This window comes from Listeria aquatica (assembly GCF_014223975.1).
In the GTDB taxonomy this organism is placed as follows: Bacteria; Bacillota; Bacilli; order Lactobacillales; family Listeriaceae; genus Listeria; species Listeria aquatica.
In genome coordinates this window covers 230,687-285,929 of record NZ_JAARRM010000002.1, presented here as the reverse complement: position 1 = coordinate 285,929, position 55,243 = coordinate 230,687, and the positions used below count along the sequence as shown (strand labels likewise).

Annotated in this window: 74 protein-coding genes, 1 pseudogene and 1 CRISPR repeat array (2 of these 76 cut by a window edge); of the genes and pseudogenes, 63 read left to right on the top strand and 12 right to left on the bottom strand. The window is 37.6% G+C overall.

What is annotated here, in order from left to right:
* The 3 genes in view from HB912_RS07290 to HB912_RS07280 are tightly spaced (at most 1 nt apart) and all read left to right on the top strand, a layout consistent with a single transcriptional unit that may run on beyond the window.
* A protein-coding gene (locus HB912_RS07290; protein WP_185373374.1) for an FAD-dependent oxidoreductase crosses the window boundary here: on the top strand, positions 1-96 show its 3' end. 1,551 nt of this gene lie to the left of the window's left edge; only the last 96 of its 1,647 coding nucleotides appear in the window; the start codon falls outside the window, past its left edge; it ends in the stop codon at positions 94-96.
* Position 97: 1 nt separating this feature from the next.
* Positions 98-391 carry a rhodanese-like domain-containing protein gene (locus tag HB912_RS07285; RefSeq protein ID WP_185373372.1) on the top strand — a complete coding sequence of 98 codons (294 nt, stop codon included), beginning with the start codon at positions 98-100 and terminating at the stop codon, positions 389-391.
* A complete protein-coding gene (locus tag HB912_RS07280; protein WP_185373370.1) occupies positions 367-651 on the top strand; it encodes a metal-sensitive transcriptional regulator in 285 nt (94 codons plus the stop codon). Before HB912_RS07285 ends, HB912_RS07280 begins: the two co-directional genes overlap by 25 nt.
* 36 nt (positions 652-687) lie before the next feature.
* Here HB912_RS07280 and HB912_RS07275 read toward each other — a convergent pair whose 3' ends face one another.
* Entirely contained in the window at positions 688-1,314 is a 627-nt protein-coding gene (locus HB912_RS07275; protein ID WP_185373368.1) for an FMN-dependent NADH-azoreductase, read from the bottom strand.
* A gap of 161 nt (positions 1,315-1,475) precedes the next feature.
* On the opposite strand from HB912_RS07275, the gene HB912_RS07270 reads away from it, so the two are divergent.
* Positions 1,476-2,642, top strand: a complete 1,167-nt coding sequence (locus tag HB912_RS07270) for a GNAT family N-acetyltransferase (RefSeq protein WP_185373366.1) — start codon at positions 1,476-1,478, stop codon at positions 2,640-2,642.
* A gap of 33 nt (positions 2,643-2,675) precedes the next feature.
* Here the strand turns inward: HB912_RS07270 and HB912_RS07265 are convergent, their stop codons facing one another.
* The 3 genes from HB912_RS07265 to HB912_RS07255 form a co-directional block, all read right to left on the bottom strand.
* On the bottom strand, positions 2,676-3,371 hold the full coding sequence (locus HB912_RS07265; RefSeq protein WP_185373364.1) for a Crp/Fnr family transcriptional regulator: 696 nt from the start codon (positions 3,369-3,371) through the stop codon (positions 2,676-2,678).
* A 248-nt stretch (positions 3,372-3,619) separates the two neighbouring features.
* On the bottom strand, positions 3,620-4,270 hold the full coding sequence (locus HB912_RS13360; RefSeq protein WP_185373362.1) for an FBP domain-containing protein: 651 nt from the start codon (positions 4,268-4,270) through the stop codon (positions 3,620-3,622).
* Between the two features lie 97 nt (positions 4,271-4,367).
* On the bottom strand, positions 4,368-4,631 hold the full coding sequence (locus HB912_RS07255; protein ID WP_185373360.1) for a CD3324 family protein: 264 nt from the start codon (positions 4,629-4,631) through the stop codon (positions 4,368-4,370).
* Between the two features lie 279 nt (positions 4,632-4,910).
* On the opposite strand from HB912_RS07255, the gene HB912_RS07250 reads away from it, so the two are divergent.
* On the top strand, positions 4,911-5,261 hold the full coding sequence (locus tag HB912_RS07250; protein WP_036071350.1) for a helix-turn-helix domain-containing protein: 351 nt from the start codon (positions 4,911-4,913) through the stop codon (positions 5,259-5,261).
* A gap of 32 nt (positions 5,262-5,293) precedes the next feature.
* Here the strand turns inward: HB912_RS07250 and HB912_RS07245 are convergent, their stop codons facing one another.
* The 5 genes from HB912_RS07245 to HB912_RS07225 form a co-directional block, all read right to left on the bottom strand.
* Positions 5,294-5,752 (bottom strand): competence protein ComK, encoded by a 459-nt coding sequence (locus tag HB912_RS07245; protein WP_185373804.1) that lies wholly within the window; start codon positions 5,750-5,752, stop codon positions 5,294-5,296.
* Positions 5,743-7,101, bottom strand: coding sequence for a recombinase family protein (locus HB912_RS07240; RefSeq protein ID WP_185373359.1), 1,359 nt, complete (start codon positions 7,099-7,101; stop codon positions 5,743-5,745). The genes HB912_RS07245 and HB912_RS07240 overlap by 10 nt, the downstream gene beginning before the upstream one ends.
* Positions 7,102-7,198: 97 nt before the next feature.
* The gene (locus HB912_RS07235; protein WP_185373357.1) at positions 7,199-7,804 is read right to left on the bottom strand and encodes a hypothetical protein; all 606 of its coding nucleotides are present in this window, start codon (positions 7,802-7,804) and stop codon (positions 7,199-7,201) included.
* Between the two features lie 75 nt (positions 7,805-7,879).
* A complete protein-coding gene (locus HB912_RS07230; protein ID WP_185373355.1) occupies positions 7,880-8,341 on the bottom strand; it encodes an ImmA/IrrE family metallo-endopeptidase in 462 nt (153 codons plus the stop codon).
* Positions 8,342-8,352: 11 nt separating this feature from the next.
* Positions 8,353-8,778, bottom strand: coding sequence for a helix-turn-helix domain-containing protein (locus tag HB912_RS07225; protein WP_185373353.1), 426 nt, complete (start codon positions 8,776-8,778; stop codon positions 8,353-8,355).
* Positions 8,779-8,936: 158 nt separating this feature from the next.
* On the opposite strand from HB912_RS07225, the gene HB912_RS07220 reads away from it, so the two are divergent.
* The 50 genes and pseudogenes from HB912_RS07220 to HB912_RS06980 all read left to right on the top strand — a co-directional run bounded on the left by HB912_RS07220 (position 8,937) and on the right by HB912_RS06980 (position 43,161).
* Entirely contained in the window at positions 8,937-9,173 is a 237-nt protein-coding gene (locus HB912_RS07220) for a helix-turn-helix transcriptional regulator (RefSeq protein ID WP_185373351.1), read from the top strand.
* Between the two features lie 10 nt (positions 9,174-9,183).
* Positions 9,184-9,801 carry a Rha family transcriptional regulator gene (locus tag HB912_RS07215; protein ID WP_185373349.1) on the top strand — a complete coding sequence of 206 codons (618 nt, stop codon included), beginning with the start codon at positions 9,184-9,186 and terminating at the stop codon, positions 9,799-9,801.
* A 123-nt stretch (positions 9,802-9,924) separates the two neighbouring features.
* Positions 9,925-10,461, top strand: a complete 537-nt coding sequence (locus HB912_RS07210; RefSeq protein ID WP_185373347.1) for a helix-turn-helix domain-containing protein — start codon at positions 9,925-9,927, stop codon at positions 10,459-10,461.
* A gap of 9 nt (positions 10,462-10,470) precedes the next feature.
* Positions 10,471-10,734, top strand: a complete 264-nt coding sequence (locus tag HB912_RS07205) for a hypothetical protein (protein ID WP_185373345.1) — start codon at positions 10,471-10,473, stop codon at positions 10,732-10,734.
* Between the two features lie 104 nt (positions 10,735-10,838).
* A complete protein-coding gene (locus HB912_RS07200) occupies positions 10,839-11,120 on the top strand; it encodes a hypothetical protein (RefSeq protein ID WP_185373343.1) in 282 nt (93 codons plus the stop codon).
* Between the two features lie 171 nt (positions 11,121-11,291).
* Entirely contained in the window at positions 11,292-11,567 is a 276-nt protein-coding gene (locus HB912_RS07195) for a hypothetical protein (protein ID WP_185373341.1), read from the top strand.
* Between the two features lie 104 nt (positions 11,568-11,671).
* Positions 11,672-11,932 carry a hypothetical protein gene (locus HB912_RS07190; protein WP_185373339.1) on the top strand — a complete coding sequence of 87 codons (261 nt, stop codon included), beginning with the start codon at positions 11,672-11,674 and terminating at the stop codon, positions 11,930-11,932.
* Positions 11,929-12,405 (top strand): siphovirus Gp157 family protein, encoded by a 477-nt coding sequence (locus HB912_RS07185; protein WP_185373337.1) that lies wholly within the window; start codon positions 11,929-11,931, stop codon positions 12,403-12,405. The genes HB912_RS07190 and HB912_RS07185 overlap by 4 nt, the downstream gene beginning before the upstream one ends.
* 10 nt (positions 12,406-12,415) lie before the next feature.
* Positions 12,416-13,093 (top strand): ERF family protein, encoded by a 678-nt coding sequence (locus HB912_RS07180; RefSeq protein ID WP_185373335.1) that lies wholly within the window; start codon positions 12,416-12,418, stop codon positions 13,091-13,093.
* A gap of 28 nt (positions 13,094-13,121) precedes the next feature.
* Positions 13,122-14,024, top strand: a complete 903-nt coding sequence (locus HB912_RS07175) for a DnaD domain protein (RefSeq protein ID WP_185373333.1) — start codon at positions 13,122-13,124, stop codon at positions 14,022-14,024.
* Positions 14,012-14,314, top strand: a complete 303-nt coding sequence (locus tag HB912_RS07170; RefSeq protein ID WP_185373331.1) for a MazG-like family protein — start codon at positions 14,012-14,014, stop codon at positions 14,312-14,314. The genes HB912_RS07175 and HB912_RS07170 overlap by 13 nt, the downstream gene beginning before the upstream one ends.
* The gene (gene ssb / locus HB912_RS07165; RefSeq protein ID WP_185373330.1) at positions 14,311-14,778 is read left to right on the top strand and encodes a single-stranded DNA-binding protein; all 468 of its coding nucleotides are present in this window, start codon (positions 14,311-14,313) and stop codon (positions 14,776-14,778) included. The genes HB912_RS07170 and ssb overlap by 4 nt, the downstream gene beginning before the upstream one ends.
* Positions 14,779-14,796: 18 nt before the next feature.
* Complete coding sequence (locus HB912_RS07160) at positions 14,797-14,970, top strand: hypothetical protein (protein ID WP_185373328.1); 174 nt, start codon at positions 14,797-14,799, stop codon at positions 14,968-14,970.
* On the top strand, positions 14,924-15,334 hold the full coding sequence (locus HB912_RS07155) for a RusA family crossover junction endodeoxyribonuclease (RefSeq protein ID WP_221635664.1): 411 nt from the start codon (positions 14,924-14,926) through the stop codon (positions 15,332-15,334). Before HB912_RS07160 ends, HB912_RS07155 begins: the two co-directional genes overlap by 47 nt.
* Positions 15,335-15,336: 2 nt before the next feature.
* Positions 15,337-15,660, top strand: coding sequence for a DUF2481 family protein (locus tag HB912_RS07150; RefSeq protein WP_185373326.1), 324 nt, complete (start codon positions 15,337-15,339; stop codon positions 15,658-15,660).
* Between the two features lie 57 nt (positions 15,661-15,717).
* Positions 15,718-16,164, top strand: coding sequence for an ArpU family phage packaging/lysis transcriptional regulator (locus HB912_RS07145; RefSeq protein WP_185373324.1), 447 nt, complete (start codon positions 15,718-15,720; stop codon positions 16,162-16,164).
* Positions 16,165-16,244: 80 nt separating this feature from the next.
* Positions 16,245-17,162, top strand: a complete 918-nt coding sequence (locus HB912_RS07140; protein ID WP_185373322.1) for a P63C domain-containing protein — start codon at positions 16,245-16,247, stop codon at positions 17,160-17,162.
* A 276-nt stretch (positions 17,163-17,438) separates the two neighbouring features.
* Positions 17,439-18,404 carry a hypothetical protein gene (locus HB912_RS07135; protein WP_185373320.1) on the top strand — a complete coding sequence of 322 codons (966 nt, stop codon included), beginning with the start codon at positions 17,439-17,441 and terminating at the stop codon, positions 18,402-18,404.
* A 5-nt stretch (positions 18,405-18,409) separates the two neighbouring features.
* Positions 18,410-19,009, top strand: a complete 600-nt coding sequence (locus HB912_RS07130; protein ID WP_185373318.1) for a hypothetical protein — start codon at positions 18,410-18,412, stop codon at positions 19,007-19,009.
* A 43-nt stretch (positions 19,010-19,052) separates the two neighbouring features.
* Positions 19,053-19,268: a hypothetical protein gene (locus HB912_RS07125; RefSeq protein WP_185373316.1), complete on the top strand. Its 216-nt coding sequence runs from the start codon at positions 19,053-19,055 to the stop codon at positions 19,266-19,268.
* Positions 19,269-19,285: 17 nt separating this feature from the next.
* A complete protein-coding gene (locus tag HB912_RS07120) occupies positions 19,286-19,522 on the top strand; it encodes a hypothetical protein (RefSeq protein WP_185373314.1) in 237 nt (78 codons plus the stop codon).
* 44 nt (positions 19,523-19,566) lie between these two features.
* Positions 19,567-20,340, top strand: coding sequence for a phage terminase small subunit (gene terS / locus HB912_RS07115; RefSeq protein ID WP_185373312.1), 774 nt, complete (start codon positions 19,567-19,569; stop codon positions 20,338-20,340).
* Positions 20,276-21,595, top strand: a complete 1,320-nt coding sequence (locus HB912_RS07110) for a PBSX family phage terminase large subunit (RefSeq protein ID WP_185373311.1) — start codon at positions 20,276-20,278, stop codon at positions 21,593-21,595. Before terS ends, HB912_RS07110 begins: the two co-directional genes overlap by 65 nt.
* A gap of 12 nt (positions 21,596-21,607) precedes the next feature.
* Positions 21,608-23,143: a hypothetical protein gene (locus tag HB912_RS07105; protein ID WP_185373309.1), complete on the top strand. Its 1,536-nt coding sequence runs from the start codon at positions 21,608-21,610 to the stop codon at positions 23,141-23,143.
* Between the two features lie 2 nt (positions 23,144-23,145).
* Positions 23,146-24,189 (top strand): phage minor capsid protein, encoded by a 1,044-nt coding sequence (locus HB912_RS07100; protein ID WP_185373307.1) that lies wholly within the window; start codon positions 23,146-23,148, stop codon positions 24,187-24,189.
* Between the two features lie 79 nt (positions 24,190-24,268).
* Positions 24,269-24,823, top strand: a complete 555-nt coding sequence (locus HB912_RS07095; RefSeq protein WP_185373306.1) for a hypothetical protein — start codon at positions 24,269-24,271, stop codon at positions 24,821-24,823.
* 14 nt (positions 24,824-24,837) lie between these two features.
* A complete protein-coding gene (locus HB912_RS07090; protein WP_185373304.1) occupies positions 24,838-25,728 on the top strand; it encodes a hypothetical protein in 891 nt (296 codons plus the stop codon).
* 12 nt (positions 25,729-25,740) lie between these two features.
* Complete coding sequence (locus HB912_RS07085; protein ID WP_185373822.1) at positions 25,741-25,959, top strand: hypothetical protein; 219 nt, start codon at positions 25,741-25,743, stop codon at positions 25,957-25,959.
* A gap of 9 nt (positions 25,960-25,968) precedes the next feature.
* Positions 25,969-26,334, top strand: coding sequence for a head-tail connector protein (locus HB912_RS07080; protein WP_185373302.1), 366 nt, complete (start codon positions 25,969-25,971; stop codon positions 26,332-26,334).
* Positions 26,324-26,686 carry a hypothetical protein gene (locus HB912_RS07075; protein ID WP_185373300.1) on the top strand — a complete coding sequence of 121 codons (363 nt, stop codon included), beginning with the start codon at positions 26,324-26,326 and terminating at the stop codon, positions 26,684-26,686. Before HB912_RS07080 ends, HB912_RS07075 begins: the two co-directional genes overlap by 11 nt.
* A complete protein-coding gene (locus HB912_RS07070; protein WP_185373298.1) occupies positions 26,676-26,993 on the top strand; it encodes an HK97 gp10 family phage protein in 318 nt (105 codons plus the stop codon). Before HB912_RS07075 ends, HB912_RS07070 begins: the two co-directional genes overlap by 11 nt.
* Positions 26,990-27,361: a hypothetical protein gene (locus HB912_RS07065; RefSeq protein ID WP_185373296.1), complete on the top strand. Its 372-nt coding sequence runs from the start codon at positions 26,990-26,992 to the stop codon at positions 27,359-27,361. Before HB912_RS07070 ends, HB912_RS07065 begins: the two co-directional genes overlap by 4 nt.
* A gap of 4 nt (positions 27,362-27,365) precedes the next feature.
* On the top strand, positions 27,366-27,797 hold the full coding sequence (locus HB912_RS13190; protein WP_244964452.1) for a phage tail tube protein: 432 nt from the start codon (positions 27,366-27,368) through the stop codon (positions 27,795-27,797).
* Positions 27,798-27,813: 16 nt separating this feature from the next.
* Positions 27,814-28,056 carry an Ig-like domain-containing protein gene (locus HB912_RS13185; protein WP_342354368.1) on the top strand — a complete coding sequence of 81 codons (243 nt, stop codon included), beginning with the start codon at positions 27,814-27,816 and terminating at the stop codon, positions 28,054-28,056.
* Between the two features lie 48 nt (positions 28,057-28,104).
* Positions 28,105-28,473 (top strand): hypothetical protein, encoded by a 369-nt coding sequence (locus tag HB912_RS07055; protein WP_185373294.1) that lies wholly within the window; start codon positions 28,105-28,107, stop codon positions 28,471-28,473.
* Between the two features lie 14 nt (positions 28,474-28,487).
* Positions 28,488-28,817 (top strand): annotated as a pseudogene (locus HB912_RS07050) (Gp15 family bacteriophage protein); the annotation flags it as partial.
* The gene (locus HB912_RS07045; protein WP_185373290.1) at positions 28,801-32,598 is read left to right on the top strand and encodes a phage tail tape measure protein; all 3,798 of its coding nucleotides are present in this window, start codon (positions 28,801-28,803) and stop codon (positions 32,596-32,598) included. The pseudogene HB912_RS07050 and the gene HB912_RS07045, both read left to right, overlap by 17 nt.
* Entirely contained in the window at positions 32,595-33,422 is an 828-nt protein-coding gene (locus HB912_RS07040) for a phage tail domain-containing protein (protein ID WP_185373288.1), read from the top strand. The genes HB912_RS07045 and HB912_RS07040 overlap by 4 nt, the downstream gene beginning before the upstream one ends.
* A gap of 8 nt (positions 33,423-33,430) precedes the next feature.
* Positions 33,431-34,468, top strand: coding sequence for a phage tail protein (locus HB912_RS07035; protein WP_185373286.1), 1,038 nt, complete (start codon positions 33,431-33,433; stop codon positions 34,466-34,468).
* Positions 34,469-35,506 (top strand): hypothetical protein, encoded by a 1,038-nt coding sequence (locus HB912_RS07030; protein WP_244964450.1) that lies wholly within the window; start codon positions 34,469-34,471, stop codon positions 35,504-35,506. It abuts the gene before it with no gap.
* On the top strand, positions 35,503-37,176 hold the full coding sequence (locus tag HB912_RS07025; protein ID WP_185373284.1) for a BppU family phage baseplate upper protein: 1,674 nt from the start codon (positions 35,503-35,505) through the stop codon (positions 37,174-37,176). Before HB912_RS07030 ends, HB912_RS07025 begins: the two co-directional genes overlap by 4 nt.
* Entirely contained in the window at positions 37,176-37,505 is a 330-nt protein-coding gene (locus tag HB912_RS07020; protein WP_185373282.1) for a hypothetical protein, read from the top strand. The genes HB912_RS07025 and HB912_RS07020 overlap by 1 nt, the downstream gene beginning before the upstream one ends.
* Positions 37,506-37,658 (top strand): XkdX family protein, encoded by a 153-nt coding sequence (locus HB912_RS07015; protein ID WP_185373280.1) that lies wholly within the window; start codon positions 37,506-37,508, stop codon positions 37,656-37,658.
* Positions 37,659-37,684: 26 nt separating this feature from the next.
* A complete protein-coding gene (locus HB912_RS07010) occupies positions 37,685-38,005 on the top strand; it encodes a hypothetical protein (protein WP_185373278.1) in 321 nt (106 codons plus the stop codon).
* Complete coding sequence (locus HB912_RS07005) at positions 38,005-38,286, top strand: phage holin (protein WP_185373276.1); 282 nt, start codon at positions 38,005-38,007, stop codon at positions 38,284-38,286. The genes HB912_RS07010 and HB912_RS07005 overlap by 1 nt, the downstream gene beginning before the upstream one ends.
* The gene (locus HB912_RS07000) at positions 38,286-39,233 is read left to right on the top strand and encodes an N-acetylmuramoyl-L-alanine amidase (RefSeq protein ID WP_185373274.1); all 948 of its coding nucleotides are present in this window, start codon (positions 38,286-38,288) and stop codon (positions 39,231-39,233) included. The genes HB912_RS07005 and HB912_RS07000 overlap by 1 nt, the downstream gene beginning before the upstream one ends.
* Positions 39,234-39,507: 274 nt before the next feature.
* Positions 39,508-39,939: a CRISPR direct-repeat array (repeat unit 36 nt; unit sequence GTTTTAGAGGTATGTTATTCTGACTGGTTCCAAAAC).
* A 331-nt stretch (positions 39,940-40,270) separates the two neighbouring features.
* Positions 40,271-42,175 carry a hypothetical protein gene (locus HB912_RS06995; protein WP_185373272.1) on the top strand — a complete coding sequence of 635 codons (1,905 nt, stop codon included), beginning with the start codon at positions 40,271-40,273 and terminating at the stop codon, positions 42,173-42,175.
* Positions 42,172-42,621 (top strand): hypothetical protein, encoded by a 450-nt coding sequence (locus HB912_RS06990; protein ID WP_185373270.1) that lies wholly within the window; start codon positions 42,172-42,174, stop codon positions 42,619-42,621. Before HB912_RS06995 ends, HB912_RS06990 begins: the two co-directional genes overlap by 4 nt.
* Positions 42,618-42,824: a hypothetical protein gene (locus tag HB912_RS06985; RefSeq protein ID WP_185373820.1), complete on the top strand. Its 207-nt coding sequence runs from the start codon at positions 42,618-42,620 to the stop codon at positions 42,822-42,824. Before HB912_RS06990 ends, HB912_RS06985 begins: the two co-directional genes overlap by 4 nt.
* 1 nt (position 42,825) lies before the next feature.
* Entirely contained in the window at positions 42,826-43,161 is a 336-nt protein-coding gene (locus HB912_RS06980; RefSeq protein WP_185373268.1) for an Imm59 family immunity protein, read from the top strand.
* On the opposite strand, the gene HB912_RS06975 is transcribed toward HB912_RS06980, so the two are convergent.
* A complete protein-coding gene (locus HB912_RS06975) occupies positions 43,135-43,410 on the bottom strand; it encodes a competence protein ComK (RefSeq protein ID WP_185373266.1) in 276 nt (91 codons plus the stop codon). The genes HB912_RS06980 and HB912_RS06975 overlap by 27 nt on opposite strands.
* Positions 43,411-43,650: 240 nt before the next feature.
* Here HB912_RS06975 and HB912_RS06970 point away from each other — a divergent pair, with 240 nt between their 5' ends.
* The 4 genes from HB912_RS06970 to HB912_RS06955 all read left to right on the top strand — a co-directional run bounded on the left by HB912_RS06970 (position 43,651) and on the right by HB912_RS06955 (position 51,608).
* On the top strand, positions 43,651-43,887 hold the full coding sequence (locus tag HB912_RS06970; RefSeq protein WP_036071259.1) for an IDEAL domain-containing protein: 237 nt from the start codon (positions 43,651-43,653) through the stop codon (positions 43,885-43,887).
* Positions 43,888-44,020: 133 nt separating this feature from the next.
* Complete coding sequence (addB, locus tag HB912_RS06965; protein WP_185373264.1) at positions 44,021-47,503, top strand: helicase-exonuclease AddAB subunit AddB; 3,483 nt, start codon at positions 44,021-44,023, stop codon at positions 47,501-47,503.
* Positions 47,487-51,182: a helicase-exonuclease AddAB subunit AddA gene (gene addA / locus HB912_RS06960; protein WP_185373262.1), complete on the top strand. Its 3,696-nt coding sequence runs from the start codon at positions 47,487-47,489 to the stop codon at positions 51,180-51,182. Before addB ends, addA begins: the two co-directional genes overlap by 17 nt.
* Before the next feature lie 66 nt (positions 51,183-51,248).
* Positions 51,249-51,608, top strand: a complete 360-nt coding sequence (locus tag HB912_RS06955) for a YisL family protein (RefSeq protein WP_036071256.1) — start codon at positions 51,249-51,251, stop codon at positions 51,606-51,608.
* Positions 51,609-51,644: 36 nt separating this feature from the next.
* Here HB912_RS06955 and HB912_RS06950 read toward each other — a convergent pair whose 3' ends face one another.
* Positions 51,645-52,451 (bottom strand): Cof-type HAD-IIB family hydrolase, encoded by an 807-nt coding sequence (locus HB912_RS06950; RefSeq protein WP_185373260.1) that lies wholly within the window; start codon positions 52,449-52,451, stop codon positions 51,645-51,647.
* Positions 52,452-52,607: 156 nt separating this feature from the next.
* Here HB912_RS06950 and yjfP point away from each other — a divergent pair, with 156 nt between their 5' ends.
* The 4 genes from yjfP (at position 52,608) to HB912_RS06930 (ending at position 55,076) form a co-directional block, all read left to right on the top strand.
* On the top strand, positions 52,608-53,360 hold the full coding sequence (gene yjfP, locus HB912_RS06945) for an esterase (protein ID WP_185373258.1): 753 nt from the start codon (positions 52,608-52,610) through the stop codon (positions 53,358-53,360).
* Between the two features lie 67 nt (positions 53,361-53,427).
* Positions 53,428-53,736, top strand: coding sequence for a metal-sulfur cluster assembly factor (locus HB912_RS06940; RefSeq protein ID WP_036071250.1), 309 nt, complete (start codon positions 53,428-53,430; stop codon positions 53,734-53,736).
* A 133-nt stretch (positions 53,737-53,869) separates the two neighbouring features.
* On the top strand, positions 53,870-54,061 hold the full coding sequence (locus HB912_RS06935; RefSeq protein WP_185373256.1) for a hypothetical protein: 192 nt from the start codon (positions 53,870-53,872) through the stop codon (positions 54,059-54,061).
* A gap of 496 nt (positions 54,062-54,557) precedes the next feature.
* The gene (locus tag HB912_RS06930; protein WP_185373254.1) at positions 54,558-55,076 is read left to right on the top strand and encodes a type 1 glutamine amidotransferase domain-containing protein; all 519 of its coding nucleotides are present in this window, start codon (positions 54,558-54,560) and stop codon (positions 55,074-55,076) included.
* 61 nt (positions 55,077-55,137) lie between these two features.
* Here HB912_RS06930 and HB912_RS06925 read toward each other — a convergent pair whose 3' ends face one another.
* Positions 55,138-55,243, bottom strand: partial view of a hypothetical protein gene (locus HB912_RS06925; protein ID WP_036071239.1) — the final stretch only. The gene runs 161 nt beyond the window's last position; the window shows 106 of its 267 coding nt (coding positions 162-267); its start codon lies off the right edge, out of view — the gene reads right to left on this strand; the stop codon is at positions 55,138-55,140.

The window sequence follows — 55,243 nt, the reverse complement described above, 5'->3', positions numbered from 1 at the left end:
GCTGAACGCATTTTGAAAAATGCTGGTTATCAAGTGAAAAATTTAGATGGTGGATTTAGTTTGTATCAAACTATTTTACCAGGAGAGGTGGAATAAAATGTATTTATCAACAAAAGCGACTGAACTCCGTCAAAATACGGCGAACTATCAAATTATTGATGTACGTGACGCAGAAGACTTCAAGAAAGGACACATTCCGGCAGCACGAAATATTCCAATTCACGAACTAGGAGAACGTTTTATAGAACTTGATCCAAAAATTGATTATGCGATTATTTGTTATGCTGGTGGACGATCAGAACAAGCTTCGATTTTTTTAAGTGGTAAAGGTTATCGGGTAACGAATGTGATGGGAGGGATGGGTGCATGGCAGGGCAATCTGGTGAATTAGTTTATGATGCCAAAATGAAAAATCGGTTAAAACGGTCAGAGGGGCAGATTCGTGGGATTCTAAAAATGATGGAAGAAAAAAAAGATTGTCGCGAAATTGTAACGCAACTCACAGCTGTTCGAACAAGCATAGATCGTGTAATCGGACTTGTTGTTGCACAAAACTTAGCAGCTTGCGTAGAAAAAGCCCAACAAGATAGGACAGAGGATACGGAGTCATACATTGAAGAAGCGATTCAGTTACTTATGAAAAGCAGATAGAAAAAAGGAACTAGCCAGAGAGGCTAGTTCCTTTTTTTAAAATCTTTCAGCAAGTAAAGAAGCTTCTTTACGACCTGATTCAATAATGGCTTCTGCCCGGTCAGGTGCAGCATTGTGTCCTTCAACAACCACCGTTTCGATATTGGTAACGCCAAAGTGATTTAAAACATTTTTGACATAGTTTAGGGACATTTCATAACTTTCCAAAGGACCATCAGAATAGATGCCACCGCGTGCGTTTAAAAGCGCAATTTTTTTATCACCAACAAGGCCAACAGGTCCTTCCGGCGTATATTTAAAAGTTTTGCCCGCTTGATTTAAGTAAAAGAGGTAAGTTAAGAACTGGGCAGGTATACTGAAGTTCCAAAGTGGAAAAGCCATAACCACCTTATCTGCTTGAAGAAACTGGTTTAAGTAGCCATTTGCGATATCAGCAAGTCGCTTTTCTTCTGATGAAAGAGGTTCACCAGCCACTTCTTTATGTAGTCCATTCATCATTACACCGTCATAATAAGGCAAATCAACTTCAAATAAATTCACTTCAGTTACTTGATCATTAGGGTGACTAGCTTTATAACTTTCCAAGAAATTTTCATATAATGTGACGCTGACAGAGCTTTCAGCCGGACGACCATTGGCCTTGATAAAAAGTACATTTGACATATTTGTTTTTCCTCCTAAAAATAAATTCCATTTACTAGTGTAGCTGAATGCGTTAACATTAGCAAGAAAAAAAGCTTACAAAAAGTTAGTAGGAAGAAGGTAAGAGAAGCGGCATTCCTCACTTAAAAATGCTAAAATAAAAAAGATAGGAGTTGATTGATTTGAAAATCAGAGAAATACAAAAGGAAGAAATTCATCAAATGAAGAAATTGCGGGATTATGCATTCAGAAACTCATCGGGAGGTGGAGAAGAAGATTTTTTCTACTGGATGGATCATGGTAATCGTTTAGGTGCATTTGAAAACGATGAATTAGCAGCCCAAGTTGTGACTTATCCACTTGCGGTCACTCTATTTGGTGAACGCTATAAAATGGGAGGCATTGCCTATGTCGCGACCTATCCGGAGCACCGTCGTGGGGGCCTAATTAGACAACTTATGACAAAATCTATCGAAATGATGAAGGAAAAAGGACAACTCATTTCTTATCTTCATCCATTTGATGTGAGATTCTATCGTAAATTCGGCTACGAACTTGGCTTTCATTCGACCCAACTTCATCTAGAACTGAATCAGTTTACTAGAAAATCAGCAGGAATTGGTCAAATTAAGCGCATCAATCACTCAAGCCCAGAGTTTGCCTTTATAAAAGAAATCTATCACGAATATACCCGAAACCACCAAGGCATGCTTGTTCGGGACGATGCCTGGTGGGATCGACTAGTTCGTCGTGAATTTACAAAAGAGATGGCCATCTATTTTGACGAAAATGGCGAAGCCAAAGGTTATCTATCGTTTGCATTTGAAGGAATGAAAATGACCATCCGAGAATTTATCGCATTAACCAGTGAAGCCGAAAACGAATTGTGGGCATTTATTTCAAGTCATGACTCCATGTTTGATGTAGTCGAACTAGAAAATGCAGGAGACATCCAAGAATTTGCGCTAGGCTTAACGAACCCTACCGCCCTTAAAATAGAAGAAGAGCTTTCTTTCATGGTACGGATTGTGGATGTAAAAGAATTTTTGGCACGTTACCCATTTAAAAAACATGAAGAAGTCCTATACATTCAAGTTCATGATGAAGTAGCTCCGTTTAATAACGGTGTCTATAAGATTGAAGCTGGAACCTTAAAAGAACTAGAAAATGGTGAGGCACAAGAGAACTTGCTTGAAATAGAGATTGGTACTTTGAGTCAAATGCTCTTAGGTGCTACACGACCTCAAATATTAAGTGCTTATCAAAAAATAACGGCAAGTGAGGCAATGATTGACTTATTAGAACAAATCATTCCGAAAAGTTCACCACGATTTTATGATCATTTTTAATAAAAAAGAGGAAGCCAAATAGGCGTCCTCTTTTTATGAATGAGCAAGAAAATTAGGCTCCAAAATACGTAAAGGCGTGTGCGTGGAAGCAAGTAATCCCTCTTTGACAAGCTTTTTCAAGTGTATCGAAATTGCGCTCTGTGATAATCCACACAAAGAAGCGAGCACGGATTGATTAATTGCAGAAGGTAGCAAGACACTCTCTCCTTCGTGTTCACCAGAAGCACTTGCAATAACTCGAAGCATGCAATCAATTCTTTCCTCTGTGGGAAATTTATGAATATGGAAAATAAGCTGAGCCGAGCTAAGTTCACGTAATACAGTCAAAAAAAGAAAATTTAAATGCTTAGGCTGTGCATAGAGATGGTCCATCATAAAGTCGCAATCAATTTTATAAGCGGATAAATTAGAACCTGCTCGAAGTTGGCGTGGAAATAAACTCAGAGATTCCTTGAAGTTATTATATAAGCTTTCAGGCGAATAAAGTTGATTTGAAGTTAAAAAGTAAAGAACTTCACGTTCGTTGTTTTCAGTAGGAGCCTCGACGAACGCGACTCCTGAACGAATTAAATAAAAACAATTAGGAGAATCATTAGGTTGAACAATGATGTCATTTTTTCTAAAGGAAACCTCTTGGATATAGCGAGTTGCAAGATCAGAAGAAGTGTAGAGATAGGTGAGTAATTCTTGCATTTTCACTACAGCGCTATGGTCATCAACAAAGTTCATATCATCCCTCTTTTTGTGAAATATAATACATTAAAATGATAATCTATAGCATTTTGAAAGTCAAACCACTTGTATGTATTTAAACATTTAAAATGATAATTATAAATGTGAGGGAAATGATAAAAAAAGTATAGCAATAACTTTAATAGCTATCTCATGAAAAGAATGTATTTTTATGCAGATAGCTTATCGAATTAAAAAAAGTCACCTCATCCATAGCGATGAGGTGATTTTTACAGTGCTCAATTTTATTTTTTAGCAGATTGACTATACGCTACAAAATAATCCAGTTTTTCAGTATTTGTCAGATGAGCATTGCAACTTTCTGCGTCTTGACAGATATAATTGCTGAGCGCTTTATAGGTATTTGCTTTTGAATTTATCGTTACATCAACTGTAAATAAACCAACGTCTGTCACTTGATTGCAAAAATGGCAAATATCTTTTTTTTGACTAGGCAAAAAATTCCCTTTTAAAGCAGTAAGTTTACCTTCATACTCATAAACCATGAATTTTTTCATAGAACCCGCATCAAGCCAGCTTAGATAAGTGAGTTGTTTACGTTTTTCGTCTGTAAGCTCTGGGGGATGCAGTTTTTTTGTTTTTTTAAACATCTTTTTGAGTTGCGCTTCACTGATTGAAGGAAATGGATAAATATAGGAAGTAAGCGATTCTTGAAATTTTTCGAGATCTTGTTCATTTTTAATTTCGGTAAGTGGTTTTAAAAGAGCCGCTTGTTCTTGATTTAATTGTTCGAAGAGGCTTTCTGCTTTACTTAGTGAATAAAAAGCAAATTCCTTTTTGATTTGTAAGTCATTTACACTTCGTTCTGCATCCCAGACTTGCTTGGCATGACGCATAATGGCATTAAAAAGATGATTGGGAATAAAAGCTTCCACAGTTCAACACCTCCATAACTTATTTTAAAGGAAGAAAAGTACAGTTGTACAGTACTGAAAACAATTCATAAGAGTTTTAAAGAAAGACCTGCTGGATTCAACAGGTCTTTTGATAGATAATATTTCTAATCGTATTTTCCGATAAAAAATAGTTTTCAGCTAGCTCTTTCATAGTAGTTCCTTCTTCGAAAGCTAGTTTAATGGCTTCATTTCGTTTTTTTAGTTTCGATCTGATTCCGGAATTTGCACCCCAAGCACGTTTTTTTCTAGCGGGGATGTAAAGAGTTGTCCCAGAAGCGTATTTTTGAATTTCCTCAATAAGAGACTCAGGAAGCACATCTTCAACAGATTGATATTTCATTTGGCTCGCTCCTTTATTATTTAATCAAATAATAAATCGGCAAAACCATTTTACTTGGCGATTTTAGACATTAACCATTCCAAACAAAGTATCGCCGCTAAAAAGGCTTTGCCTGGAACGTTTTAGTAAGAGCTGTCATAAAGCTCGTCACCTCCCGTTTGATAAAGTTAATATAAGCCTTTTTTTAAAATTTGTAAAGTAAATTTTAGCAAATTAGAAATGCGGAGTCGAAATCTATGCAAAGGATTGCTATAATAGAAAGGAGGAGAGGTGAGCGTTTTGAATTTCGGCGAAAAATTAATAAATTTGCGTAAGAAAAATCGGTTAACTCAAAAAGAATTAGCGAAAAAAATTGGCGTAACGCCGTCCACAATTAGCAAGTATGAAAATGGGACACATAAACCACCTATTTTTATGTTGGCTCTTTTAGCTGAAACGCTCGGCACGACAACAGATTTTTTACTTGATGACGTGGCTGCACTGCGGGAAAAAAACTCAGTTAATGCCTTTCCGCTTATCGGCAATCCAGAGCTTGAAAAGTGGTATCTCGAATTGCCATATTCCTTTTCAGAAAAAGATTTAAAATTAATAAAAGAAATTTCAGATGTGATTTTAAAACAAAGCAAATGAGTTTTCCTAAGATACTAGGAAAACTCATTTTTCTATTTTTCAGAGTGATCGGTTGGTTGGGTATTATTTGGTAGCGCAGACCTGTATCCAAAGAAACTTTCTGCTACATAGTTGGAAGGCGGAAAAAACATAGAGTTTTGAGGAATTTGATTTTCGATCTTTCGCATTTTTTGAGAAAATTTCATGTGTAACATAGAAGTACGAGCAATTTGGTTATTAAAGGAAGAAATCGAAATATCTAAAACGATCGTTTCTAAATTAGCAAAGCGAATGAAAGTTTGGTTATTATCGGCAGCGTGGTAATCTTTAATATGTTGTGGGAATATCCAGACACAGTGAGGATTTTGCGGTGAAGTAGTTGGAAAAGCATACGTAAACGAAATGGGGTCAATAATGATAGGTGGCTTGTGAGTAATTCCGATCAGGTGCTTTGTCCCTTCTTTACGTCCTGCAAGACTCCACGAGGCACAAAATGTGTAGACTATTTCCAGTTGATTTCTATGTTATCTTCGTTTATAACTATAGATTCTATCAACGCCCGCAACAGCTTTTGCTGGTTTTTAAAATCCATTTCATAAATATTTTTAAAGTCGTTCATTTCGAAAATACTTTTTAAGTCATTTTTTGAAAGACTATTTTCATGCTGTTCTTTTTTCTCTTCTAACTCAGATAGTTTTGTATCAATTTGTAACATCATTCTATCTAATTCTTTCTTGTCATAGTTTCCAGATAAATATAAATCAAATAGACGCTTTTTCTTATTTTGCTGTTCGATAATTTTATTTTTGATTTTGGATAAGTCGCGTTCTTGTTTTTTTAGTTGCGAAGGTTGCGAATAATTAGCAACGCGATCCAGCACAATTTTTTCAAGTTCATCAGCTCTTAACATTTTGTTGTCGCATGGCTCATATTGATACAATCTTTTTTTAGATTTACACATGTAATAGCGATATCTATATACATGTCCTCTAGAAGTCGTCGATTTTGAGGCGTGTAAATAAGGTAAACCGCATTTACCGCAAACGAGCAAACTAGCTAGAAGAGATTTAGATTCTTTGTTTATATTTGGGAACTTTTGCATACGCTTAAGTATTTCTTGAATTCTATAAAACTGATCTTCTTTTATAATTGGCTCATGGATTCCTTTTCTATGAACTTTATCAGCATAACCCACATAACCAATATAAACATCGTTGCTTAATAGATTCAAATAGCGTTTTCTGTTAAAGACTTTATAGCCTTTGTTGTGCATTTCTTTCTGTAGAAGGTTAATCGTTTGCACATCTTCGAAAGTGTCATAAATTACTTGTAACTGCTCCGCTTCTTCTTTATTCACATATAATTTAGTATCAACCACATCATAACCAAAGGTGCGCCCTTTCGCTGTGACCATTGGGAGACCTTCTTCAATACGCTTGATTTTACCCATAACTAAACGGTCACGAATTGTCTCACGTTCTAACTGTGCGAAAACGGATAATATCCCGATCATAGCCCGTCCAAAAGGTGAACTAGTGTCAAGTGTTTCTGAAAGGCTCACAAATTCCACATCATTCTTTAAAAAGTATTCTTCAATTAGAAGAAGTGTGTCGCGTTGTGAACGCGATAAGCGATCAAGACGATACACAACAACTGCATCTATTTTATCGAGCTTAGAAAGCATGCCTTGAAGCGCTGGACGGTTGATATTAGAGCCTGAATAACCGCCATCAATAAAAATGTCGTAAACGTCCCAGCCTTTTGACATGCACAAAGCTTGCAATTTTTCGGTTTGTGCAGGAATAGAATAGTTTTCTGTTTGTTCTTGAGTAGAAACACGTATATAAATAGCAGCTTTCATTTTACCCCTCCTTAACAGTACGTGTGTTCTGTTTTTGCTTCAAAAGAAAAGCCCGAAGGCTTTTCTTAATACTAAATATTTTTTATAGGTGTAATGATTAATTTTCACGGTAATAAGAAACTATTTTTTTAGCTTTATCGTTTAGAATAGCATTCTTTTTAAATTCGTAATTATTGAAGGATGTGCTTTGTACATGTTCTTCTTGCATAGCTTTATAAATATTATCAACTATTTTAGATTCTTCAGAAGATAAGTTTCTGTTATAGTCGTGCGCGTTATTATATATTTCTTTAATTTCGTTCTGTTGCGACTTAACATCTTGTCTCATTTTTACTATTTTCGTGTGATTATCTTTCAAAGTACTTTGAACAGCAGAAGAATATTTGTTGTAACTTTTAATATAGTCATCAGACTGTTGGGTAATTAAATCACCCATCTTTTTAAAAGGCTCAGTTATTGATTGCGGATCAGTATTTGCGTTAAGTTCAAATAATTCAATGCCATCCTTTGCTTCTTCTGCATATTTGTTAAATTGCATCATTGAAGTATTTGCTTCTTCTAATGCGTTTATATCTTCTTTTGATAAGCCTTTACCCCACGCTGAAGAATATACTTGGGTGTACCAAAAAGCGGACGGTATAACACAAGCTATTATAATTATAATAGACCAAAACCACCATTTTTTAAAAAAAGTTTTTTTCATTCAACTTCTCTCCCTCTTTTTTCTGTATATAATATTATTAGCTTTATTTAGTTTTTAGATTACTTTATAAAAATACTATAGAATATAAGTGTTTAAAATATCTTCATCTAAGAAACATGCTAGCTCATCAGGTAGACCCAAAATAGATAGTAATTGTTCCTTTGTATAATTTTTAAAGTCGCTTTTATCTAGATTATACGATAAAAGATAAAATGCTCCAAAATTCGCTTCTTTCTCTATTCTAGGAACAAATAGACCATTAAGATGCTTTCTTAAAAATGGCGTACTCTCATCTCTATGATGGCGGCAGTGTTGGAATTCGTGAGAACAGACGAAATTTCTGATGATTTCATCTTTGTTACCATTAATCAAAATTGTTTGGATTCGTTTAGTAGAAACTCTAATTCCATAATTATTTTCACCTAAATCAATTTCTCTTATCATATAACCGCAATTACTAGCCAACTGAAAAGGGTCGCTAGTCCCATGTCTTTGAATTAGATTTTCAGTATCTCGCGCGATTTTATCAAAATCCATATTTTCACCTACTACTTATCTCGATATTTTTTAGGTGTAAAGCGCTTTTTAGCTTCCTTTTTATTCATTTCAAGAGCTATTCTAATTGCAGTAGCAACTTTTTCTTTTTCTTCCTCGGTAAGCGGTTCACCATAATAGTTAACGTTACCCGCCCCATTGCCATCTAAAATTTTATCTAGGTCAATGTCAATCTCTTTATGATCTTTATCTGATAGTTCCCAGTACGGGACATTATCTATTTTATCTGTTTTCCCTAAAAGGAAATCTGTGGTTGTTTGTAAGGCATCAGCAAGAAGTGAAATCATTTCTCCGGAAGGCGAACTGTATTTATTTTCATAATTGCTTATTGTTGCTTTTGTTGTATTCACTTTTTTTGCAAGATCAGACTGTGTTAAATTACGCACCTTTCTTGCTAATCTAATTCTTTCAGATAACATAATATCCCTCCTTTTAAGTACAAATATATTGTACTACAAAAAGAATGTTTGTTCGATGGTTAAATAAAAAGTACAAAAAAATTGTATTTATATATTGACATACAAGATTCTTGTATTATAATAAAAGTACAAGTTATTCATATGGAGGTGATGATTAAATGAGTAGTAAAAATTTAAATCTTATAGCGGCAAGAAAAAATAGTAACTTAACGCAAAGTGAACTAGCAGAACAACTTGGAGTTAGAAAATCAACTATTTCTAACTGGGAAACTGGTTATAGTAATCCATCTATTAATCAAGCTGTTAAAATATCAGAGGTTCTAAATGAAAATTTGGATTTTTTATTTGCAAAAAAAGTACAAGAATTCCATACTAAAAAACTAACAAAAGTCTAGGAGGGATAAAATGAACGATTTGGTTTTTGTTGAAAATAACAGGGTTCTTACAGATAGCTTGACTATAGCAGAGAAATTTAATAAGGCGCATAAAGAAGTTCTTCGGGATATTGATGCTCAATTATTAAAAATCAATGAAGCTAATGAAGGTGTATGGGGGTTAAGCAACTTTGCGCAGACCCAGTATAAACACCCGCAAAACAAGCAATTTTATAGAAAATACTTACTGACAGAAGAAGCATTTGTGGTTGTTGCAATGAGCTATGTAACTAAAGAAGCAATGAAAATGAAAATACAATTTATTCAAGCGTTTAACGAATTGAAGCAAATAGTAAGCAAAAGCGCTTTACCTCAAAATCAATTAGAAAGTAGAATCGATTCACTTGAGAGCAAGCTCGAAAATCAGATGACTATTGATTACGGAAAACAGAGGAAGCTTCAAAGGGCAATCGGGGCACGTGTTTATAGGATAACAGAGGATAAAAAACAGCGGAGTAAATATTTTAGAGAGCTTTATAGAGAGATTCGCGATAGATTCGCTTGTACCTCCTATAAGGATGTGAGGCAATCCGATTTTCAAGATGCTTTAGTCTACGTGAAAGGTTGGACACCTAAAAGAGAATATTGAGCGCCGCCCACCACAACAGCGCTCGAACATTTCAGGGGAGCGAAATGCTTAATTGAATCATACAACGCAATAAAGTAGCGTGCTTAAAAAATATACTACAAAAAATGAAGGGATTAAGAAAAAATGTTAGATACACAAGTGATAGCTTCGTCGGCAAACGTAGCATCTGAAACAGAATTATTAAACAAGAAATATCAACAAAAGGAATTAGCAAGTATAGCAAACGTATCAAGATCGAGCATTGGACATTATAAGACAGGTGAAAGAAACATGCCTGCTGATGTCATGCAGAGCTTAACAAATTCACTAAATGAAAATATTGTAGCAAGAAAAATGCTTAGCAGTTTTTCGAGGTACGTTGTCCCATTTGCGGATCGAATCGAAGTTCACCCATTAATTTTTTCGGTGATTGCTGAAAAAGAGGAACGAGAAGAAGAGGCGCATGCAGAAAAAGTTGCGCCGCTTTTAGCAAAAATAAAAGAGGACATCAGACCTCAAGAAAAAACAGAGATTAAAAATTATATTTCCGAGTTACTAGATTCTGTATTTATTGATAACAGCTTATTAGCGACTATATGCGATTATTACGGGTTTAATCTAGCGAATTTGATAGAAGAAAGATCGAGTATATGGAGAGAAGCAGGTTATTTAATGAAATGAGGTGTAAAAATGCCAAATTTAGCTAAAAAAGTTGATCCTGAAAAGTTGGAAGTTATTGAGCTAGTTCATCCAGAAACTGGCTATAAGCCAAACGTCGATTTGAAAGAAATCAATGAAATCATGAAGCATGCTCCAATCACAAACAAACACTTTACACCGCAAGAATTTACAGAAGACGAATATGTGTTTGACGATGACGGCAGAATGACAACGATTGTTAGACTACCTACAAACAAAAAGAAAGCTATAGAAAAGAGGGATAAACATGTTTGATTTACCCAATTGGATTATATGGCTTCTATATTACTCTTCAATGTGGGCAATGGGTTGCAATTACGTTTTAGCGAAACTAGCAGAGGAAAAGGCGGCTTTAAAATATGGCAATTCGTGAAAAAGTGGCTGTAGCGAGGAAAGGAAAGAAGACACTCAAACTATTTAGACAACGATTTTATGAAAATGTTGAATACACCGCAGAACATAGCGACATAAAGAACGGTGAAATGGTTCTTAATGTTCGAGATGATCATGGTTTTTCGTGGTATTGTTTACGATTAGTCAAAAATGGCTGGACAGTGGACGCATTAAACAAACATATATCAAAAGAAATTGATTTATGTAAACGAATTGAAGCGCGGAGAGAGGTGAGGTGGAAACAATGAAAAAACTATTATCCAGTTTAAACAATTACTTTTTTGATGTAGATAAGAATGAAAAATGGGCTGTATCAGATATATGTACAGTCATCTCATTTGTTTGCATGGTAGCGTCTGTAGTTGTGTTGTGCGTGACGATTACAGTAATGAATTGGGGATTGTAAGGAGGTGTAGATGATGAAAATTGTAAAAGAAAAAAAGATAACAGTTGATGGAACAATTTATCAATTGTATGTATTTGTAAATGAAATTTATACACAAATAAGATATGTCCTTCTAGACGGACAAGGCAGAGAATTAGATCGCAGAACGATTTCAGCGGCAAAAGGGGAGTGCTTCAATATTGCAGAATGGGCTTCGCGTATTCATCATGCCAAACCAACAATAGAAAGGCATCTTAATAGAATTGATGCGTGGGATTGGGAAATTGACAGTTCTCATTATATGCAATAAAAAAACGACACTCAGCAAAGTGTCGCTAGGGATAAAGTGCTTAGTTAAATACACAAATTAATTATAGCACTTTTCCCATTACTAAACAATTGGAGGGTGAAAAAATGATTCATATGAAAGATTTAAACGATGGTACAGATGAGATATTCACTGTTCGGGAATACGTGAATAATTTAGACATCGCGAAGATAACTTATGTACGAGATCATACGAAAGAACTTAGAAGCTTCTACCTATTTTTAAAAAAGTATGCTGATGTACTAAGTGGCTCCGATTTTTATGATGATTTACAAGCTGTTTATGAAACGATTGGCGAAGAAATCGCGGAACTGAAACAAAGATTTCCGGAGGAGGTAAATAAATGAAGCTTTATGACCTGACAGAACAATACAATCAAGTGTTAGAGATTGCAGAACAGGTTGATGCTGAAACACTAAAAGACACACTTGATTCTATTAATGAAGCAATTGAGGACAAAGCAGAAAGCACAGCGAAAGTAGTGCGGACGATTGAAGCAGAGGCAAACGCTATTGATGAAGAAATAAAGCGGCTAAACGCACGGAAACAGACATTAACGAATAACGCAAAAGGGTTAAAAGAGTATTTGCAAACTGAATTAGAAAAAGTAAATGTTACTAAAGTAAGTGGAAAATTATTTACTATCCGCATTCAAAATAATCCGCAAAGCGTCAATGTAGAAGACGAAACAAAGTTACAAGCGTATTTAGTGGAACAACAACCGAAACTGGATAAAAAAGCCCTTCTAAATGATTTAAAAGCAGGTAAAGAAGTGGAAGGGGCACAAATTAAACAAACAAAATCATTACGGATTGTATGAGGTGGTTTAAATGAAAACGAGTGAAACAATCACAGAACTAGCTAAAGCATTATCCCAATTTCAAAAAGCAGTCGAACAGCCAACGAAATCAGCGAATAACCCTTTTTTCAAAAGTAAGTATGTGCCACTTGAAAACGTGATTACAACGATTAAAAAACATGCTTCTCCGCTTGGACTTGGATATGTGCAAGTTCCTGTTTCAGAAGAAAATAAGATTGGTGTTAAAACGATCCTGACGCATGACAGTGGCGAATTTATTGAATTTGATGCCTTTCTATTACCGCTTGATAAAAACACTGCACAAGGGGCGGGAAGCGCGTTAACTTATGCACGCCGCTATTCTCTTTCTGCCGCTTTTGGAATTGCAAGCGATGAAGATGATGACGGAAACGAAGCAAGCGGAAACGATGAAAAAAAGCAATCAACAAAATCAACTAAACCGACTACCTCGAAGCGTAAACAAGAAGACCCATTAGCAACGAGCGGAGATGTTGAAGTTTTGAAATCAAAATCACATGAGTTAGAACAAATTTTTGGAAAAACTCAAAAAGAAGTATGGGCTTCTTACGGGATTAATCAGAAAGAAGACCTTACTAAAAAGAAAGTGATGCGTGCCATCAATAGCATTCAAAACGAACTAAATAAAGTGAACCAAGAACAAGAAAAACAAGAAGAACTTCCATTTTAGTTAATTGAAAATGAAAGGTGCTGATTTTATGAACAGTTATTTCTCGCATGATAGCAATGCGAGAAACAGCGATAAGCTGTTACCCGTGCGCATGAAGTACGGCGCAGAAGGCTATGGGATTTATTTCATGCTTTTAGAACGTCTGAGAGAAGAAGCGGACTACATGAGTGTCAAAGATTACAATATGTTAGCCTTTGACCTTCGAGTAGACGCATCTAAATTAAAATCCATCATTGAAGACTTTGGGTTATTTGCCTTCACCGAAAATGGTGAGTGTTTCTACTCCGAAGGATTTAAAAAAAGAATGGAACTCAAAGATAAAAAAAGCAATAAGCTTTCAGAAGCTGGAAAACGTGGAGCGGAAAAACGCTGGGGGAGTAATGGTGAAGAAGCCAAGCAAAAGCCTAGCGATAGCCACCCTATAGCAAATGCCATGAAAAATGATAGCAAGAAAAGGAAAGTAAAGGAAAGTAAAGTAAATAAAAGTAAAGAAGACAACAATAAAAAAAGTGAATCGTCATCATTATCTATTCATGACTATTTCCAAAAAAATATCGGTCCAGAAAATCCTGCAATCATTGAAGGTCTCGAAATGTGGAAAGATGATTTAGGCGATGAGGTAGTTAAAAAAGCTATTGAAATTACTGCTTTAGGGGATACCCGTACATTCAATTATGTGCAAGGAATTTTGCGTAATTGGTTAAATCGAAATTTAACAACGATAGATTTAATAAATGCTGCTGAACAACAGCGTACAGCTAAGAAGAGAAGGCAAAATATTGGAAGGGAAGAAATTATCCCAGATTGGGTCGACAAAACGGATCAGGAACTAGAACAGGAGAAACCAAAAGAAAGTGATCCGGAACTAGCGAAGCAAGCGGACGCAATTAAAGAGCGGCTGAGAAGGAGGAAAAATAAATGGACGAACTAGTGAAATTAATTGAAGAGTGGTCAAAAAATAAAGGACTGGACAAAGCAGAATCAAGCAAGCAGATGCTGAAAACAGTTGAGGAAGTTGGAGAAGTAGCCGCAGCACTTGCTCGAAGTGATAAAGACGCTTTGCGTGATGGGATTGGTGACGTTGTAGTCACACTTATTATTTTGGCACAGCAACACGGCATGGATTTATACGAGTGTTTAAATTGTGCATACGACGAGATTAAAAACAGAGCAGGTAAAACTGTAAATGGCGTATTTGTGAAAGAGAGTGATTTAAAATGATGAATCGTGTTGTATTAGTAGGTCGTTTAACAAAAGACCCAGAACTTCGATATACTCCAGCAGGTGTTGCGGTTGCGACTTTTACACTTGCTATTAACAGAAACTTTAAAAATGGACAGGGAGAACAAGAAGCCGACTTTATTAATTGCGTAGTTTGGCGAAAACCAGCGGAAAACGTAGCGAATTTCCTTAAAAAAGGAAGCTTAGCGGGCGTTGATGGTCGAATTCAAACACGTAACTACGAAGGGCAAGATGGTAAGCGCGTTTATGTTACAGAAGTAGTTGCTGAAAGCGTTCAATTTTTAGAGCCAAAAGTAGCATCTACAAGCAATAGTAACCAACATGTAGGCAATCAGTCATATTCTCAAAGAAAAGCGCCACAAGCGACGCAGAACGCTTCTAGTAATCCGTTTGCAGGTAACGGGAAGCCGATTGATATTTCAGATGATGATCTTCCATTCTAAAATCAGGAGGGGCAAACAATGACAGTAACAGAGTTTACTAAACGATTCAATGAAAGAAAAAAGCATGTGCAATTGATGATTAACGCAATCGCAGAAGTATCTGAGTATAAAATATACGAGCTAGTAGAAATGAGTGATAAAGAAATTGAATCCATCTATCAAGTTAAAGTCATCGAAGAATGCCATAACTAACAAAATAGTGATCCCTTTACCGCTCACAGATTTAAACACCTATATAAACAAAGAACGGGGACATAGACAAGCAGGAGCGGCAGAGAAAAGAAAAATGACAAAAAAGTGTGCTTTATTCGTCACTCGAGCGATGCAATTAGGCGTTAAGTTTGAATTTCCTTGCAGAGTAAAACTCACTTGGATTATTCCAAATAAAAGAAAAGACGCGGATAATATCGCGTTTGCCAAGAAATTTATTTTTGATGGAATGGTGCAAGCGGGTTTTATTGAAAATGACAATTTGAATTATATAAAGGGATTTTCAGACCATTTTATGATAAATAAGGACGAAGAAAGCCGTGTTATTGTTGAAATGGAGGCATAAAAATGATTATGGAGGAGAACAAGAACGAGCAGTTGCGTATTATTGATAAATTGTTGGATCCTGAGTTGTCGCATGAAGAAGCTTCTAAATTAAGACATGAGTTAAAGAAAAAAGAAAGAGAACGAACCGAAGGAAGAGGTTTAGTTTATGCGCATGGAGAGACGAAAGGACGAAATGAAGTTATTGACTTGACAGAAGCAGAATATTTCTCGTTTAAAAAAGAAGGCAAGACAGATAGTCAAATTGCTGAATTGCTAGGATTTTCTAAATCTACAGTGTCCAAGTGGAAAATTAGAAATGGTTTAGCAAAGAGAAAAAAAGCATAAAAAAAGCAGGGTCGCCCCCGCTAGTCTGTAAAAATATTATAGCACAGGGGTGTCGAAATGTTGAGTTTACTACCACAAATTAATGTTCAACAGACAAAAAAAGCTGCTAGAGAAGTGTTATCCAGATATAGAAGTTTAGAGCGAATCGCGGGTCAAGAGTACTCTATTTCTCTAGTTCCCACGTTAAGTGACATGCCGCGAGCTGGGAAAAAGGCGATCTCTAAAATAGAGTCACTGGTTCAACGTAAAGTTGATGTGGAAAAAGAGGCACTTGAAATTTTAGATGCTTGCCAAAAACTACCTCAATTAAGTTACGAGATTTTGTATTTTAAATATCTTCAGAAAGAAAATTGGACCAATACGCAAATACAGTTACACATGCAAGACCAAATGAACGAGAGCTTTTCAGAACGGGATTTTGAGAGGAAATTAGCGAATGCATTATTGGAATTCGCAGAGGCTTATAAAGGCGGAAAATTGCTTGATTTTCGAATTGACACATAAGGCTCTTTTTGCTAATATAAAACAAAACAACAACTTGCGCATTTGTTTTATATTAGCATGTTGAACCGAGGAGCGAAATAATGGAAAGTTACACAGAAGAAATCACACACAGTGGATATATTGAAATTGGCGATGTGAAAATGTATGCATTGGTGACTAAATCCGGGAAACGACTTATTACTGCATCAGACGTGTTTTCGGCAATTGGAAAAAGCAGAAGAGGGGATATAAGAGTAGAGGGATTACCTGCTTTTATTGGAGCTAAAAATTTGCTTCCATTCATAGATGATGACTTGTACGATAGCATACAACCTATCAGATACAGAGCAAAGAACGGGAGAATATCAACTGCTTATGATGCAACGATTATTCCTAAAGTCGCAGACCTGTATGTTTCAGCTTATGAGGTAGGAAGTCTTACGAAATCACAAGAACCTGTTTATGAAAGAGCCTTGATGATGATTAGAGCCTTAGCTAAAGTAGGTATAGTTGCACTAATTGATGAAGCCACTGGTTTTCAATATGATAGAGATAGTAAAAATCTCCAAAAGCTTCTATCGGCTTATATCTCAAAAGATTTAATGAAGTGGCAGGCTCGCTTTCCGATTGAATTTTATGAGCAAATTTATCGACTGTATGGAATTTCTGCGTCTTTCGATCCTCGCAATCCTAAAAGACCACAATGGATTGGAAATTTTACAAATAAATATGTTTATGGCATCTTCCCAGATGATGTTATGAATGAAATTAAGAAAAGAAACCCTATTAAAGAGGGTGTTAGAGGAACTATTTTTAGAGGACATAAACATTTTCAGCATCTAACAGAAAATATCGGCATTCCTCAACTAGACAAGCACTTGGCTAAACTCATTGGAGTTATGGTCTTATCTGAAGATATACAAGATTTTGAGAAGAATTTTCAAAAAGCCTTCCATATTGAATTGGATAGAAAAAGATTACAAGATGATATAAAAAATGGAATTAATCCTCTGTTTTAATGAAATTGTAAATTTGGCGGACTTTTGGCGGAAAACTGGCGGTAATCTGCTTAAAAACCGTGTTAATATTGTAATATGAAGAACTCGGGAGCAGGCGACCAGTCAAAAAATATTTATTGTGGTATCTGTTTGCTCGGGTTCTCAACCTCTCCACGCTGGTTGTAAATACACGTGGAAACTACCTTTTTTTCCTTCTGTTTAATCTATTGACGATTGAACAGAAGGTTTTTGTGTTGTATACTAAAAACAAAAAACACAAAAAGGTAGGGACAGAAGATGGCTAAGAAAGTACACTATTTTAACATTTTTATAACGAAAGAAGGAAAACGAACATCTTATAAATTGAATCACATTTTTGATAAGTATATCAATCCTCTTCAAGATGACAAGAAGTTAAAAATTTGTAACGGAAAGCCGTTAGCATTAAATAATTATATACTTCCTAGTACTAACGAAGGTGGGAAGCAAGGGAATAGAAGAACTATAGCAATGGCAGATTACAGAAATAAAAAGCCTTTTCAAGGAAAGAAGGGGACTGCAGATAGAAAAAATATTGAAGGCGATGTTCTTGATGTTACTAGAGCAGTAATCTTTCCGGATGAATATTTGATGGTAGTGGAATACAATCACACAGGTTGTAGAGCCAAAGGGATATGTGAATATATAGAAAGATTTTTACCTGAAGAGCAGGATTTAAAATGTGAATTCAAGCAGATACAAAGAAACGATATTTTAGATAAAGTGCTGAATTCCACACATATAAAATCTATTAATGTTACTCTAGATACCACTGTAACGGGAGTTGTTGATAATTTTTTTGATTATGAAGCAGTTGAAGAAAGGGAAAAAACAAGTATGTTTGCACAGTTGATGAAACAAAGTATTGACACATCTAAGCAGATAGATTCTAGTATAGCCATGTTTGGGTTTAAAGAAGGCAGGAAACGTAATAAAATGGCTTATAAAGATATTGTTAAGTTTATTTCTTTAATTGACTTGGCAAGTGAGGCAGTACAAAGTGTTCAAGTTAAATATATTGATCCAGATACAAATAAGGAAATGACAAAAAATCTTAAAACAGAAGCATTTATTGAAGATGAAATCAATGAAATTGACGAGATAGGTGTGCTTGGAGATGAGTTTATTCGAGATGAGATATTAAACCTATATGAGAGCAAAGGAAAAGAAATAAAGAGCAAATATAAAGATTTTGGTTCTTTAGTAAATATAGATATAAGGTGATAAAAATGGATGATGAGAAAATCAATAAAATCTATAACTTTATAGAGAAGAAATTAATTTTTGCTTTCATTGGATTATATATCCTTGTGGTGATTGTATTTTGTTTATTTTTTGAACAAATAAAGCCAGCAAGTTACATATTTTATGCTATTATGAAATATTTCTACTTGCAAAAAGATAGTATAATTACAAGTGCAACGGTTCTGATAGGAATTTATTTTACAATGTACACGATATTTGCCGTTTATAATTCATCTTCGGTGATTGGTAAATTATATAGTACTGGATTTCAAGTCCTACTTAAATTGCTAAAGCACGCTATGGTGTCCGCCATGTTAGTTCTGATTTTTGGGTTCTTAAGTGATTGGCTTTTTAGTCTAAATGAACAAGTTACTTATATTGTGAATTTGTTTTTAAATCTATATTTTATTTTAACTTCAATAATTTGTGGATTTTATATTTATATAATCTTCAAACAAGACATAGCTGGGTTGGAGAAGCAAAAAGAAGCAAATGATAAGAAAGAATTTCTTTTACAGAATTTAGAAGTTTTTTTAGAAAGAGAGCAAAGAAAAGAAGATAAAAGATTAGACGATATAAATTAAAGTCCTCCCTCGAGGGCTTTTTATTATGCAAAGGAGTGGAACAATGAACTATTTAATTATGCTAGGAAATGAAGAATATTTAACGGGTTATAACATTAGCAAAAATATCGAAGAAGACACAGTGAGTTCAAGTACGCAAAGAGAAGATGTTCCAAAAGAATTTATTTTTACTAATCAATCTGACGCACTCGCAACGCTTGAAGAGGTACGTAGTCTTTTCAATGATGATGAAGGCATCAGAGTTGTTTTAGACGCTTAAGGATGGAGGGTGCTTAAATGCGTGATGTAATTCGATCAAGTATAACCGAATCAAAAGGGAAAGAGCCAGAATACAGGATTTCTGTAAATGGAAATATTTCAGAAGAAAGCTACTCTTTAGCTAGAATACATGAAATGCTTATTAAACGTACAACAGCAGTATCAGGAAAGTCATATGAGCAGACGAAGAAAGATTATTTAGAAGCACTAGATGTCATTATAGGAAATATTCATGATGCAGAGAACGAAGAATAGTTAACAAAACAAACACATGCGCTTGGGGGTGGAGTTGATGAGTCATGGAAAAGTATGAACTAGCTGAGAAAGATTATAACGATGGAATGAAATACAGGGAAATCGCTGAAAAGTACGAGGTTTCTCTCAATACTGTGAAGTCGTGGAAAAAAAGATATAACTGGTTTCGTGATAGTGGTGCACCCCATCTAAAAAGTGTGCACACAAAAGAACGAGGGGGCGCGTCTAACGGCAATAAAAACGCCAAAGGGAATAAAGGTGGAGCCGCTCCAAAAGGCAATCAGAACGCTAGAACACATGGTTTATTTGCAAAATATTTCAATGATGAAGCTAATGAGATTATAGGCGAGTTACAGGAACAAAAGCCAGAAGATCTACTTTGGCATCAAATAGAAATACAATATGCTGCGATTATCCGTGCTCAAAAAATTATGTGGGTTAAAAATGAAAATGATGAAACTAAGGCTCAGACACAATATGGGTTTGGGGAAAGTGGCTCAGATAAGTACGAATATCAATTCGCTTGGGATAAACAGGCGAATTTTTTAAATGCTCAAAGTCGAGCTATGACAACATTAAGCAATCTTATCAAACAATTCATCAATATCACGAATGAAGATGATGAGCGCACAGCTAAACTTAAACAGATTTTAGCTGCCACTGATAATATTAGAGCTCGTACAGAGCTTATCAAAGGTGCTAAGAAGGACACCACTATGTTAAATGCACTTATTGATGTTGTGAATGGGGGGGATGGTTCTGGTACTGCTGAAATTCAGTCCGAAACAACAAGAAACGATTCGCCAGCAAACGACTAATATAACACTTGAAGTTAATGAGGGAACCCCTAGATCCGGAAAGACAACCGCAGACATATTCAAAATGGCTAATTTTTACATTAACTCACCATCTAAAAATCATCTTGTGGCCGCTTATAATCAGGAACAGGCTTTTAGATTGTTCATGGACGGTGATGGCTTGGGCTTGATTCATATATACGGGAACTTAGCCGAAATGAAGCATGATGAGCATGGGGATCATTTACTCCTGCATTCTCCAAATGGTCCTAAGAAAATTTATTATAAAGGCGGCGGGAAGGTTAATAGTGTGGGAGCTATAACCGGTATGTCTTTAGGTTCTGTCACGTTCTTAGAAATTAATCTGCTGCATTTGGATTTTGTAAAAGAAGCATTTAGAAGAACCTATGCAGCGCCTGACCGCTTTCATTTAGCGGAACTTAATCCACCTGCACCAAGCCACCCAATTCTAACAGAAGTGTTTGACCGATACGAAAAAGCAGGACGTTATAAATGGAGGCATTGGACACCTTATGACAACCCTATTCTTGATGATAAGCGGCGTGATGAGCTTTATAACGAATTGAAATATTCTTCTTATTTGCTGCAGCGTGACTGGTACGGCAAGAGGGTTCTACCTTCTGGCATTATTTATGAAACTTTTGACTTGGAAAAAAATATAAAATCAGAATTAAAAGGACATCCTGTTGAGATGGTCTTTTTTGCTGATGGCGGGCAACAAGACCCTACAGTATGTCAGTGCTATATCATAACTGAACATGAAAAAAACAGCGAGTATGTCTATAAAATGAACCAGATGGCTACCTATTATCACAGTGGGCGGGATACTGGGATAACTAAAGCCGGTTCCACTTACGCTGCTGAAATTGTCCAATTTAAAAAGTGGTGTATGAATAAGTATGATGCTCCATGTAATGAACCTGTACGCGTTGACCCCGCTTGTCGCTGGTTACGTGAAGAGTTAGAAAAGCTAGGAGAGGACACACTAGGAGCAGATAACAATGCTCATGATGTGAGAGGAGCTACGAAAGGAATAGAGGTAGGCATAGAGCGCATGCAAACTCTTTTAAGTGAAAGGCGGTATCTACTAGTGGAGCAGAGCAATGATTCATACGATCATTATTCTTGGTTGCAAGAAATTGGTATGTATGTGCGTGATGAAAACAGCGGAAAGCCGGTAGACAAAAATAATCATGCGATGGACACAAGTCGCTACGCTGTCAATTACTTTTATCGAAACTACGAAGCTATTTAAGGAGGTGAATATATGAGTGTATGGAGTATGTTAACTAGATTTGTAAAAAGTGTATTTAGCAATAAAGAAGATGCTGATATTGATTTAATTCCTTCGTATTTGCCTATGATTCCGGAATCTCAAAAAGAATACTATAAAAGCGCCCATTTAACATCAATGTGGGCGAGTGGATACGTTCAAGGGATTCATAACAAGCTGATGAATTCAGGGACAGGGAATGAAATTGTTGTGGTTGGTGCTGAATACATCAGTGGCAAGCCTTTAGGTGTAAAGGTGGTAACAAGTGATAATAGCGATAAGGTCGACGAAGGGCTGACTAAACAACTTAAAGAGGCATTGCGAATTGATAAGTTTGATAAAAAGAACGTGAAGATCACGGAACTTGCTGGAGGCGGTGGAGTAGCTGCCGCTAAAATAAATATTATAAACGGCATACCCAGCGTCTCTGTTCACTCTGTTGACCAATTTTGGATTGATTTTAAAAATGGGGTACCTGAACGATTCAACTTTTTTGAGGAGATTCCGAACGCGAATGCCTATGACAAGTATTTTTTAGTTGAAACTCGTGAAATTAAATCTTGGTCTAACAAAACCGGCAAAACAGCGCAAGGAGGATTCTCAACGTATTCTGTTTGTAAGATAGTTGGTGATGATGTAAAGCCAATTCAAGAAGAAGCGTTGCCGGATACAATTGCTAAACACATACGAGAAAATGAAATTCAATTAAACAAGCCCATTTCTATTGGTCTTTCTAGTCTCGGAGCTTATCTGATTAATAACACCCCGACAAATTCACGCTTTACACATTTAGAATTAGGCGAATCTGACCTATCACACTGCATTAATTTTCTTTTTGCAGTTGATTATGTATTCACTATTTATATGCGTGAAGGTGAGAAAACAAAAACGAAAGTTGCGGCTACTGAACGCATGTTCATGAAAGAAAAGGGCAAACGCGGGGATAAATGGAGCGTTGATGCTGATGAAGATTACTTTATGATTCTAAAAGGTTCATTAGACCCGGGAACAACTTTGAAAGATACCTTGCAATTTATTCAAGGCGAATTTAGGGACCAAAGTTATCGTGAAACTATGGAATATTTCGCGCAAAAAGCTGTAACGAAATCCGGTTATAACCCTAACACGTTTAATTTAGGAAATCGGGATGTAAAAGCAACCGAAATTTATTCTTTGCGCGATGCTACAATGCGCAAGATTGATAAAAAGAAACAGATCATACAAAACGAATACGAAGCGTTGATGTGGGATTTTCTTTATTTGCTAACTGATCGAAAATTAGATAGTAATACCCGTATTATTGTTGAGTTTCCAGATCCGATGAGTACAAACTTAAGCGAGTTATCTTCTACTCTAAATAATATGACAAGCGCGCAAGCGATGAGTGTAGAAGAAAAGGTAAAAATGATTCATCCCAAATGGGACGATAAACAAGTGCAAGAAGAAGTTAATCGTATCTACAAAGAAAATGATATTGGAGAAGTGCCAGACCCTGAAGCAATCGGAGGCGCTGAAACTAGAGGTGGTTAACAATGGCACATAGTCATAAATCCCCCGTAGATTTTGAAAAAGAGGCTGCCGTTTTGAGGGAACATTTTAGTCAAGCAGAAACTGAAATCCTTTTAATGATTAAAAAGCATTGTATGTATGGCTCAAAGAATCCCAAAAAGTGGCGCATTATTCAAGCTGTCAGAATAAATAAGTTTAAACGTGAGCTTAAAGCTTATATTAAGCGTTTTAAGAGCAATTCTAAACACAAGATAGACAAATTAGTGTACAGTGTTTATCTCGATTGTATCGAAGAATATGAGCACGAAATGAAAGGGCGTTACGAAGCCAAAGAAGTTAGACAAAACGACAATGATTATTTATTTGAAAGCAATGAGCTAACTTCAATTTCTGATGATATAGCGAATAAAATGCAAAAAGGTGCACTTTCAAAGTACAAAGAGACTATAAAAAGCACTGATGACGAATCAAATAACACTTTAGATTACGCTATAGCAGCTTCTCTTATAAATATTGCTGGTGATGGCATTAAGAGTGTTATAGACAATTCAGGCAGAAAGTACCGACCAGGTTCTTATTTAGAATTAGCTGGTAGAGGTGCTTTTTTTCATATTGGATTAAATGCTATGCGTCGTGTTTTAGGCGCATACGATCATGAGTTAGTTCAAGTATCAGCCCATGAGCTTTCATGCCCTAGATGTGCTCCGTGGCAAGGAGAAATACTTTCAGTTAATTACGAAAGTCGCAACTATATGTCATTACAACAAGCAGAAGATGAAGGCTTATTCCACCCGAATTGTCATCATTTCTTGTACCTGTATTTTGACGGTGAAGAGACAGAAGAACCAATAGAATACGATGAAGAAGCCTATGAGGCTCAGCAAAAGCAACGTTATTACGAAAGAGGTATACGCGAGTGGAAACTTAAGAACAAACTCGCAGAGGGTAAATTAAAGCCGTATACTGCTCGCAAGATTAATGAATGGGAAGAAAATCTTAAACAGCATTTAGAAGATTATCCATATCTGGTCCGTGAACTGGATAGAGAAAAAATAAAGGCGTCGTAAAGCGTCTTTTTAATTTTGCCTACCCGCCGGCAAACAATAGACGGGGATAGCTCACTCAGAGCTTTAAAAGGAGGATATTATGAGTAAGAAATTTGAACCCATTAAGTTTGACATTCAACATTTTGCAGAAGAAGGCGAAAAAACTTTTACACAAGAAGAAGTGAACGATATTGTGAAAAGTAGAATAGCTGACGAGAAGCGTAAGAAAGATGCTGAAATTGCGACTTTGAAAAGCGCGCACGAGTCCGAAATTGAAGCAAAAACAAAAGAAATCAATCAACTTAATGAAAGTTTAAGTAGTTTTCAGGATTCAGAAAAAGCATTGAAGAAAATCCAAAAAGAAAAAGATGGGATTGAATCACAGCTTAATGAGTATATCCAGAAAGAAGAAACCGATGCATGGCACACAAAACTAAAAGAAAAAGGCGTTAAAGAAGAACGGTTTGAGGCATTTACTAAATTGTTTGGAGACGAAGAACGTAACGATGAGAATTTAGATAAATTGGTGGAGCAGTATCCTGAATGGTTAAACAAACAGGAAGAAACCCCGCCGCCAATTGGTGCGGGATTTGATAATAATGTACCGCCAAGCTCAAACGATCCATTTCTAAAGGCGCTTAATTCTAACGATTAAAGGAGAGAAAATAAATGGCTATTAACTATGTAGACAAATATGGAAAAGAACTAGACCAAAAACTGGTATTTGGTACCTACACGAATGAATTAGAGACTAAAAACTTGCTTTGGATGGATGCTAAAACATTTAAAATCCAAACAATCACAACAACAGGGCTAAAACCACATACACGCAACAAAGGCTATAACGAAGGTTCAGTATCTAACGAGAATAAACCTTACACGATCACGTTTGACCGTGATGTTGAATTTTTTGTTGACGTAATGGATCAAGATGAAACTGGACAAGCTTTAACTGCGGCGAACGTTACAAAAGAATTTAATGCACGCCATGCAGGACCAGAAATGGATGCATACCGCTTCTCAAAACTCGCTACAAAAGCGGCTGAAAACGGAAATTCAAAAGATGAAGAAATTACGAAAGATAATGTGTTCTTGACACTTAAAACAGCAATTCGAAAAGTGAAAAAATACGGCACGCAAAACTTGATTATGTATGTGTCGCCTGACGTAATGTTTGCGCTTGAACTTTGCCCAGACTTTACACGTTCGATTACAGTTCAAAATATTGGGCCTTCCTCGCTAGAAACGCGGATTACTTCCATTGACGGTGTACGCCTTGTTGAGGTAGAAGCGGAAGATCGCTTTTATGATACTTTCGATTTTACAGATGGTTATAAGCCCGTTGCGTCAGCTAAAAAATTGAACTATCTTCTTGTGAATAAAGGTTCAGTCATTGGAGGAACAAAGCACGCTTCTATTTACCTTCATTCTCCGGGTGCAGTCGGACAAGGGGACGGCTGGTTATATCAATATCGCGTATATCATGACATCTTTGTTTTGGAACAGCAAAAAGATGGTGTGATTGCGTCTACTGTAGCAACTACAACGTCGGGCGAATAAGGAGGGATATTCATGATTCTGAAAAAAGGTAATGCTGTTTATAACACAAAAAATGATGTTCTAATTAATCAGTTGAAAAAAGATGGTTTTGAAGAAGTAAAATCTTCAAAATCATCTAGTTCCGAAACAGTAGAAGAAAACGTTGAGCAAACTGATGAGACAGAAACAGTAGAGGAAAACAATGTTTCTAAGGATAAGGCAGGTTCCAAAAAGAAAAAATCAGAGAAGTAAGGTGATGAAATGAAAGAATACATTACGCCTGAAGAACTCTTAGAGCTTGCAAACATTGAAATTAATGATTCCGTTAAAGTTAAACAATTAATTCGTCAAGCTTCTGCGGCTATTGATAAGGAAGTGATTCCAAATATTATCAATGGTTCAGAAGTTCCAGAAGAAATTAAACAAGCGGTGGCATGGCAATGTGAGCATTTAGAAAAGTATTCTGGTTTTATTGGCGTTGGGAGCTTTTCACTTGGAAAAATGTCAATGGGTGGTCAAGCACAAAATTCAAACAACCTTATACCAGAAGTTTCATCAAAAGTACATGATCTGCTTCTATCGAACGGTTGGCTATATGCGGGTGTAGGTGGTTATTATGAGCTTTAGATTTCCACCTATACCCGATGTATTCTTAAATACGAAAGTAGCCTTTAAAGCAATCGAGAAGAACGATTTTGGCAATGATGTTGTTAAGTCAGAGCATTCAAGTAAGTTTCGTGTTGAATCAGATAAACAGCTTATTAAAAGTGAAGAAGGTCTGATGTGGAAGCATACCATTTGTTTATTCTGCAATGATTTAGATTTTGCGGTAAATACTGGTGACAATGCTACTTTTCAACTAACAAAGTGGAAGCAAGTATCAGGGAAAGTTGTGGATGTCGGAATTTTAGAAAATCCTGACGGATCAATTCACCACTATGAAATAATGTTGGGGGAAGTGATGGAACATGACCTATAAGAGCTATAAAAATCAAGTTGTTCAAATAATAAGAACGCGTGCGGTTAAAACGGCTACTGGTTTAGGAAGTGAACTTAGACAAGCCGCACTTCCAGTCACACCAATATTAACCGGTGATTTGCGGAGAAGTTCGGCATCTAAAATTGTTGAACAAAAAAGTGGGGTAGTATCCAGAGTTTCTAGTACTGTTAGTTATGCTCGAAAGCAGTACTTTACAAATGCACGTTTGCCACGCTGGTATGAAACAGCGATAGCATACGATAAATCTAGGTTAGACGTCATTTTTTTTAGAGGTATGAGACTATGATTGGGGATTTAAAACATTGGCTTGATAATCTGTTCCCAGACATGAAATTTTTAGGATTTGTTAAAGCAACTAACTTAGATTCTATGATTGTGATTGAAGAAGTTCCTATATTCCAAGATAACCAGATAACGAAGCAAAGCCGAATTCGTGAGAATATCGGTTTTTTGATTTATGACAAAAACACTGAGAGATGTAAGAAGAATTACGACACGTTAAGAGACTATTTTCTTACTACTTATCCAAGTCAACTTGAAATTCCAAATCAAAAAATCATTAATACAACGATTTCAAGCGGTGGGAAAGTAGACTATGATGACGACGAGCGTCTTGTATATCAACTTACAATTTTATTTGAAAAGGAGATGTGAGCAAATGGCTACATTTGCAGTTAAACAATTAGAAGTTCTTGTAAAAGACCCAGAGGGAAGCGGAACACCAGTTCCAATTAGTGATATTGAAACATTGGATGTTTCATTAAATTCAAACGTTGAGCAGTATAGTACTTTAGGAGAAGTGTTTGAACGTGCTGTTAAAACAGGTGCAGCAATGGAGTTATCTCTTGAAGGAAAATATAATGATACAGACCCGGGGCAGATTAAGTTGCGTGAAACTTGGGACAAGGTAGGTGCACAAGCTGAAAAAACAATCACTATTAAGTATCCAAACGGAGATAGTTTTGATGTTACTGGACCGATCGGAATCAACAACTACGGCGGTGGCGGAGCAAATGATGTTGGCTCGTTTTCAGCATCTATGAATTCAAATGGAACCCCTGTTTTCGTTCCAGCTTCTCCCAGTAAATGAGCCGTCCAGCGTTACAGTGGACAGCGTTACTAAGTCGGTTGAGGTTGGTAGTACTGTAAACATTACAGCGACAGTTGAGCCGCCTGAAGCCGATCAAGCTGTTACTTTCTCTACTAGTGATACGTCGATTGCAACGGTTACTACTGCTGGTGTTGTTACAGGTGTGGAGGCAGGTGCTGCAACAATTACAGTTGCTAGCAAGTCTAAGCCGACAGTAAAAGCAGAGGTAGCTGTTACGGTTACAGAAAACGAAGAATAAAATAGATTGGCTCCCTTTTGTAAGGGAGCTTTTTTAGGAGGCTTTTAGATGAAAAAAAAATCTTTTCAATTTGAAGAAAACCAGCTAACACTGCCGATCGAAGTAAATGGAAAAACACACGAAGCAGATATTAGCGCTTTAGCAGTTATCCGCTACCAAAACTTATCACGCGACTTATCTTCACTTATTGTGCTGCAAAAAGAAGCGGCTGAAAATAGCGAAAATGGAGCGGAGAAGGCAGAAGAAATTCAGAAAAAAATTGAGCAGACAGAAGAACGAATGCTTGAAATTTTCTTTAACGAAGAGAGCCAAAAAGAATTGCATCCAAGCAAGCTACCACTTGAAGTATACAACGGCATTATCAACTATATTTATGAAACTATTTTCCCGGAGACGACAGAAGAAGCGGGGAAGTAAGTCAACAATATTATAGCGTTTTTGAAGACTATGACTTAATAGAGCCTTCCTTTTTGTCTTGTTACCAGATGAGACTGAGAACGGAGCTTAAGCAAATGACTTATGACGAATTCGTGAACTTGTTGACTAACTTAGATGGGGACACACCATTTATGAAGACGTTGCAAATAAGAATGACATCAAAAAAAGATTTACCAGAATACTTACATGCTGAAAAAACAAGGCAAAATCTTGTAATGGCTGAGCGTGGCTATTTCAAACAGGCGGGAACAACTGATGATGGATTATATAGCTTGTTAAAAGGTGAAGCAAAAGGAGTTGAAAATTGTGACAAAGGCGGGTGAAATTTATTACGATATAAAGCTAAAAGATAATGGCGTAGCTTCAAAGCTTAGCAATATCGACAGGCAAATGCAAAGAGCAGATAAAGCTGGGCAAAGAACAGCTAGAAGTATTTCTCAAGTCGGGAATCAAAAAATTTCGACGAGAAATGTTGATGTATGGGCTGATAGAGTTGAAAAAATCGGCTCAAATATCACAAATGTAGGACATCGAATGACAAAAGTTGGAACTGCAATGTCTGTGGGTTTCACATTACCTATTGTCGCCGGTCTAACAAAAGCAACACACTCTTACATGGAGTTTGATGAACAAGTAACTGAAATTAACTCACTCTTAAGAGAATCTGGTGAAACTTCAAAAGAATTTGGTGATCGTTATGACAAGATCGCGAGTTATGCCCAAAAAGCTTCAGTTAAGTATGGTGTAGCTTCTAAACAAACCCTCCACGGGATGGAAGAGATGGTAAAAAAAGGTTATGACATTAACCAAACTATGGCATCGATGCCTTCCATTTTTGATGCTGCTCGTGCTTCTGGTGATGACTTTGAAACTGTAATGTCTGTAACAACATCGACTCTTGAACAATTTGGCATGATTTCTAAAGACACAAACCAACAAATGCAGTATACACAACATGTAGCGGATACACTGACATATATTGCCGATAAGACAGCATCTGGATTTGTAGACATGGGATATGCAATGCAATATGTTGGTCCTGTTTCACACTCTTTAGGCTATTCTCTTGAAGACACGGCGGCAGCTATCGGTATACTTTCCAACCGAGGAATTGAGGGGCAAAAAGCAGGCACGGGAATGCGTGGTATGCTAACTAGTCTATTAAAACCTAGCGACAATGCAGCCGCTGCGATGAAACAAATAGGATTATCCATTCAAGATAGTAAAGGCAATATGAAAGATTTGCCAACTTTGCTGGATGACATTAACAAGGGAACTAAAGATATGACCAAAACGCAAAAAAATGCAATTTTAACCACTATTTTTGGTCGTGAGCCTTTGTCCGCTGTTAATACATTACTTGAAGCTGGTGGTGATTCATTACGTAAATACTCAAAAGGTGCTAAGGAAGCTTCTGGCTATACAAAAGAAGTGGCTGACAACATGCGCAAAGCTAAGAAGTTTAGCATCGACCAGTTTAAAGCATCATTAGAAGTTCTTGAACAAAACGTAGGGCAAAAACTGATGCCAGCTCTTACCCCAATTATTGAATGGGCTAATGATATGATAGATAAATTTAATTCGCTTGATGGCGAACAACAACAGCAAATTCTTAAGTGGGTAGGAATTGCCGCAGCAGCGGGACCAGTCCTTAGCATTAGTGGCAAGATGGTTAGTGCAACGGGTAATCTTGTTACTGGATTTGCTAGATTATGGCGCTTTTTGGGGGAAGGAAGTAGCCTGCTTCCAAGCGTTGCTGGAAATATTGGGAAAACAGCAGGAGTGGCAGGAAGTGCAACGGGCGCGGTATCAGGGCTTACAGGCGCTTTTAGTGCTTGGCCAGTGGTTTTAGGTGTGGCAGGTGCTGCATTACTTGGTGTGGGAATCTATGCGCTAGACAAGCATATTAGCAAAGTGGAAGAAAGTAGGGAACGTGTTAATAAATGGGGCTATGATATCGGTGAACAAGCTGATAAGTCTATGACAAAATTTGACACATTTTCTTCAAAAGCAAAAGCTTCTATTGATCTATTCGCTCAGGGCGCAACAGATGACTCTAAACAAATTGTTCAAGCCTTTAAAGGTATGGGAGATGAAATCATTTCGAATACTGAGAAGTCTTTGAAAGATTTTACAGATAGTTATGATGGTTATTCTGCCGCAGTTAAGAATATTTTAAAGGGATCATATGAAGAAGAGAAAAAGCAAGCTAAGGAGCGAAAAAAAGATGTTACGGCTCAGCAAAATGATATAAAAAGTATTTATGAAAATGCGGCAAAAAATCATAGAAACTTATCTTCTGAAGAATCCAAAATGGTTAGTAATATTTACAAAGCCATGCAAGAGGAACAAATAGAGAGTCTTGACATCAGCAACAAGAAGAAAAAGCAAATGATTAAGGCTATGAATGGAGATGTTTCAGGTCTTAATAGACAAGCGTTGCAAGAGCAAAGCACTTATTTTAGTGAACAACTAACAGACATACAAAAAAAATATGATAAGCAAGAAAAAAGCTTAAAAAAATCATATGACAAGGGACAAATAAATAAAAAAACATATAACGAAGCATTGAGACAACTAGATAGGGAAAGGAATGATGCCTCTTTTGCAGCAGGAAAAGCGTGGGTTGAAACGACACGGAAGCTAAATGATGAGCTAGGACTTAGTACAAAAGACTCGGAAAAAATTATCAAAGCAGGTCTAAAAGAATTAGGTCTAAATTATGATGATTTTACACGAAATGTTCAAGAAAAAGCAGGAAAAGTAAAAGATGCAAGCAAGTTAATCAGTGATGGTGCTAGTGATGCAGATATTGCTTGGCAACATTTAGTTCTAGATGACAAAACAGGTAGAGTGAAAACAAACTTAAACGATGTAATTCAGGATTCAAGTAAATCGGAAAAAGGTTGGAACAACCTGAAATTTATTATGAAAGAGGCTAAGCTAACATCAGATGCAAAAGAAGTAATCGCTAGTGCACTTATCGAAAACGGTAGATGGGACAAAATGACTTTTGCAGAGAAAGAACTAGTTGTTCAGTATAAAGATGCTCTATATGTTGAGAATGCTTTGCGCGATGCAGGTGTGTGGAATAATCTTAAGATGGAACAAAAACAAATGATCGCTAATGCTAAAACTGGAATTGGTTTGAAAACAGCTTTAATTGATATGGGGGTTTGGGACAAAGTTAACCCTCATGTTAAGCAATTGCTTGCTGATAATACAGACTTAATCAATAAAATCAATAATGGAAAATCTTTCATTGTTGAATATAATGGCAAAAAAGTAGAGCTGAAAAAATTACTTTCGAACAATACGGATTTGCTTAATAAGTTAAAAACAGGTAAGAGCGTGATTGTAAACTATAACGGTGAAAAAATAGATCTTAAGTATTTGTTCGGTAACAACTTAGACCTATTGAACAAGTTCAAAAGTGGTAAAAAGACTATCTCAGATTACAACAGTAATTTTAATCCACTCACAAAAACGCTTAAATTAATTACAGATTCTTTGAATGGTGTAACTAGTAGAATTAGTGAAATTGATAGAACGTGGTCTAATTTTAGACCTCATGGGAAAACTTTGACTATCAGCAAGGTGATGGAAACTCCGGGGCTTGCACCTAACGCGGCAACAGGAACCAATTATCATTCTGGAGGTCCATTGTTGGTTAATGATGCTAAAGGTTCAAAGTATGAAGAATTGGTGACTACACCAAACGGTCAATCTTTCATTCCACAAGGGAGAAATGTGTTACTAGATTTGCCACGTGGGTCATCGGTCTTAAGAGGAGACAAAACAGCGGAACTAATGAAAAATATTCCAAGATTTGAAAAAGGCACGACAAATGATTTAAGCATATTTAACCCTACAATTACACCAATAAATACCCCATTTTCTAAAGATATTTCAGAAAGAAAAGCGATTAGAAGAGCGACAGGATCGACGACGGAAGAAAATATGCTAGGTGTTTTAACAGCTATTTTGAACGAAACTAAGAAATTAGTGAAAAAACCTATAGCAAAAGTTGAAAAGACAGATATAAACAATGAATTGGGTAAGGCTGTTGGCACTGAATTTTACGGGGGTGGTATCACTTTATGAAGCCACAATTAGAACTAATAATGAATAATAATCAGCGAGTACCTTTTACAGAAATTTACGCTAAAGATGTTATTGACTTGGGCAGAGAAGCGCCTATTTTAAAAAATAATGATGTGGAATTTGCGTACACTGACGGTGAAACAGAAGCAGATGCAAATTTTCAAGCGTTTCCTTTTGTTTTAGAATTTGTGCTAGAAGTAGGTAGTTGGGTGTTTTTGCAAACAAAATTACAAGAAATGTATGAAGTCTTGTATCAAAGGAAAGCTTACTATCTTCATACTAATTTGATGCCCGGGATATTTTATAAAGCTCGTGTGTCTGACCTCCAGTTAACAAAATGGAATGGCTCAATTGCTCAAATAAAAATCGAATGGAGTGTCATAAAAGGGTGTGGAGAATCCTTTGGAACTACACTAAAGCCTTTCACTCTAGAATCGGAAAAATGGCAGATTGGGCAGGGTGCGCTTGCTGAGGATCATCAGTATATCCATACGAAGAATCATATTCAGATTTATAATGCCGGAAGCTTTGAAATCAATCCAAGAATGCATGAGCTAAAAATAACCATTCAGACGTATTCCCAAGGCGGTTTTAAGCTTACAAATAGAACAACTGGTGAGATGTTCAAGTTTAATGATAATGAGCGATTGTATGACACGGATACTGTGATTATAGATGGAACAAAAATATATAAAAACGGCATTAGGTCTGGAAGATTGACAAATTTAGGTTTAATTTCTTTGGCTCCCGGCATCAATGAAATTGATATAGATAATGTGAGCCGTGTAAAAACAGCATGGGATTTCCGTTTTTTGTATAAGTAGGTGATGAGATGACAGATATTTTTGTATCAGACTATGATAAACAGTTTAAAGAAATATTGACCGGCTTTGATATGAACGGTTTTTGTGAAACTTGGGTAGAAAATCAACAATGGCAATTAGATTTTGAAATAGAAAAAACAGAAGCTAATCCATTTGAATTTGATTTACTGGACTATGAGAGTTCAGTATTTTTTCTTGGTCAAGAATTCGTTGTGAAGCAACTTTCTCATGAAGCGCAAGGGAATAGGATATTTAAGAAGGTGACCGCTCCGCACATCTCTTACACGATGCAAGACGGTTATCAGTACAATACAAGAACAGGAACTTTAAGTGCTATGGATTGTCTCAAACATATCTTTTCGGGACAGTTAGGTGCTATGGGGTTCACGTATGAATTTATTGACAAGAATAAAGTCGTTGAAAAAGTTGAACAAGAGAATTTCGGAAATGGAAATTATTTGAAGCTCATTCAAGAAGTGCTCGAAGACTATAAACTGGTGATGCTTGCCGATAATAAACATCTAACCTTCATGCCTCGTGAAGACTATGGGCAAGTAACCGAAAATGAAATCCGGTATCAATACAATACAGACCAAGTAAGTTTTGATATTGATACACTTTCCATGAAGACACAAATAAAAGGATTTGGGAAAAAGAAAGAAGATGATACTTACTATTTTCCACCTCGAACATACACAAGCCCAGAATCTTCTAAATGGGGGATACGCATTCAGGATCCAGTTTCAGATGAGCGCTACACCATTGTAGGGAATATGGATAGGCGCTTGAGATTAGATTTGCAGGATTATCCAGCTACTACCGGAAGCATTAACTTAAAACTTCCGTATGAGTGCGACAAAGGCGACTATGTGCGTTTTATTTATGAGCCTATGGGGCTCAATTATGATATTCAAATTGTGGGCTATAAGCAATACCCTTTTAGTGCTGGAAAAGCTCCAGAAATAACATTGAGCAACAATAAGAAAACGATTGTAAATATTATGGCGCAACTTGCAAAAGCCATTAAAAAGAAAGGAGCGATGTAATTGGTTGATTTAAATAGTTTAAAAGAAATGGATAATCCGCTTTTTAGTACAGCATTCAAAGATGACTATAATTATAATATTGAATTGCTGCGCAAAAGTTATGAAGATCTTCAAAATTTGATAGATGCTGCAAACGTGAGAACTTCAAACAATGTCATTGCAGCAGGAGGAGATAATATAACAGAGGTCGTAGATGCTCGTGCTTCTTCTCTTGCGCCTAGCCAAGCTTTTAAGACGCTACATGATAGAATCACTTATGCTGAACAAGCGCTTTCTGACGGAGTAGGTCAGGTTTCCACACAGATTACAGACTTGAATAATCGTTATCTGGAGATGGAAGATTTAATTAATCGAATTTACGGACTGAATCAAGGGACGATTGAATACTTTGTGGATTCTGGAAAGGGTGATGATGTAAACGGAACAGGTGCAATTGATAGCCCGTTCAAAACGGTTACAAAAGCGGTTTCGATGTTGCCTCGATTGTTAAGTACAACCGTTTACATTTGGTTGAATCCCGGTAAATATGATGAAGATATTGTGGTGACCAATATTAATGGTGCTAAAATTAATATTTTATCTACAAACTACGCAACGGTTGATCCATCAAAAGGTCCCACAGGCATTCAAGTAAGAAGTCTTTATTTAGAAGATATTGTGGGAAGCGTATATATTTCAGGTCTTGAGGAAACAAACACAGCGGGAACAACAAAAAACTATTTCATTCGTGCAAGCCGTTGCGGATTTGTTCGTGTGCAAAAGTGCAGAATGGCGTATAGCACAAAAGCAATCGATCCATTTACTGCTGTGTTTATTGACGCTTGTAAGGCAGATGTGAATAGTTGCTATTTTGCTTCTCAGAACGTAGATATTCGGGGTTATAATGCGGCAGATGTGATTGCACAAGGAACCACACATGGTGCCAATAGCGCGATCGGTCTATATCCACAATCCTCGGTGATCTACAACGCAAATAATGTGACTTGGAAAGCGGACACACCGAATAGACCAAGCGGAGGCGGTGAGGTAAGAGCATGAATGAGCTAAATAGTGTCTATAAAAAAGTACAGTCTGAACTCGATGTGGGCGTGTACGGTGTTCAACCAATTAATTTGAAGGCTACCTTTTCAACACAAGATGAAAATACTGCACTTCTCCGATTTGTTGTGAAAAAGGAGGGTACACTATTACCACTTTCTGAACCAGCAAAAGCTGTTATCTATTTAGTTGGAAATCAGTTGAAAATACAGAAAGATATGGAAGTGGATCGAGAGAATAGCATTGTTTCTTATTTGTTGACAGCAGAAGAAGTGAAGCATTACGGGAAAGTGGATGGTGAAGTTTATATTCACTATAACAACGAGGGGAAACAATCTCTTTCCGTGCACAAATTCACTTTTAATATAGATCGTGCTTTGATTGATCAGGATTTAGATACCATAGAGAATGTTTACATTTCTGATTTAGAAGACATCAAAAGCGAGTATCTCGACCAATTTGAGAACCTAAAAACCGAACTAGAAGAAAAAGTGACTCAACTTCAAACAGATACCGCAGAGCTCCAGAAAGAAGCACAGGAGCTTGAACAGAAGTTTGATGCTATTGATCCAGATCAGTTTGCTAAAAAAACAGGGGATACGTTTACGGGTCCTGTTAATCTAGACGCACAAGAAGCGCTTAATGTGCGCTATGGTTATTTATTCCACTATGTGGGAGCAAAGCCAAACGGGACAGTTATCACTATAGATTTCGCGGAAGAATTTGGCGTGTGGTCAAACCGTTTAGAAATTACGGTGGGCGGCGAAGGCGTGCAGAGCGAGAACGGCGAATTCGGGCTCGAGCCAATTACCTCGATTAATCCATACGTTAAGGGCTGGGCACCTGCAAGCTACACAAGTAGCAAATCAACAATTAATGGTATTGAAAAGTCCGCGAAGGGAACCATCACACCGAAAAACGCCATTTCAGTGGCAAGAAGAGACGGTTCGATTGGGAAAGTGATGGTTAACGGCTCGAAGGTCTATACTGAATCAGATCCAATTCAATCCTATCAACTTACGGACTCAGCAGGGAAGCTCATGCTTAAAACGAACGTAGATTTCAATAATTTAGATGCTTCGTTTGACACATCATTTATGGGATACCTTACAACTTCTATAAATATCCCCTTTGGTCTGAATCCGAACGGTTATTTTACCTTACGAATGCGCACAAGTGGTTACGGAGTAGCTACTTTCCAGCCATACAACTCAAATGTTGTTATTGTGAACCGCCGAGAAGGAAACGCTAATGGCTGGAAAGGTTGGGAAATGCCGCAAGTCGATACTGCACAAATTCAATCAGCATTAGATGCTTCGTTAACCGTTCAAAAAGTCACCCTAACACCTAAAAATGGATTCACAGCATCGCGGACACTTACGGCGAGTTATGTGAAAATGGGAAATCGCTATTGGGTTAGCGTCAGCGGCATCGTTGCGAAGGGAACGGGAAATGGAACAGGTATTTGCGCGACAGTCCCAACAATGCTTGCGCCAGACACAGACTGGAACAAACTTTTTTCAGGCGCTCAACAATCTACAGCTGCAAGCAATCACGCGAACATATATCTATCGAGCGGCGGAGATATTAATATCGTTGCGGTTGGTGCGGCTGATGTCAACACGGGGCTAGATGGCATTTCATACTTTACAAAAGAGGTGACAGCATAATGAAAGTATATAAATATGATGAAAACGGCGTGTTTGAACGTGATGACTTGCTTTTTATTGAAGATGACGAGAAGCTACCCGAAGGCTACACGACCATTGCGCCGCCTGTCCCCTCCATCAACCCAGTTTTTAACATAAAAACACAAGAATGGAGTGCTGGCGATGATCCGAGCACCTTAGAACCCGCAGAACCGTCAGAAATCGAACAACTCAAACAAGAGAACGCAGATACTCTTTTACAAATTGCAGAGGTTGAAGCAAGTTCTGAGAGCGTCAAACAAGATCAAGCAGACTTATTAATGACTTTAGCGGAGAAAGGGGTTATATAAATGATTGACTGGTTTGAAAAAGTGAAAGAATACTTTCTAGGTGGGTATTATGGTGTCGAAGAAGTCAACAAGTTTGTGAAACTCAAAAAAATCACCTCAGATCAAGCAGATGAAATTTTTAAAGCGAAAGAAGAACAGGAAGAAGCCGAATAAGGCTTTTTTATTTGGGGTGATAGCGTATGAGGATTTGGGGATTATCAATAGGTGAGCTTATCAGCTTACTTGTGTTTGTGGGAACGGTTGGGGGCTTTGTTATTAAGTTTTCGATTATTAGCCCCTTGACTTCCATGGTCAAAGATTCGAATAAGTCTATTGACAATTTAAATGTCACGATTCAAGAGTTACGTGAGGATATGAAAGAGTCAAAAGCAGACAGAGGGGCTATTCATACGAAAATTGACAAGAACCAAGCAGACACAGAAAGAGAGATTGCTTTACTGAAAAAAGAAGACAAAACAATTTGGAAACATATTGCGGAAATGAAAGGGGAACAAAAATAATGAAAATCAATTGGAAAATCAGACTCAAGAGTTGGCGAACATGGCTGTTAGCTATTATTCCAGTCATTACTATTATTTGGAGTGCAGGCGGGTTTCAGGTGTCAGACTTAGATAGCTGGACACAGTTGGGGTTGTCATTCATGACCTTTCTAAAAAGCCCTGCGGCAATCATTGCAGTGCTTTCTGCATTAATTGCTACTTACGTTGATCCAACGACAAAGGGTCTAGGAGATAGCGACTTATCGCTAAGTAAAGAGAGTTTAAAAGGAGAGGACAAATAATGGCGTATCAAATTGAAAAGAAACTAATCAGCGGACTTCCGAAAACAAAACTAAAAGCGAAAAACTTTATCGTGGCACATGAAACTTCTAATCCCAATTCAACGATTGATAACGAAGTGGCTTATATGTCTCGAAACTGGCAAAACGCATTTGTGACTCATTTTGTGGGCGATGGCGGACGGGTAGTTCAGATTGCACCTACTGGCTATGCGAGCTGGGGATGTGGTTCGAAAGGAAACGCCTACGCCTATGCTCAAGTGGAACTCTGTCGGGCAAAAGATAAGGCGACTTTCCAAAAAGACTATGCAGCTTATTGCCAATTACTGGTTAATTTAGCTAAAGAAGCGGGTATTCCCATCACATTGGATAGCGGAAGTGGTGTAGGAAATCGAGGGATTAAATCGCATGACTGGATACGGGCAAAGCTCGGAGGAACTACGCATACAGATCCCTATGGTTATTTGAAACAGTGGGGTATTTCGAAAGCTAAGTTTGAAAAAGACTTAGTGGCGGCATCGAAAGGTTCAACGGGGAACCCAAACGCAATTCGTGCAACGGTTCAAGATGTAGCACCACTTATGCTTAAACCGCAGTTTAAAAGTCAAACACCGATGCGCCTTTGGAAAACGGGCACAAAAATTCAAGTTCGTAAATACAATAAATACTGGTATCAAACCAAAGTCAAACAGAATGGTAAATGGGTGACAGGATATATTTACCATGGATTTTTGAGAAATGTAAAAGCCATCAAAGGGACCGATAAGTATTCCGCGACAATTCGAGCCTTTGCCATTTTTTGGGATAACGAAGATTTGAATGGTGGGGAAATCTTAACTTATATGCCGGGGACTAAACTTAGCCATTACCCAGAGCGAATTGGGTTGAAATCCGCTTGGTTCTCCAAGCAGAAAAAAATGTTTTACACAGCTAATTATATGTTGAAATAACAAAAGCTATTCCTTATAATGAATGTGTGCATGAGCACCCCCTTATGCACGGGTGATTTCATTGTCACCTACCTTACTGTACATGACCTCGCCTTTTGGACGGGGTTCTTTTTTTGTGCATGAAAAAGATTGATTAGTAGAACTTGCCTTTTTGAGTTTAAAGATTTATCATAAAGTTATCAGATTTGGAACGTAGCAATAAAAGAGCCACCAGAATTGAAGTTCTGCTAGGAACAAGTACTGCGATTACGAAATATCGGAAAAACTTTCCGAGGTTTTAGAGGTATGTTATTCTGACTGGTTCCAAAACCGCGACAGTGTTGCGATATAAGCAACAATTGTTTTAGAGGTATGTTATTCTGACTGGTTCCAAAACGTGCGTTTAGATTTAAGAAATGTAAATCTCGTTTTAGAGGTATGTTATTCTGACTGGTTCCAAAACGTCCCAAGAACTGCCAACACAAGAAAAAGAGTTTTAGAGGTATGTTATTCTGACTGGTTCCAAAACGCTTAGCCGCTTATTCTTTGCAACACTTTCGTTTTAGAGGTATGTTATTCTGACTGGTTCCAAAACTTTGACTCAGTTAATTATGCTTGGTGGTGTGTTTTAGAGGTGTGTTATTCTGACTGGTTCCAAAACCCATTGCCGAAAAAGAAATAGTTTAAACGAGTTTTAGAGGTATGTTATTCTGAATGATTCCAAAACTGAAAAAGGCTGGTGACGAGTTTTCTGCTTGTTGGCGGTCTTTTTTATGTTTTTAACAAGAGTTCACAAAATTGTCACACAATAAAACAAGGAAATATGATATAGTAAGTTTGGGTAAAGTAACGGGTTCCCTTATCTCATTAGGTAGGGGAATCCTTTAAGATTACTTTTATCCATTCATCAATTACTTACCCCTTTTTACCATCAGCTCCCACAAGTTGGTGGTCTTTTTTGTATATCTTTCGGCAAAAAGTTCACAAAATATCTACATCTTCTTTTTCTTTCTTATGCTAAACTGGAAGAAAACTAAATAGGTAGGTGAATGCATTTGGTGAAAGATGTTCATTATCAGGAAGATGATTTTGAAAAAGCAGAAAAAAGCATCGGAAACCTCATTGGAAAAGGAGCTTGGGGAAAAGGGGCGATAGACAGTTTAAAAGATGTCTCCAAGAACCTAGAAGAAGTGGAAAAGGATATTGCGAAATGGGATGCAGATGGTGCGATCTCTTTTTCTCACACCGATAACAAGCACAAACTCCAAGCACTCTATGAAGACTTTGAGGTCTTACATGACTTTGCGGGAAAAGCTGGGGAACTTGTGAATGATAAGATTGACCAACCTTTTTATGAAGCGTTAGACGAATTTGTGGAAGGTATGCGGGATTTAGATGCTTCAAAATTCACGACGAAAAATCGGATTGGTGCGACAACAACCGTCACGAGCTATGCGAATAGTTATACGCAAGAACAGATTGAAGTTCCCAAAAAGGAAGTCAGTTTAGACGATTTGTTTAGTGGGGATAATTATTATGCGGATCAAATGAAAGTCCAATATGAAGAATGGAAACGGCAAAATAAAGATCAAGATGTGAGTCAAAAAGATTTCCGCACAGCCATGATTAATTCCCGCGCTTTTGCATACACCTCGATTAAAGATGAGCAACAGAAGAAAGAGTTCTGGGTGAATGTGGTGGCGACGGTTGCCATTGTAGGTGTGAGTATTTTCTGTCCGCCAGCAGGACTTGCGTTAGGTTTGGCTTATGGTGGTTTAGAAATGAGTGCGGCAGTAAGTGGGAAAGATTGGCTAACAGGTCGGGAACTGGATACATCAGAAAGAGCGATGCGTGGCGCTTTTTCGCTGTTGGATATTGTACCGGGGATGAAAGCTTTCTCAGGCGGTACACAAGCGATCCGATCAGGAACGAAGCTTGCGAGTTTAAGCAACAATCTTTTACATGGTATGAAAAGTATTCCGTCTAAAGCGGATGATTTCCTCAAGCTAGGGCAAAGAAGTGCCTTAACACGGATTAATAGTTTAAAAACGACTGTTAAAGAAGGCATGCATACAGGCGTTGAACGAGCCACTAGAGGGCTGGATAAAGTTGGGGAAGTTGCCGATAACTTTAAGAACAACTTGAATCTAAACTCAAGGCGACAACTTGCAGCGGATGGATTTGGTGCACTTCCACCAAGTGGACCATCTCGAGTAAGCAATGCCACAGAGAAAATGAAAGAGATTCTACAAAAGTATGACCTGAATTTGAATGGCGGAGGACGTCAAACAGATGATATAGTAAATGAAAGTGGTAAAGCTTTTAAAGCACAACCAAAGCATTATCAGGTTCCTGATGAAATTCAAAGAGTTCTTAAGAAACATGAATTAACTGTTGAGGAGTTTAATAAAATTAATGTAAAACGAGAAAAAACTCAGCAAGAGATAAATTTGCTAAAAGATATTCGCAAAGAAATACCTATTCCAACTAAAATAAGTGATATGCGGAAGGTCATTCCATTGGAATACGTTGATGGAATAATAAAGAACCCAGATTATTCAAATGTCGGTGGTTTTGTAACAGAGAAAAGATATGTAAAAGATATATCTAAAGTAAATGACGTTATTGATTCAAGTCGATTAGATTATGCAGGTAGTTTATTTAAAAAGGATGGGAATTACGCGTATATTGATTTTACTACTGATGATATTAAGGAGCTAACTACTCCTTATAGTCCAGACTTTGGAGGAACCAAGACAAGTGAATGGCCTTTTGCTGGCTCAGGATTTACTGCTAGTGAAAATGGCACTGTGGTGCCAGAATGGGAAGTATCAAGTGGTAAAGGGATGGCTCCAAATATTGGTTCAACTATTCATGAAGTTATCGATGGAAAAGATGTAACAGTGGCTATTTATGATTATGATCCAGTAAATAATATTCAAGGGTGGGTGAGTTTAAAATGAGTAATAGACTAAAAAATACAGGTAAGTATGTAACGTTTGTACCAACAAATAAAGAATATCCGCTTATTGGAACAAGCAAGGGTCTTGCGATCTTTGAAAATGATAAAAAATATCTTGAATATGGCTTTGAGTCTACTCAAAATTTTAAGGGACAGGATTACTATCAACTGGTGATTGACACAACTGATAAATTAGACTTATTTACGAATGCTTATGATTTGCATTACGAGGTTGCTTATTTAGGAGAAAGATATAAAGCAATGTTAAATTCAGATCATACAATTGTTACTTTGTATGTGGAATCTTACGACAAACCTAATATTGCAGGCTTTAGAAACTATAGTCAAGGGGAATGGATAAAGGATGTTGAGGCTTCTGAGGTTGAAATAATCGCGGTTAAAGACCCTATTGATTTATCTAAATATTTACCTACACAAGAAAGATGAATAGGAGAAAAACTCATATTAATAGTATTAAACTTAAGCTTTATCATGTTGAAAAAGGTATATTGATACCTGTTGAAAATATAGCTAATCCGAAGCAAGGGAAAATAGCAGAAGTGTTTGGTGCTGGAGGGGGAACACAAATACAACTAGGGACTGTAGTCGATTGGTATGAAAAATTAGGTTTGATGAAGGAGTTGAAATAAGTTGAACGAAGAAATTAAAGAATATAAAGAAAGAATGGAAGACACAATAGAGTTGTTAGGCTATAAGGCATTGAGGTATTCACTTTTTGCAGGAGAAAATAACCATCGAGAAGAATATCAGATAAGAATTGAATATATAGATGGCTTTTTTGAAGTTTATGTTACCGGTGAAAGAGCTTCTGTTTCTGGAGTAAATAAATTTGATGAATTTTCTGACGCACGAATGGAGTTTTTAATTAAAGCACAGCTCATGATTTTGCGGAATCGTCGCAGAGTTAGAGATGAAAAACCTACTGATTATTCTTGTCCATTATGGGATAAAGATAAAGTAAAATGACCTTTGAAGCCCTGACAAAGTCGGGGCTTTTTTATAGTTGTTTAGTGTCTCGTGGATTCTTCTACCGTCATAATTGGCACCAAAATATTTACAACTAGTTTTAATTAATTCAAAGGGGGTAAACTTTGATATAGAGTGAGAACCAAGTTCCATTACCTCTGAGTAAAGCGACCCACCTGCTTTATAGGGCAAAATAATCATCGTATGAGGATTCACCTCGTAAATTTGCTGATCTTGCATTTTCTTCATTTCAAGCATCTCCTTCTAAGATTGTCTTTAATATTTATGAAAAGAAGTTTGGAATAAGAAACTTCTAGCCATCTGTTTATGTCAGCTAGTTATTTGTTGGCTATTATAGCATACAAGTTTTCTGGCGTCAGTAGAATTTAGAAAAGTTGAATTTTTGAAGCTTTTGATGATTTTTGAAGCCGATTTAAGCATTTTTCAAGCGAACTTGGCCATGAAAATCCCGAAAAGGAGTGATTAGTCGTGGAAATGCGTGATTTTTCAAATTCATTAATGAATCAAGTCGGTCTATTAAAGGGCGAGAAAGAACTGACAAACGTTTTTATTGAATGCTACATGACAATGCTCCTAGAAAAACGGAAAGAAGAACAGCTAAGACTTGAAATAGATCAGGCGCTTGATGACGGAGATGCAGAACGTTTTGGAGAGCTTACTAATAAATTGCTAAAATTAAAGAAGGAAATGCTGGAATTTAAATGAGTTTTATGAAAAACTAAGATAGTGTGGGCTATCTTAGTTTTTTTGCGTCATGAAAATTCAATTTTAGTAACTTTACGGAAGTCAGGAAATCCGTTACAATAATAAATAAAAACATATGTTCGGTGGTGATGAGATGACGCTTCAATTTATACTCGGCAAAGCAGGGTCAGGAAAAACAACCAAGCTTATTCAAGAAATGAAAAAAAATGGAGAACAACATCCGAATGAGCAACAGATTTTAATTGTGCCGGATCAAATGACGTATCAAATGGAACGCTTTCTTTTTAACGAAACAAAAGCTAAAGGTTTTATGAACATCCAAGTTTATAGTTTTAATCGAGTTGCTTGGCGAGTTTTATCTGAAACAGGTGGCCTTGGGAGAACTTTTCTAACAAGAACAGGCACAGAGATGCTGTTGCGCGAAGTTGTGAAAGAAGAAGCAGATAAGTTGCATGTCTTCCATAAATCGGCTAAAAAACGCGGTTTTTATAAAGAATTGACGGAACTGTTTAAGGAATTTAAACAATATGAAGTTGAACAAGAGGCTTTTAAAACGGAAATTGAAAATCCAGCAACGAAAGAAAAAATGTTGGATGTTTCTTTGCTGTTCGAAAAATATCAAGAAAAGCTATACGGGAAATTTTTAGAAAGCGAAGATTATCTCAAGCTTTTAATTGATAAAATGCCTTATAGCTCGTATATTCAAAATGCTTCTATCTACTTAGATGGTTTTGATAGCTTCTCAAAACAAGAACTTTCAGTGGTTGAGGCACTACTTAAACAGGCTAATCAAGTGAAAATCGCCTTATCACTAGATCAGGCTTCACTAAGTGGGGGAAACAACTTATTTAGTATGTTTGATTTTAATTCGGAATCCTACCATACTGTTTCTCAAATTGCCGAAGTGGCAGGTATCGGCATCGAATCGGCCATTTTCCTGACTGGCTTTAAGCGCTCTGCTAAGGAAGGATTGCTTCGTTTAGAAAAAGCGTGGAGTGGAAATACGTTTGAGACATTTGAAGGGCCTCCAGATGGTGTAAGCTTACACCAAGCTAATAATCGCCGTTCTGAGATTGAAGGCGTGGCTCGTGAAGTAGCTAAACTCGTTCGAACAAACGGATATCGCTATTCTGACATGGCTATTTTAATTCGCAATATGGCGGATTATGAAGAAATTGTGCATTCTGTAATGACGCGAGATGCTATTCCTTATTTTTGGGATAAAAAACGTGGCATGGCAAGGCATCCTCTTATCGAATTTATTCGTTCAAGTTTGGAAGCTATTTCGCAAAATTGGCAATACGAACCGCTTTTTCAAGCTGTGCGAACGGAAATGCTTTTTCCGCTCGAAGAAAATCAAGAAGCTCTTCGTTTCAAAGTGGATCAATTTGAGAATTATCTCTTAGAAAACGGAATCTACAATAGGCAGCGTTTTCTTGCCAGTGAAAAATGGCACTATCGTAAAATACGTGGGTTAGCCACAAACGTTGGCGTTCAAACGGATGCAGAGCTCGAGATGGAAGAGCGTATCAATGAAGTGCGGAATTTGATTACAGAACCATTTCTTTTTTTAGAAGAACAAATAGCGCCTAAAGCAACAGGAAAATCGTTTGCAGCAGGTCTGTTTGCTTATTTGGAGTATGTACAGGCAGCTGAACGGATGGAGCTTTGGCGTGCACGAGCTGAAAGAGAAGGGTTTATTGAACTTGCGCGTGAACATGACCAAGCTTGGAAGGCGGTCATTTCTCTTTTGGATGAGTTTGTAGAAGTGCTTGGCGAAGAAGAACTAACACGTGAGGATTTCTTAGAAGTGATTCAAACAGGACTGGAAGCTTTGGAATTTTCGCTCCTTCCTCCTGCGCTTGATCAGTTGATAGTGACAGATATGGAACACGCGCGTTTACTGGAAGCAAAAGTTGTATTTGCTGTGGGTCTGAATGATGGTGTTTTACCGCGTCGAGTAAGTGACAAAGGGATTTTATCAGAAGAAGATCGAGCGGTTTTGCAAGAACAAGGAATTTCGCTTAAGCCATCGAATCATCGTGCGCTGCTCCATGAGGAATTTATTGCGTACCGCGTCTTTACTTCTGCAAAAGATGCGCTTTATTTAAGCTATCCGGCAGCGGATGAAGAAGGAAAGTTGCTTGCTCCCTCGAACTATATTCGCAAAATAAAGGCGATTTTTAGTGAGCTTACGGAGGAAGTCTATTTAACGGATCCAAGTCTGCTTTCAGAAGAAGAACAAAAAACGTATATTGAAACGCGAGAAGAAACGCTTGGACTTCTTACATCGGTTCTTGGTATGTATAAACGTGGATATCCGGTTATGCCGCTCTGGTGGCAAGTGTATAATTATTTTGTCACTCAAAATGATAAGGGAGCAAGGCGGATTTTAAGCAGTTTAACTTATCAAAACAATACCGGCGTTCTTGCAGAAGAAACCGCTTCTGGGTTATTCGGCAAAGAAATTCATGCTAGTGTTTCACGGATGGAAAAATTTTTCAGTTGTGAGTTCCAACATTTTGCTCGTTACGGCTTGAGACTCGAAGAACGGGCAACTTATCAACTGGAAGCAGTAGATATGGGAGAAATTTTTCACGGTGCGATGGAATGGATTTCAGCTGAACTTAAAAGGCGCGGGACTGAATGGGGCAATTTAACTGAAGAGGAATGCCTCGCGCTTTCTGAACAAGCAATGGATTATTTAGCGCCAAAATTACAACATGAAATCCTCTTAAGCACAAAGCGAATGGCTTATATTAAATATAAACTTTTCCATATCATTGCGCGTGCGGCAGTGGTTTTGAACGAACAAGCGAAAGTGAGTGCTTTTCGGCCAGTTGGTTTAGAGGTGGATTTTGGCAGGAGCAGTCAAATTCCAGCGATGAAAATTCCACTTAAAGGTGGACACGAGCTGTTGCTACAAGGTCGAATTGACCGTGTAGATGAAGCGGAAAAAGAGGGACGGAGCTTTCTTCGCATTATCGACTATAAATCAAGCGCACATGACTTAAAGCTACCGGAGATTTATTACGGTATTGCACTACAAATGCTCACGTATTTAGATGTGGTGGTAAGCAATGCTGCTGAATTTATTGGAAAACAAGCAGAACCTGCAGGCGTTCTCTATTTTCATATGCACAATAAGCTGATTTCAGCTGATACGCCGCTTGATGAGGCTGAACTCTTAAAAGAAGTGAAGAAAAGCTACAAGATGAAAGGACTTGTATTACGAGACCCCGTCACGATTACGCTCATGGATGAAGAATTAGAAAACGGTGGTTCTTCGCTTATTATTCCAGCAGAAATTAAGAAAGATGGTTCTTTAAGTGCCCGTTCAAAAACTGCAAGTAAAGCAGAATTTGATGAAATGCGTCATTTTGTTCGTCACAAATATCAAGAAGCTGGGAATAAAATTTTAGATGGCGAAGTGGCGATTAATCCTTATAATATGCAAGACCGGACACCATGCCAGTTTTGTCCTTTCCGATCAGTTTGCCAGTTCGATCCAGGCGCGGAAAGCGAAAAATATCGCTATTTGAAAAATGAAGATTCTAAGACGATTCTAGAAAAAATGAAAGAAGAGGGAGGTGAAACGGATGAGACCAATTCCTGAAAAACCAGAAAACGCAACTTGGACGGATGAGCAGTGGCAAGCTATCCATGCGGGTGGAGAAAATATTTTAGTTGCAGCGGCGGCAGGATCTGGGAAAACGGCTGTACTTGTTAACCGAATTATTAGTCGCTTACTTGATGAGACAACTCCTTGTAATGTGGATGAACTTTTAGTGGTTACCTTTACAAATGCAGCGGCGGCTGAAATGAAGCATCGGATTGGGCAAGCTCTTGAGGCGGAACTTGAGAAAAATCCGGATTCGCTTCATTTGAAAAAACAAATTGCACTGCTTAACACGGCCACTATTTCTACGTTGCATGCTTTTTGTTTAGATTTGATTCGAAAATACTATTATCGTACAGAAGTCGATCCTGATTGTCGCTTGATGGATCAAGTGGAAAGCATGCTTTTGCGAGATGAAGTTTTGGATGCGTTTTTAGAGCGTGAGTTTGCCGAAGAAGGGAACGAAGCATTTTTTCATTTAGCAGACACGGTAACAGATGATCGTTCGGATCAAAATTTAGCTGATCTCATTTCGAAACTCTATGATTTCTCAGCAGCAAATCCTGATCCAGCTAAGTGGTTAGATGAGATGGTTTCGTTTTATCAGGGAACAGAAGGCAAGCAAATTAGCGATTTACCTTACTATCCGGTGATTATTGAGACGATTCAAGCGGAAATTGAAAAAGCCAAAGATCAACTAGAACTTGCTAAGCATCTCAGTGAATCCCCAGGAGGTCCAGCAGGCTATTTAGAAACATTTCAAGATGATCTTAGACAAGTGGAAGGCTTACAAGAGATAATGCAACAGGCGACGTTTGATGAGCTAGGAGAAGCTTTTCAAGCGGTCTCTTTTAAACGAATCGCAACGCTTAAAAATAAAGAGGAACTGGATCAAGCGTTAATTGAGCAAGCCAAAAAAGCTCGAGATACGGCTAAAAAGGCCGTTCAAGGCATTGCTGAAAGCTTGTTTAAGCGTAAAGAAAAAGAATATTTGAAAGATCTTGCTAGCATGCAGGGCGATGTGAAAACACTTGCTAAACTTGTAAAACGATTTTCGACTGAATTCTTTATAGCGAAGGAGCAAAAAGGCGTACTGGATTTTAGTGATCTGGAACACTTGGCTTTGGACATTTTACAGGAACAAGATGGGTCAAAATCCATCGTCGCACGCGAACTTACGGAGCGATTTCAAGAAGTGCTAGTCGATGAATATCAAGATACAAACCTTGTGCAAGAAATGATTATTTCGTTAGTGACGATTCCAGATGAAGCTTCTGGCGATTTATTCATGGTTGGTGATGTTAAACAGTCCATTTACCGTTTCAGGCTGGCGGAACCAACGTTGTTTATGGAAAAATATCGACGCTATTCGAAATCAGGCGCAAATGGAGGCATGAAGATCGACTTATCGAAAAATTTTCGCAGTCGAGCAGAGGTTTTAGAGGCCACTAATTTTATTTTTAGACAGATTATGGATCGAAACGTCGGGGAAATTGATTATGATGCGGATGCTGAGCTTTATCTTGGAGCAAACTATGAAGCAGCTGATGGTATGGAAACAGAACTCTTGATTGTGGATCGTGATCAGGAAGAGAAAAGTGAGCAAGTCAGTGCAGCTGATGAAATGAAAAAAGATCAATTAGAAGCGCGCGCTATTGCTTGCCGTGTTGAAGAACTTGTTCAATCGCGTTTTCAAATATTTGATAAAAGTTCAAGACAATTTCGTCCGGTTGAATATCGGGATATCGTCATTTTATCGCGTTCGATGACAAGCGCAACCGATATGGAAGAAGCTATGCGGGAACGGGATATTCCTTTTTATGTAAGCAGTCAAACCGGATATTTTGAAGCGATCGAAGTGGCTATCATGATTTCACTGCTTAAGCTTGTCGATAACCCGTACCAAGATATTCCGCTTGCATCTGTTTTGCGCTCGCCCATTTTTGGACTTACAGAAGAAGAACTTGCTCAAATTCGTTTGCAGAAAAAACAAGGCTACTTCTTTGCGGGGTTACAAGAATATGTGCAAGAAAATGGAGATGCCCTATCAGAAAAACTGAGCGAGTTTTTGACGATGCTGAAAAAATGGCGCGACTTGTCAATTCGTGAAAGCTTGACCGCACTTATCAGCCAAATTTATGAAGATACGCAGTTTTATGAATTCGTTGGTGGGCTGTCGGGTGGCAAAACGCGACAAGCTAATTTACGGGCCCTTTATGAACGAGCTGGGCAGTATGAAAAAACGGCTTTTCGTGGACTTTTCCGCTTTATCCGTTTCATTGAACGGCTAGAGCTTCGCGGTGAAGATCTAGGAACAGCCAAAACACTTGGAGAAAAAGAAGATGTTGTTCGGATGATGACAATTCACGCTAGTAAAGGTTTGGAATTTCCAGTTGTCATTTTGACAGGACTGAATCGCAAATTTAATCGCCGCGATATTACTGCAAAAACGTTGCTGGATAAAGATTTTGGCTTTGCGGCGAGCTACACGAACACAGAAAAGCGAATTACTTATCCAACAATTATGCAGCGTGCTGTGAAGGCAAAAAAGACTCGTGAGATGCTGGCAGAAGAAATGCGAGTTCTCTATGTGGCTTTAACACGTGCGGAAGAAAAACTCATTTTAGTAGGGACCGTTCCGAAGTGGGAAGAGACATTGGCGCACTTTCTTGCAGTGAAAGATACAGAGGAAACGCTTCTTCCAGCAAGTGCGCGTTTGAGTGCTTCGACATATCTCGACTGGGTTGGACGCGCGTTTGTACGGCATCCTGATTTTTTACGGCAAACTATTTCAAGCGGTTCAGAGACCGTTTCGCCTCTTCCGACCTCTATGAAACTCAAGGTGGCTGTTTTGACGCAAGAAATGGTGATGCCTGCTACAGAAAAAGCAGAGTCTGATAATTTTATGAAGGAAGTGCAGGGCTTTCAAGCGGTTCCGATTGGGAAGGATACAGCAGAAATTGCAAAGATTCTCGAGTTTGTTTACCCGCATGAAACAGAAACTGAGATTTATTCGAAGCAATCGGTAACGGAGCTGAAACGGCAATTTCAAATTCAAGATAGCTTCAGCGATGACCGGTTTGTTCAAACTTTGAAGGGAGCATCTCTTGAACGTCCTAAATTTTTGCAAGCAGAAAAAAAACTGACGAGTACAGAAATCGGGACAGCGATGCATACTGTGATGCAAGCTATTCCTCTTGATACACCACCAACAAAGGAAAGTTTAATACAGCTCTTTGCAAAGATGGTTGATGAAGAGAAGCTGACGGAAATCGAGAAACAAGCGATTCAAATTGAACAAATTCAGGCGTTTTTTGATACGGAACTAGGACAAGCTTTATTTGATCCCACCAGCCAAATTAAACGAGAAGTCCCATTTGTTTATCAAATTCCAGCTCGTGAAATTAATCCAGGAGCAAAAACAGATAGCCCAGTTCTTGTTCAAGGGGTTGTGGATTTAATTCTCGTTTATGCTGACCACGTGATACTCGTGGATTATAAAACAGACCAAATTCGGGAGAAATATTCAAGCCGGGAAAGTGCCATGGCGGAGATGAAAAAACGCTATGAGGTACAACTAAAATTGTACCGGCAGGCGTTAGAGTCGATTCTTGAGAAGCCTGTTACGGGAGCATATCTATATTTCTTTGATAGCCAGGATCTACTTGAACTTTGAGTTCCATTTCGCTACGTGATATGATAATGCTATTGAAGTTAAAGTGATAGAAAGAGGGACAAATTTATGTGGGAATATCTTCATTTGATTTCTTGGGTTGCCATCATTATTTTGACGATTGCTGCTTGGATCTGCTATCCAAAATCCGAGAAGAGTTTTACAATTTTTGCGATGATTGACCGAGTATTTTATATCGTGCTGATTTTGAGCGGAATCATGATGATTCAGTATAGCTTGGAAACAAGCTGGCTTGTTTCCATCTTCAAGATTTTGATGGGCGTTATAACAATTGGGGTAATCGAAATGCTACTTAGTTTTCGAAAGAAAAAACGACCAACTGGACTTTTCTTAGTCTTGTTTGTGGTCGCTGTGATTATCACAATTTCGCTTGGCTTTTATTTATCAGGCGGATCACCGCTATTTTAAAAACTGTTGGAGTGCTATAGCGCTCCAACAGTTTTTTTATAATAAGTTTTCTTCTAGATAAATAGCAATTCCATCTTCTTCATTGGATTTTGTCACGGTATTGGCTGCGTTTTTGGCCGCGTCTACAGCATTTCCCATTGCGACCCCAACACCGGCATAGTCTAGCATTTCAAGATCGTTTGCTTCATCGCCAAAAGCAATCACATTTTTAGTTTCAAAACCGAGTGTTTTAGCGGCTTTATCAACGCCGATCGCCTTGTGGATACCGTGCTTTACTACTTCTACTGCTGGCCAGCTAGCTCCCCATGTGTGATAGGAAATAACATGCGATAAAGCATCGTCCAGATGGCGACTGATTGTGTTTAGCTGTTCAGTTTGTCCAAAGAAAAGCACGGATGTAGGGTTCGCCGTAATTTGGGTTCTTAAATTACCAATGTAAACCTCGCCGGTTCCTGTTTTAAAATTTGCGGGTACGCTGTCGTCGCCACGAGCCAGAAAAACACTGTCTTCCACTTCTGCGGCTATGTTTGAAAGTGAGAATTGTTTTGTATAATCAAGCAGTTCGTGGACTATAGCAAGGTCGATGGCTTGGTGGTAGCTTCCTGTATACGAAGCATCAAGTGGATGATGCAAAATAGCTCCGTTGAAATTAACAATGGGTGATTTTAATTCTAATTCGCGATAATACTGGCTACTTAGGCGAAACGGTCGTCCGGTTGCAATCATCACCTCATGCCCTTTTTCACGTGCTCTGGTTAAAGCGCTTTTAGTACGCGCTGAAATGGTTTGGTCTTCTTTTAAAGTTGTTCCATCAAGGTCTAATACAATTAATTTTTTATCCATCATTGACTCCTTTATTTATGAATTCATTTATTAGCGACGCTTTGTTTTTTCGTGCTAAAATGGAGGTATCTCTATGATAGACTGTAAAAGGTGCTTTGTAAATGGGCGAGGTTTTACAGTGAATTCGCAAAAATGTATAGAAATGAGGCTGTAAGAGTGATTCAAGTAACGAATGAGCAAGTCAAAAATATTCCACTACTTCATGTTGTGAGGCACGATTTACAAGGAGAAAAATTGCCGACGGTCTTTTTTTATCACGGATTTCAATCAGAAAAGGAACTTTATCTCCATTATGGATATTTTTTAGCAGAACGAGGATTCCGAGTCTTTTTGCCAGAAGCAAAATTTCACGGTGAGCGTAAGGGAACTATTACGTCTTCCGAACAAGCGATGTATTTTTGGGATACGGTTACAGCAAATATTGAAGAATTTAATGATTTGCGTCAAGAACTAGTAGCTAAAAGCTTAGTTGATGAAGAACGAATTGGCGTCGCTGGCGTTTCGATGGGAGCTATTACAACGCTTGGGATTTTAGCTCGTTTTGATACTGTGAAAGTTGCTGTTAGTTTGATGGGAAGTGCTTATTACGAAGCGTTTGCAAGGGAGCTTGTTTCAGCAGCTGAAGCAGAGGGGATGACATTTCCTTATGACGTCGAAGCGCGAATTGCCGAACTTGAGCCTTATGATTTAAGTAAGCATTTGGAACGTTTGGGAAATCGGCCACTGCTTCTCTGGCATGGCAAAAAGGATGATGTTGTGCCCTTTAAATATAGTGAAAAACTAGTTGATACGCTTACTTCAGAAAACCGTGCGGAGAATGTGGAGTTCGTCACTGACGAATACGCTAAACATAAGGTGTCGATTGATGGCATCGATCGGACCACCGCGTTTTTCCAAAAGAATTTATAAGTGATGAAAATCACTGGAAGTTGTGTTACAATGTCTCTACAAACAGCCAAAAGGAGGTTCGCTCTTCATGGATGAGGAACTTAAAGAAAATATTATGGGTGCACTGGAGCAAGTAATTGACCCAGAACTTGGAATAGATATTGTGAATATCGGTCTTGTTTACGATGTTGATTTGGATGAGGACGGACTGTGTACGGTTACGATGACTCTTACAACAATGGGATGTCCACTTGCTGGTATTTTAACAGATCAAGTTCATGCGGCACTCGCTGATATTCCAGAAGTGAAAGATACACATGTCGATATCGTTTGGAATCCACCTTGGACAAAGGAACGAATGTCACGTTATGCGAAGATCGCACTTGGAATTCGTTAAATAAATCTAAAGCGGCATGTCTCTCTTGCAGGAGACATGCCGCTTTTGCTTGTGGAAAATCAGCCTTAAGAAGGATTCGATCGAGGCGTTGCTTAGCTATAATAAAATAGATAGAAAAGGGAGGTTAGCAAAAATGGAAGAACGTCTTTATGAATTAGAGGATAAGGTGCAAGACTTAGAGTTAGAGGTTCTTGATTTAAAACAGCAAGTTTATGACCTCAAACAGCAACCAGAACGTACAGGTTCTTTTTTAGGCGGACAGTTTTGGGTGCTGATTCCAGTTGTTGCGATTTTAAGTTGGATGTTCATCGAAATCTTTGATTGATAACCTTTTATTGTGGATGAGTCTTTTTACTGGATTTTTATTAGACAATTAGGTAGAATGTTCTGGTGTACGATTATTCTTTTATTTTCGAAGTGTTTTTTGGATTGTCACAAAAAATCCACAAATTAGACACTTGATTTTTTTAAGAAGAATAGTACAATGAATATATAGAGTTTTATCCCGATGAAAGTTAAAAATTTTTTTTGATTTTCATGGGGATAAGACCCTATCATGGTTATAGTGGCTTTCGGTGTATCCATCTTCCAATAGATTAACGTTTTGTTAATCATCTGTTTTAACACCGAACCATTATTTGTTTTCATTCATCTCATTTGCCATGTAGTCTCTGTCTATGCCTCATCCCGTTATGCATAGACACTCGAGCATGATGGCGACGCTGGACATTTTGTCCAGCGTATTTTTTTGTCGTAAACAGATGATTTTTGTTCAGGATTGGCTCCTGTTATACTAAAACTAGGAGAAGGGGGCTGATAGAATGACTTTAACGGGTAAAAAAATTATTGCTCTTATAAGCGATGACTTCGAAGATCTAGAATTATGGTATCCGGTTTTGCGACTTAGAGAAGAGGGTGCAACAGTAGATCTTGTAGGGGAAGAAAAAGGACGTGTATTCCACGGGAAATACGGGGTACCTGCGACATCAGATTTTGCTTTTCAAGATATTAAAAAAGAAGAATATGATGCGATCATTGTTCCGGGTGGCTGGTCTCCAGATAAACTACGTCGTTTCGATGAAGTTTTAGATTTTGTTCGCTATTTTGATGAACAGAAAAAACCAATCGGACAAATTTGCCATGCGGGCTGGGTTCTTGCATCTGCAGGCATTTTAAAGGGTGTCAATGTAACGAGCACGCCAGGCATTAAAGATGATTTAACTAATGCGGGAGCAATTTGGCATGATAAGCCGGTTGTAACAGATGGACATATTGTTTCGAGTCGGCGTCCGCCGGATTTACCGGATTATTTAAAAGCTTTCATTGCTGCTTTTGATTAAAAAAGAAAAAGCCATTCTACTTTCATTCCGATTAGGATGAAAATAGAATGGCTTTATTTGTTTAGAGATAGTAGCTAACAATAAATCCAATAAAGTTGGGAACAGCCGCCAAGAAAAGCATGATGCTCCAGCGAAGCTGTTTGCTGCGCGCTTCACGGTTACTACGT

Coding starts and splice junctions, on each gene's coding strand:
- HB912_RS07230 (WP_185373355.1), bottom strand. CDS start 8,341: ATGGATTTTGATAAAATCGCGCGAGATACTGAAAATCTAATTCAAAGA.
- HB912_RS07040 (WP_185373288.1), top strand. CDS start 32,595: ATGAAGCCACAATTAGAACTAATAATGAATAATAATCAGCGAGTACCT.
- HB912_RS07235 (WP_185373357.1), bottom strand. CDS start 7,804: ATGAAAAAAACTTTTTTTAAAAAATGGTGGTTTTGGTCTATTATAATT.
- HB912_RS07055 (WP_185373294.1), top strand. CDS start 28,105: ATGAAAAAAAAATCTTTTCAATTTGAAGAAAACCAGCTAACACTGCCG.
- HB912_RS06985 (WP_185373820.1), top strand. CDS start 42,618: ATGAATAGGAGAAAAACTCATATTAATAGTATTAAACTTAAGCTTTAT.
- HB912_RS07240 (WP_185373359.1), bottom strand. CDS start 7,101: ATGAAAGCTGCTATTTATATACGTGTTTCTACTCAAGAACAAACAGAA.
- HB912_RS07275 (WP_185373368.1), bottom strand. CDS start 1,314: ATGTCAAATGTACTTTTTATCAAGGCCAATGGTCGTCCGGCTGAAAGC.
- HB912_RS07175 (WP_185373333.1), top strand. CDS start 13,122: ATGAACAGTTATTTCTCGCATGATAGCAATGCGAGAAACAGCGATAAG.
- HB912_RS07280 (WP_185373370.1), top strand. CDS start 367: ATGGCAGGGCAATCTGGTGAATTAGTTTATGATGCCAAAATGAAAAAT.
- HB912_RS07215 (WP_185373349.1), top strand. CDS start 9,184: ATGAACGATTTGGTTTTTGTTGAAAATAACAGGGTTCTTACAGATAGC.
- HB912_RS07190 (WP_185373339.1), top strand. CDS start 11,672: ATGATTCATATGAAAGATTTAAACGATGGTACAGATGAGATATTCACT.
- HB912_RS07150 (WP_185373326.1), top strand. CDS start 15,337: ATGATTATGGAGGAGAACAAGAACGAGCAGTTGCGTATTATTGATAAA.
- HB912_RS07035 (WP_185373286.1), top strand. CDS start 33,431: ATGACAGATATTTTTGTATCAGACTATGATAAACAGTTTAAAGAAATA.
- HB912_RS07145 (WP_185373324.1), top strand. CDS start 15,718: ATGTTGAGTTTACTACCACAAATTAATGTTCAACAGACAAAAAAAGCT.
- HB912_RS07015 (WP_185373280.1), top strand. CDS start 37,506: ATGATTGACTGGTTTGAAAAAGTGAAAGAATACTTTCTAGGTGGGTAT.
- HB912_RS07265 (WP_185373364.1), bottom strand. CDS start 3,371: ATGAACTTTGTTGATGACCATAGCGCTGTAGTGAAAATGCAAGAATTA.
- HB912_RS06950 (WP_185373260.1), bottom strand. CDS start 52,451: ATGGATAAAAAATTAATTGTATTAGACCTTGATGGAACAACTTTAAAA.
- HB912_RS07220 (WP_185373351.1), top strand. CDS start 8,937: ATGAGTAGTAAAAATTTAAATCTTATAGCGGCAAGAAAAAATAGTAAC.
- HB912_RS07105 (WP_185373309.1), top strand. CDS start 21,608: ATGAGTGTATGGAGTATGTTAACTAGATTTGTAAAAAGTGTATTTAGC.
- HB912_RS07140 (WP_185373322.1), top strand. CDS start 16,245: ATGGAAAGTTACACAGAAGAAATCACACACAGTGGATATATTGAAATT.
- HB912_RS07130 (WP_185373318.1), top strand. CDS start 18,410: ATGGATGATGAGAAAATCAATAAAATCTATAACTTTATAGAGAAGAAA.
- HB912_RS07180 (WP_185373335.1), top strand. CDS start 12,416: ATGAAAACGAGTGAAACAATCACAGAACTAGCTAAAGCATTATCCCAA.
- HB912_RS07255 (WP_185373360.1), bottom strand. CDS start 4,631: ATGAAATATCAATCTGTTGAAGATGTGCTTCCTGAGTCTCTTATTGAG.
- HB912_RS07135 (WP_185373320.1), top strand. CDS start 17,439: ATGGCTAAGAAAGTACACTATTTTAACATTTTTATAACGAAAGAAGGA.
- addB (WP_185373264.1), top strand. CDS start 44,021: ATGACGCTTCAATTTATACTCGGCAAAGCAGGGTCAGGAAAAACAACC.
- HB912_RS07095 (WP_185373306.1), top strand. CDS start 24,269: ATGAGTAAGAAATTTGAACCCATTAAGTTTGACATTCAACATTTTGCA.
- HB912_RS07020 (WP_185373282.1), top strand. CDS start 37,176: ATGAAAGTATATAAATATGATGAAAACGGCGTGTTTGAACGTGATGAC.
- HB912_RS06940 (WP_036071250.1), top strand. CDS start 53,428: ATGGATGAGGAACTTAAAGAAAATATTATGGGTGCACTGGAGCAAGTA.
- HB912_RS07080 (WP_185373302.1), top strand. CDS start 25,969: ATGAAAGAATACATTACGCCTGAAGAACTCTTAGAGCTTGCAAACATT.
- HB912_RS07065 (WP_185373296.1), top strand. CDS start 26,990: ATGATTGGGGATTTAAAACATTGGCTTGATAATCTGTTCCCAGACATG.
- HB912_RS07025 (WP_185373284.1), top strand. CDS start 35,503: ATGAATGAGCTAAATAGTGTCTATAAAAAAGTACAGTCTGAACTCGAT.
- HB912_RS06975 (WP_185373266.1), bottom strand. CDS start 43,410: ATGAAGAAAATGCAAGATCAGCAAATTTACGAGGTGAATCCTCATACG.
- HB912_RS07000 (WP_185373274.1), top strand. CDS start 38,286: ATGGCGTATCAAATTGAAAAGAAACTAATCAGCGGACTTCCGAAAACA.
- HB912_RS13190 (WP_244964452.1), top strand. CDS start 27,366: ATGGCTACATTTGCAGTTAAACAATTAGAAGTTCTTGTAAAAGACCCA.
- ssb (WP_185373330.1), top strand. CDS start 14,311: ATGATGAATCGTGTTGTATTAGTAGGTCGTTTAACAAAAGACCCAGAA.
- addA (WP_185373262.1), top strand. CDS start 47,487: ATGAGACCAATTCCTGAAAAACCAGAAAACGCAACTTGGACGGATGAG.
- HB912_RS07070 (WP_185373298.1), top strand. CDS start 26,676: ATGACCTATAAGAGCTATAAAAATCAAGTTGTTCAAATAATAAGAACG.
- HB912_RS07200 (WP_185373343.1), top strand. CDS start 10,839: ATGGCAATTCGTGAAAAAGTGGCTGTAGCGAGGAAAGGAAAGAAGACA.
- HB912_RS07225 (WP_185373353.1), bottom strand. CDS start 8,778: ATGTTATCTGAAAGAATTAGATTAGCAAGAAAGGTGCGTAATTTAACA.
- HB912_RS07195 (WP_185373341.1), top strand. CDS start 11,292: ATGAAAATTGTAAAAGAAAAAAAGATAACAGTTGATGGAACAATTTAT.
- HB912_RS07005 (WP_185373276.1), top strand. CDS start 38,005: ATGAAAATCAATTGGAAAATCAGACTCAAGAGTTGGCGAACATGGCTG.
- HB912_RS07090 (WP_185373304.1), top strand. CDS start 24,838: ATGGCTATTAACTATGTAGACAAATATGGAAAAGAACTAGACCAAAAA.
- HB912_RS07210 (WP_185373347.1), top strand. CDS start 9,925: ATGTTAGATACACAAGTGATAGCTTCGTCGGCAAACGTAGCATCTGAA.
- HB912_RS07110 (WP_185373311.1), top strand. CDS start 20,276: ATGGTTCTGGTACTGCTGAAATTCAGTCCGAAACAACAAGAAACGATT.
- HB912_RS07285 (WP_185373372.1), top strand. CDS start 98: ATGTATTTATCAACAAAAGCGACTGAACTCCGTCAAAATACGGCGAAC.
- HB912_RS07100 (WP_185373307.1), top strand. CDS start 23,146: ATGGCACATAGTCATAAATCCCCCGTAGATTTTGAAAAAGAGGCTGCC.
- HB912_RS06990 (WP_185373270.1), top strand. CDS start 42,172: ATGAGTAATAGACTAAAAAATACAGGTAAGTATGTAACGTTTGTACCA.
- HB912_RS07205 (WP_185373345.1), top strand. CDS start 10,471: ATGCCAAATTTAGCTAAAAAAGTTGATCCTGAAAAGTTGGAAGTTATT.
- HB912_RS07075 (WP_185373300.1), top strand. CDS start 26,324: ATGAGCTTTAGATTTCCACCTATACCCGATGTATTCTTAAATACGAAA.
- HB912_RS06955 (WP_036071256.1), top strand. CDS start 51,249: ATGTGGGAATATCTTCATTTGATTTCTTGGGTTGCCATCATTATTTTG.
- HB912_RS07185 (WP_185373337.1), top strand. CDS start 11,929: ATGAAGCTTTATGACCTGACAGAACAATACAATCAAGTGTTAGAGATT.
- HB912_RS07125 (WP_185373316.1), top strand. CDS start 19,053: ATGAACTATTTAATTATGCTAGGAAATGAAGAATATTTAACGGGTTAT.
- HB912_RS07010 (WP_185373278.1), top strand. CDS start 37,685: ATGAGGATTTGGGGATTATCAATAGGTGAGCTTATCAGCTTACTTGTG.
- terS (WP_185373312.1), top strand. CDS start 19,567: ATGGAAAAGTATGAACTAGCTGAGAAAGATTATAACGATGGAATGAAA.
- HB912_RS07120 (WP_185373314.1), top strand. CDS start 19,286: ATGCGTGATGTAATTCGATCAAGTATAACCGAATCAAAAGGGAAAGAG.
- HB912_RS06930 (WP_185373254.1), top strand. CDS start 54,558: ATGACTTTAACGGGTAAAAAAATTATTGCTCTTATAAGCGATGACTTC.
- HB912_RS06935 (WP_185373256.1), top strand. CDS start 53,870: ATGGAAGAACGTCTTTATGAATTAGAGGATAAGGTGCAAGACTTAGAG.
- HB912_RS07085 (WP_185373822.1), top strand. CDS start 25,741: ATGATTCTGAAAAAAGGTAATGCTGTTTATAACACAAAAAATGATGTT.
- HB912_RS07170 (WP_185373331.1), top strand. CDS start 14,012: ATGGACGAACTAGTGAAATTAATTGAAGAGTGGTCAAAAAATAAAGGA.
- HB912_RS07160 (WP_185373328.1), top strand. CDS start 14,797: ATGACAGTAACAGAGTTTACTAAACGATTCAATGAAAGAAAAAAGCAT.